Source organism: Herbiconiux sp. 320_LB (genome assembly GCF_059691755.1).
Map to the genome: position 1 here is coordinate 685,289 of NZ_JCAWAD010000002.1, position 57,671 is coordinate 742,959.

Here is a 57,671-nt window from a genome sequence, read left to right on the forward strand (position 1 = left end):
GTTGTCGCTAAAACCCGCGGGTAACGACAACAAGTGACGGGTCGCGGACATGCATGGGCGAGCCGGACCCAAGGGCTCGGGGGCGCAGGCCAGGGCCTCCAGGGCCCGGCCCGCAGCGGCCAGGGCCCCCAGGGCCCCAGGGCCCGGCCCGCCGCGGCCCAGCTCAGGGGAGGAGGTCGTGGCGGGCCACGATCGCGTCGCGATCGGGGCCGACACCGATGGCCGAGATCCGCGAGCCGCTCATCTCCTCCAGCGCCAGCACATAGCGCTGCGCCGCCGCCGGCAGGTCACCGAACTCGCGCACGCCCGTGATGTCCTCCGACCAGCCCTCGAACTCCTCGTAGATCGGCACCGCGTGGTGGAAGTCGCTCTGCGACACCGGCACCTCGTCGACCCGCACGCCGTCGACGTCGTACGCCACGCACACCGGGATCGTCGACAGCCCGGTGAGCACGTCGAGCTTGGTGAGCACGAAGTCGGTGACGCCGTTGATACGCGCCGTGTAGCGCGCGATCGGCGCGTCGTACCAGCCGGTGCGGCGCGGGCGGCCCGTGGTCGTGCCGAACTCGAAGCCCTTCGAGCGCAGGAACTCGCCCGACTCGTCGTGCAGCTCGGTCGGGAAGGGGCCGGCGCCGACGCGGGTCGTGTAGGCCTTGACCACCGCGATCACGCGGTCGATGCGGTTGGGCGCGACGCCAGAGCCGGTCGCCGCCCCGCCCGAGGTCGCGTTCGACGAGGTGACGAAGGGGTAGGTGCCGTGGTCGACGTCGAGCATCGTCGCCTGGCCGCCCTCGAAGAGCACGGTCTTGCCGTCGCGGAGCGCCCGGTCGAGCACCAGCGAGGTGTCGGCGACCATCGGCCGCAGCCGCTCGGCGTAGGAGAGCAGGTCGTCGACGACCGCATCGGCCTCGATGGCCCGGCGGTTGTAGACCTTGACGAGGATGTGGTTCTTGAGGTCGAGAGCGCCCTCGACCTTCTGCCGCAGGATGCCCTCGTCGAACAGGTCTTGCACCCGGATGCCGACACGGTTGATCTTGTCGGCGTACGCCGGCCCGATGCCGCGGCCGGTGGTGCCGATCTGCCGCTTGCCGAGGAAGCGCTCGGTGACCTTGTCGATCGTGCGGTGGTACGCGGTGATCACGTGCGCGTTCGCCGAGACGAGCAGCCGCGAGACGTCGACGCCGCGCGAACCCAGCGCCTCGAGCTCGTGGAACAGCACCTCGACGTCGACCACCACGCCGTTGGCGATGACCGGGGTGACCCCGGGGGTCAGGATGCCCGAGGGCAGCAGGTGCAGGGCGTACTTCTTGTCGCCCACCACGACGGTGTGGCCGGCGTTGTTGCCGCCGTTGAACTTGACGACGTAGTCGACGCGGCTGCCGAGGAGGTCGGTGGCCTTGCCCTTGCCTTCGTCGCCCCACTGGGCGCCGATCAGGACGATCGCTGGCATGTGGAATCCTTCCGGGTCCGATGTCAGTGCCCGACGAACGGTGCCGGTTGACAGCTGATTCTACCGCGGGAGGCCACGCCGGACCGCGAGGCCGCCTGGCCTGGGGAATCAGGATGCGCATCCGGGCGTTGTGGAGGACATGGCCGAACTCAGCGTCACGCTCTACTCGTCGAGCTTCTGCGGCGCCTGCTCGAGCACCCGCGCGACGCTCGACGACCTCCGCCCCCTGCTCGGCGACCGCGTCGAGTGGCACGAGGTCAACGTGGCGGATGCGCCCGAGGCCGCCGAGTCGGCCGCGATCGTGGCGACCCCGACGGTCGTCATCACGAGCATCGACGGCACAGAGCGGATGAGGGCCTCCGGTGTGCCCTCATCCGCTCAGGTGCTCTCGGCGATCGCCCGCGCCCTGCCCTAGCCGAGCCTGCGGCGACGACCGCGCACCACGGCGAGCGTACCCAGCGCGATCACCAGCAGCCCGATCGCCAGCCACGAACCCGCACCGTCGCCCGCACCGGTCGCCGCGAGGTCGCCCCGGTTCTGCGCCGAGCCGGCCGAATCGCCCGCATCGTTCTGGCCGCCGGCGCCGGACCCGGGTTGCGAGACGCCCGATCCGCCACCGGCACCAGGCTGTCCGGCCCCGGCCCCGGGAGCACCCGAGCCCGACCCGGGCTGCCCAGCCCCAGGCTCACCCGAGCCCGCCCCGGGCTCCTCCACGACACCACCCACGCTGAACGTCCGCACCGCCGAGTAATCCACGGCCCCGTACGGGTCGGCGGTCTTCACGAACCACCCGTGCTCGCCGTCCGCGAGACCCTTCCAGACCGTCGACAGCACCGTGCCGCTGGCCACGTCGTCGAACGACGCGATGGTGTTCGTGGTCAGGATGTCGGCCGAGAACGCATCCGTCGCGAGCGTCTTCTGAGCCGACCGGATGCCGACGGCCGCGTAGGGGATCTCGAACTCCTGGTCGGCGAGCGTGAACGACGGGTCGTCCGAGTCGAAGCGGTCCAGCGACGGCGAGTACGTGCGCACCGACACCGACGAGGAGGCGTTGTCGAAGTGCAGCAGCCGCAGGAAGCCGAGGCCGCCCTCCGCGAGACCCTGGTAGTCGAAGAGCATCGCGTAGACCGTGCGGTCCGGGGTGCCGTCGCCGTCGTCGTCGAACTCGTCGGTGCGTGTGTAGGCGTCGTGGTAGTGGCCGGACATCACCATCATCACGTTGGGGTTGGTGGCGACGACCTCGTCCATGATCCGCTGCGGGATCGGCCCGAGGCCGCCCGTGGTCAGCATGTACTCGTGCAGGTTGATGATCACCTTGCGCTCGGGGTACTTCGCGATCACCTCGTTCATCCAGGCGAGCTCGGCGTCTCCCGGATCCCAGCCCATCGACACGACCATGAAGTCGATGCCGCCGGCCGTGATCAGGTCGTAGTGCCCGCGGTTGTCGAGGTAGCTCTCGCCGTACCAGGGGTTGCCCTGGTAGCGGGCGGCACCGAAGTACTTCGAGAACTCGGTGTAGTCGTCCTCCTTGTGGCCGACGTCGTGGTTGCCGGCGAGCACGCCGTAAGGCAGCTTCGCGTCGTCGAACAGCTGGTACGCCGCGTTCGCGTTGTCCCACTGGTGCTGGTCGGCGGAGTTGTCGACGACGTCACCGGTGTGGAACACGTACTGCAGGTTGAGGTTCGCCCGCTCCTTCAGGAAGAACTGGTTGATGTCGAGCTGGTGCTGGTAGAACGTGTCGTTGTAGTACTGCGTGTCGGTCTCCCAGCCGAGCGTGAAGTCGTAGTCCGCGCGCGGGGTGGCCCCGGCGTTGAACGGCGTCACGGCGGTGTCGCGGCTCGACAGGTTCGCGCCGGCGAAGCCCTCCGAGTGCTGCACGAGCACCTGGATGCGGCCGTCCTTCAGGTGGCCGGCGACCGGCACCGTGGCGCCCAGGTCGAACGGCTCCGGCCCGGCGGCGGCAGCGGCCGCGTCAGCACCAGCACCAGCACCAGCAGAGCCCGACTCGGCCCCCGTCACGTACCGGTCGACCTCCTCCCACTCCCCCGTCGTGGTGTCGAGCACGTACATCAGCACCTTCGCGTCGGCGTTGGCCGTGCCGCTCCAGGAGAGCCGGGCCAGCGCATCCGCACCCGCGGTGGCCGGCACCGAGACGTCGAACATCTGGTACGGGAAGGCGGCGTCGCTCGACACCGAGGCGTCGATCCCGTCGGTGCCCGTCATCGCCGCGAGCTCCTCGGCCGACACCGGGGTGCGGGCCGAGCGGTCGGTGCCCGAGGCCTCGCCGGTCTCGCCCTTCCAGCTCGTGACCGCCGCATCGGAGGGGTCGAGGTGGAACCCTTCGGCGAAGCTCGCGTCGAGCACGTCGCCCGAGGGGTCGGTCACCTCGGCCGAGAGGGTCACGTCACGGGTCGACTCGATCGCGTCGTCCACCGGCGAGATCGACTCGGTTCCGGGCTGCTCGTCGGGGGTCGTGAACGCGACCGTCTTCGTCGCGGAGTTGCCGAGCGCATCCGTCGCCGCGATGACGAAGGAGTGCGTGCCCGAGGCCATGGTCACCGACGAGGCGGAATAGGGCAGGCGGATGACCGAGCCGTCGAGGGTCGCGGTCTGCGTGGCCAGGCCGGCCCCCGCATCCGTCGCCGTCGCATCGATCGAGAAGGCGCCGCGGTACTCGGTGCCGTCGACGAGGGTGGTCGTCAGGGCCGGTGCCGTGTTGTCGACCGTGACCGAGGCGGATGCCGTCGTCGCGCCACTGGTCGCCACCACGGTGTGCGCCCCGTCTGCGACGGCGGTCGTGTCCCAGGCCGCGGCCTTCGCCGAGAAGGCCGCGGTCGGCAGCACGAAGTGGGCGTCGTAGTAGTCGAGCTTGCCGGTGGAGTCGCCCATCTGCAGCACGGTCGAGGGGTCGTCGTAGCCGACCGGGGTCAGCGTGCGGCCGTCCGGCAGCACGAGCCGCAGGTTCTTGATGGTGAAGTCGTCGTTGTTCTCGTTCGGGTCGATGACCGGGGCGGCCTTCGTGCCCGCCCAGACGCTCACGACGAGATCCTGGCCCTGGGTGACGTACGACAGCGGCACCGAGGTCGAGATGGTCTCGTAGCCCGAGGGGATGCCGTCGTCGAAGATGCGCAGCACGTCGTCGCCGATGCGCACGCCGTTCTTGAAGAAGACGTTGACGCCGCTCGCGTCGAAGGCGAACGAGGGCTCGGACTCCAGGGCGGGCGCAGTCGCGACGGGCGCGCCGTCGATGCTCAGCGCGACCGGGTCGGTGGCGTGGTCGGTCGCCGCCGAGAGCAGCGTGCGGCCGCCGACGAACTGGCCGTCGGTCACGTTGAGCCGCAGCGGCGCGTCGTTCGCGCCCTCGACGATCAGGTGCACCGCCGGCAGGGTGGCCGTGTGCGAGCCGTCGGAGGCGGTCAGGAAGTAGTCGACCGAGCGGGCCCCGGTGAGGTCGACCGCGGGGACGGTGAAGCCGTACCCGTTGGATCCGTCGTTCTCGAGGTTGACCGTGCGGTAGCCCGAGTCGGCGTTCGTCTTCCAGTGCAGCGTGACCGTGCGCACGAGCACGTCGTCGGTGATCTCGAAGTGGAACGGCAGGTCGGTCGCGCGCTTGACCACCGTGGGGCTGGTGTCGCCGACGACGGGGGCGGTGCGGTCGACCGGCGGCACCATGAGGCCCGCGGGCACCTGGTCGGCCGTGACGGCGCCGGGGGATGCGGGCGCCTGCTTCACGAGCGTCTGCCGGGTGAGGGCGGCCGGGTCGACCGCGTACTGGATGCCCTGGTCGGCCGTGGTGTCGTCGGCGCCGGCGAGATTGTAGTAGGCCCGGTTGATGCGCTGACCGGTGTTCGTGATGACCTCGATGCCGCGGGCGGAGGAGTTGGCCATTCCGGCCGTGTGCGTCTCGACCAGGTTCTGGCCCATCGTGAGCGCGGTGCCGAACTTCGTGTTGAAGTCGGCCGCCGTCAGGGCGTCGTTGGTGCCGTTCTTGACCCAGACGACGAGGGTGCCGCCGGCCGGGACGACCGGGCCCTTCGGCTCGACCGGCCAGAGCGCGGTCTGGCTGTTCGACAGGTCTTCGAGCGGGTAGAGGTAGCGCAGCGTGTAGTCGGAGAAGTCGACCGCCTCGCTCGTGGCGTTGTAGAGCTCGATGAACTCGTAGGCGTCGCCGCCGCCGAGGTTCGAGGAGTCGGGCAGCAGCTCGGTGACCTGCAGCGGCGCGGTCACGAGTGACGGGTCGGGCTGCGGGCCGGGCACCGGGGTCGGCGTGGGCGTGGGGGTGGGCGTGGGCGGCGGGGTGGGCGTCGGCTCGGGCTCCGGGGCCGCCGGCAGCTGCTCGGCCGCGACGACCCCCGGGGTGGGCGTGCCGAGCGGCTGCTGCACGGGAGCGCTCGCGGTCGCCGCATCGGCCGGCACCGCGAAGTGCACGCTGCGGTCGGCACCCGCCGACCCGGTCGGGTAGAACGAGCGGCTCACGGCGGTGCCGTCGGCATCGGTGATGCGGATGCCGCGGTTGCCGCCGTTGGCCATCCCCGCCTGGCCGGTCACCTTGACGACCGGGTACCCGGTCGCGCCGGGGTAGTGGGCGATGAAGTCCTCGGCGCTGAGCTTCGAGGTGTCGATGCCGGTCGCCGTGTAGTCGAGCCAGAACACGGTCGCCGCGTGCGGGGCGACGACGGTGCCGGCGGCCGGCGTGAGGGCCACGTCGCGGGCGCGGTCGTCGGTGTCGGCGTAGATGTAGGAGAAGCCGTAGGCGCCGTCCAGCGCGAGCGGAGCATCCGTCGTGTTGTAGACCTCGAAGAACTCGAACTGGTCGGTGCCGACGTTGTCGGGGTTGATCTCGGTGACGACGAGTGCCGGCGGTGCGGCCGCGACGGAGGCGCCGAACCCGGATGCTCCCGGCCCGGTCACGTCGAGCCCCGAAGCGGCGAACGCCGGTGCGGCGACGAGGGCGCCCGCTCCGAGGGCGAGGCCGGTGACTCCGGCGAGGACGGTGGACAGGGAACGGGGGCGTGCGCGCATCGTGAAGATCTGGAACTCCGGCTCGTCGGTCAAAACGAGAGCGAACGTAACCACTAGGGGTTACACGCAGACAGATGCCGGGTGAACAGCAGACGCGAGCCGCGGGTCATCCCCCGCCGGGGTGGGCCAGGATTGCCTCGAGCGCGCCCCGGGCGCATCCGTCGATCAGGAGCACGTCATGACCACGCCCGACACCCCCGCCCGAACGGGCACCGGCACCGACACCAGCACCGGCACCAGCACCCGTGCTGCGACCCCGTTCGACGACTACCTCGGGCGGTTCGGCGAGGAGCCGGGCTATCTCAACTTCGCCAGCTACGGCCCGCCCTCCCGCTCGGCCGCCGAGGAGAGCGCCCGGCTGTTCGACCTCGCGATCGGCGGCGCCGATTCCGGGCAGCAGCTGCACTCGGCCGACCACCGCGCGCTCGCCGCGGCCTCCCGGCTCACCGGCCGCCCGGTCTCCGCCGTGCACCTGGCGCCGAGCACCTCCCACGGACTGTTCCAGGTCGCCTTCGGGCTCGCCGGAGGCGAGGTGCTCGTCTCCGCCGCCGAGTTCCCGGCCAACCTCTACCCGTGGTGGCGCGCGGAGCAGGCCGGCCGCCTCCGCACGCGCCTGCTGGGCGACGGCACCCCGCAGCCGGTCACGCCCGAGCGGGTCGCCGCCGCGCTCACCCCCTCGATCACGGCCGTCGCGGTGAGCGCCGTCGACTTCCGCACCGGCCACCGCGCCGACCTGGCCGGCCTCCGCAAGGTCGTCGGCGACCGGCTGCTGATCGTCGACGGCATCCAGGGCTTCGGGGCGGTCGACCTTCCGTGGGAGGTCGCCGACGCCCTCGTCGTGGGCGGGCAGAAGTGGCTCCGCGCGGGGTGGGGCACGGGCTTCGTCGCCTACTCCGAGCGGGCGCTCGACCGCCTCCGGCCGACCCTCGGCGGCTGGACCGGGGTCGAGGATCCGGCCCGCTACGACGGCACCGAGCATCCGGTGCAGGCCGGCGCCCAGCGCTTCTCGGTCACCAACGGCTCACCCTTCGCCGCGGGCGCCCTCGCGGCGGCGCTCGAGCTCGTGGAGTCGACCGGGGTCGGAACGATCGAGCGCGCCGTCGCCGAGCGGGTCGACCTGCTCGGCGACCGCCTGGTGGACGCCGGGGCCAGGCTGGGTTCTCGGATGCGCGTCGCGCTTCCCGAGGACCCGACCAGCCGCTCGGGCATCGTGCCCGTGGTCTTCGCCCCCGGCCTGGCGGAGCCGGCCCATCGGGCGCTGGCGGCGAACGGCGTCACCACCACGCTGCACGCGCCCGACCGCATCCGCTTCTCGGTGCACGCGACCACCATCACCGCCTCGCTCGACCTGGCCGGCGATGCCCTGAGGGGTCTCGCAAGCGGCGCCTGAGCGCGCGATCACCCGACGCGGAGCCGGGCCAGACGTGAGCCCGAGCCCGAGCCCTGGCCCGAGCGCTCAGCGCGTGACGGCGAGCAGCGCCCCCGACTCCATCGCGACCCAGATCGTGTCGTCGCCGGCCACCCCGAGCCCGTGCGGCTCGTCGTGCCCCGACGATGCGAGCCCGATCAGCGACACCGCGCCGTCGAGGTCGATGAACCCGAGCTCGTTCGAACCCCAGAGCGTGAACCACGCTCCCCCGCCCGCGGGGTCGGCGACGATGGCGTGCGGCCGTGACCCGGGGTCGGGCAGCGGATGCTCGGTGACGTTCCCGCGCCGGTCCACCCGCCCGATCCGGCCGGCCAGGATCTCGCAGAACCACGCGGCGCCGTCGTCGCCGATCGTGATGCCGACCGGTCCCGCCTCCGGGGTCGGCAGCGGGAACAGCTGCGGAGCCGAGTCGCCGCCGCGCACGTAGCCCACGGCGTTCGCCCGGTGCGCGGTGAACCAGAGCGAGTCGCCGGAGGCCGCGATCATCGACACCATGCCGTCGTCGGTGCCCGCCGCGAACTCGGCGACGCCGCCCAGGATGTCGATGCGGCCGAGCGAGTCGATGCCGGCCTCGGTGAACCAGGCGGTGCCGTCCTGCATCGACACGATGCCGAAGGGCTGGGCACCCGGGGTGGGGACGGCGATCTCGCGCAGCATCCCGTCGGGGCCGAGGAGGACCACCTCGTCGTGCGCACCGTCGGTCACCCAGACCGAGTCGTCACCGGCCGCGGCGACCTGCGCGGGCTGGGCGCCCTCGCGCAGCACGAACCGCGAGAATCCGCCGTCCGGAGCCTTGCGGATCACCTCTCCGGCGTGCACCAGGGTGCACCACACCGCCCCGTCGGCCGTGACGGTGACACCGTACGGACCGCCGCCCGGCCCGGCCACCTCGTGCACCTCGATCGCGCCCATGGAGACCGAGCCTAGCCCGCGGGCCCGTCGGGTCGAGCGCATGAATCGTTTCAGAAATTCGCCGAAAAGGCTTGACACCTGTCGACGGACCCGGCCAAAGTGGCCCCACCCGCCTTGCTCAGCCAAGGGATCACCCATCCCAGAAGTTGAAACGATTCAATGGAGAATTCACATGGCTCATAGGCTTCCACGCCTTCTTCGCACCGCTCTCGCCGGGTGCACGACGATCGCCGTCACGGCCGGGATCGTCTCCCTGTCCGTCCTCCCCGCCCAGGCGGCCGAGGCGCAGTCGCCCTTCGCCGCGGCCGCCCCGGCCTCAGCGACGGCAGCCGCCCCGGCCGCACCGGTGGCCGCCGCGACGGCGACCGCCCCGCAGGCGTCGGCGCTCACCACCGACGACCTCACGGATCCGCTGGGGATCGGCGGCGACGCACCGCGGCTGTCCTGGAAGGTCGTCGACCCCGACCGGGGCAGCGTGCAGTCGGCCTACCGGGTCCGGGCCGCGGCCTCCGAGGCCGCCCTGGCGAGCGGTGACACACTCTGGGACTCCGGAAAGGTCGACTCCGACCAGTCGGTGGACATCGACTGGGCCGGCCCCGCCCTCGAATCCTCGACCCGGTACGTCTGGCAGGTGCAGGTCTGGGACGGCACGGGCGCCGCCTCCGACTGGAGCGCCCCGGCGTCATTCGAGACCGGGCTGCTCGAGGCCTCCGACTGGTCGGCCGACTGGGTCGGCGCCCAGGACGAATCCCGCGACTGGACCGACTACACCCTGACCTCCGAGTTCTCGCTCGTGCACCCCGCCTCCTCGGCGATCGGCTTCTTCTTCCGCAGCCCCGACGCCCAGAACGGCTTCATGTGGCAGATCAACTCCGGCATCCAGGCCGCCGGCAAGGTCTACTTCCGCCCGCACGACAAGGTCAACGGCGGCTACACCGCCCTCGGCGACCAGGACATCACGCAGATCATCGCCGACCACGGCGGAACGGGCGCGACCCACACCATCACGGTGCAGGTGGTCGGCGACACCATCACCACCTCGATCGACGGCGTCGCCCTCGGCGGCCAGTTCGGTGTGGTGACGAGCTCCCACCACCCGACCGGCGGCATCGGTCTGCGCACGAGCGGCACCGAGAGCGCGCTGATCAAGAGCCTCACGGTCGTCTCCTCCAGCGGCGAGAGCCTGTTCGGCTCCACATTCGGAGCCGGCGGCGCCGGAGCGGCCGCCACGAACCCCCTGAACGGCGGCACGCCCTCGGCCGACGGCCTCGCGATCAGCGGCGGGGTGGAGGCCTTCCAGGCCGTGCAGCCCCCGCTGGTCCGCGGCGGGTTCACCGTCGACCCGGCCAAGACCGTCGCGTCGGCCCGCGCCTACGCCTCGGCGCAGGGCATCTACCAGCTCGACCTCAACGGCGCGCAGGTCGGCGACCAGTACCTCGCTCCGGGCTGGACCGACTACTCGAAGACCTACCAGTACCAGACGTACGACATCACGGGCCAGGTCGTGCCGGGCGCGAACACCCTCGGCGCTCAGCTCGCCGACGGCTGGTTCGCCGGCACCCTCCAGAACGGGCCGAAGAACGTCTGGGGTTCGACCGCCGACCTGTCGCTGATCGCCCAGGTGCTCGTCAGGTACACCGACGGCACCAGCGAGACCTTCGGCACCGACGACACCTGGACCACCTCGACCGGCCCGATCGTCGCCGCCGACCTCTACAACGGCGAGACCTACGACGCCACCCGCGAGCAGGCCGGCTGGAACACCCCCGGCTTCGACGCCTCGGCGTGGACTCCGGCCGTCGTCCGCCCCTCGCAGACGGCGAAGCTGCGCGCGCAGTCCGACCAGCCGGTGCGGATCACGGCCGAGCGACCCGCGCTCAGCCAGACCGAGCCCGCGCCCGGCGCCTTCGTCTACGACCTCGGTCAGAACATGGTCGGCACCGCCGCGATCACGCTGACCGGCAAGGCGGGCCAGCAGGCGCGCATCCGGTACGCCGAGGTGCTCAACCCCGATGGCACGATGTACACCGCGAACCTGCGGAGCGCGAAGGTCACCGACTACTACACCTTCGCCGCCGACGGCACCGTGAGCTTCCACCCCACGATGACCCAGCACGGCTTCCGCTACGTCGAGGTCACCGGCATCGACACCGCCCCCGCGCTGACCGACGTCGTCGGCACGGTCTGGCACTCGGCCGGAGACGACACGGTCGGCTTCACCACCTCGAACGCCCTGGTCAACCAGCTCCAGTCGAACATCACCTGGGGCCAGCGCGGCAACTTCGTCTCGATCCCCACCGACACCCCGGCCCGCGACGAGCGGCTGGGCTGGACCGGTGACATCAGCGAGTTCGCCAGCACCGCGACCTACAACCTCGACTCGGACGCGTTCCTGACCAAGTGGCTGCGCGACCTGCGCACCGCCCAGGCCGCGAACGGCGCCTACCCGGATGTCGCCCCGAACTACGCGGGGATGTCCGGCGGCGGCAACTCCGGCTGGGCCGACGCGGGGGTCACCGTGCCGTACGCGCTCTGGCAGAGCTACGGAAACACGGCCGTGCTGGAGGACGGCTGGTCGTCGATGACGAAGTACATGGACTACCTCGCCTCGACCAGCTCGAACAACCAGCGCGACGGCGGCGCCTACCGCGACTGGCTGAACCTCAACGACGACACGGCCTCCAACATCATCGGCACGGCGTACTACGCGCACAGCGCCGACCTGATGGCGCAGATGGCCGAGGCCATCGGCAACACGGCCGACGCGGCGAAGTACCGCTCGCTGTACGAGGCCATCCGCTCGTCGTACCAGGACGCGTTCATCGGCGACGACGGCGCCCTCTCCAGCGACACGCAGACCGGCTACGTCATCACGATCATGTTCGGCCTGGTGCCCGACGCGGTGCGCGACCAGCTGGCCGACCGGTTCGTCGCCACGCTCGAGCGCGCCGACTGGCACCTCTCGACCGGCTTCCTCGGGGTGAAGAACCTGCTGCCCGCCCTCACGGCGATCGGTCGCACGGATGTCGCGTACCGCCTGCTGCTCAACACCGACTACCCCTCGTGGGGCTACGAGATCGCGAACGGGGCGACCACCATCTGGGAGCGCTGGAACTCGATCATGCCCGACGGCTCGTTCGGCGACGTCGGCATGAACTCGTTCAACCACTACGCCTACGGCGCCGTGGGAGCCTGGATGTACGGCACCGTCGGCGGCATCTCGGCTCTCGAGCCCGGCTACCGCAAGTCGCTGATCGCCCCGGTGCCCGGAGGCGGACTGACCAGTACGGCGATGGACTACACGACGCCCTACGGCACGGTCTCCAGCCACTGGAACACGGCGGCCGGGTCGTTCGACCTGAACGTCTCGGTTCCGGCGAACACCACGGCCCGCGTCGTGGTGCCGGCCCAGAACCCGTCGGCCGTCACCGAGAGCGGCCTGCCGCTCACGTCGGTCGCGGGGATCGTCTCGTCGACCGACACCGGCGACACCGTCACGATCGAGCTCGGGTCGGGTGACTACGCCTTCGCGGTCGAGTCCCCCGCGGCCGACCTCGCCTCCGTGAAGGAGGGCCTGGCGGCCTTCGACCAGCTGCTCGCCGGCGCCGACCTCACGGATGCGCAGCGCGACGCCCTCGAGGCCGACTCCGCCACCGCGGCCGCCGCGGTCACTGCCGGGCTCGCCGAGCCCGCGGCCGCCGCCGAGCAGTCGGGCATCGCCCTCACCGCTCTGCAGCACGCCGAGGCGCTGGTCGCCGCCGACCTCACGGCCGGCCCGATCGACCAGGCCGGAGCCGACGCCCTCGTGGCGGCGCTCGACCCGATGATCGCGAGCCTCAACCGGGCGCTGGTCGCCGCGATCGGCATCTCGGTCGCCACGACCGGGCCCGCCGCCGAGCTGCTGCCCGGCCAGACCGAGACCGTCACCGTGACGGCCACGAACACCTCGGCGGCCGACATCGCCGACGTCGGGGCCTCGCTCGACCTGCCCGAGGGCTGGACGGCGACCCCCGCCGAGGCGGCGCACGTCACCCTGGCGGCCGGCGCGAGCACCGCGTTCGCGTTCACGGTCACGGTTCCGGTCGACGCCACGGTCGGCAGCAACCCGATCCTCGGTCGGGTCGACGTGCCGATCGCCTCGGGCCGCGCCTCGACGACGGCGGCCACGGCCGTCACCGTCGGGTCGCCGGTCACCCTGGCCGTGACCGCCTCGCCCGCCACGGCGGCACCCGGCGGCTACGCCCTCGTCACGGTCGCGCTGCACAACCGCTCCACCGCCACGGTGAGCGGAACGGTGAAGCTGGGCGTGCCGGAGGGCTGGGCCCAGCCGGCGGAGTCGGCGGCGATCACCCTCGCCCCCGGCGCCGACGCCTCGGTGCCGGTCAGCCTCGTGGTCCCGGCCTCCGGGAACACGGGCGCCGTCGCGGGCCTCACGGCATCGTTCGCCTCGTCGAGCCAGACGCTCGCCCAGGCCCCGGTTCCGTTCTCGCTCACCATCGGGGTGCCGGATGCCGCGGGCATCATCGACTACCTCGACATGGGCAGCACGGCCTCCACCCCGGCCGGTGAGGGCGCCCACTCGGTGACCTTCTCGTCGCGCTCGGGCAACTCGCCCGACGAGGCCGGGCTGACCCGTCGGTACACCTACCGGGGAACCACGGACGGCTTCATCCAGTTCACGATGAAGATCACCAAGGGCGAGCCGTTCGTGCTCCGCACCCGCGAGACCTACGACGGGGCCCAGATCAAGGACTACGCGGTGAAGGTCAACGGCAAGACGGTGGACGCCCGCGCGTTCAGCCACACCGGCGGCGTCGGCACGGAGGTCTACCAGCTCCTGATCGACGACCCGGCGCTGCTCACCGGCGACACCGTCACCGTGCGGTTCGAGAACAACCCGGAGGGCCGCAACTACGACCCGTCGATCGCCGACGTGTGGACGCTGCCGGTGCCGGCCGCCGACACGGTCGCCCCGGTCACCACGGCGTCGTTCGACGACCAGAACGGTACGGCGGTCGGACCCGTCTCGGTGACCCTCGCGGCCACCGACGACGTCTCGGGTGTGGCGAGCACGACGTACTCGGTCGACGGTTCGCCCGCCGCCGTGTACACCGCGCCGTTCGAGGTCTCGGGCGCCGGCGCGCACACCGTCACCTACCGCTCGACGGATGTGGCCGGCAACACGGAGGAGATCAAGACGGCCATGCTCCACCTGGTGCAAGGGCCGCCCGAGGTCGACCGGTTCTCCGGCGTCGACCGCTTCGAGACCGCGGTGACGGTCTCCAAGGCCGGCTTCGAGACCGCCGACACGGTCTACCTGACCTCGGGCGAGACCTTCCCCGACGCGCTCTCCGCGGCTCCCGCGGCGGCCGTCGACGGCTCGCCGATCCTCCTGACGAACGCGGGCTCGCTGCCCCCGGTCGTCCGAGACGAGATCATCCGGCTCAAGGCGACGCACGTCATGATCGTGGGCGGGCCGAACTCGGTCGGTGCCGCGGTCGAGGCCGACCTTCGGACCCTCGTGCCCTCGGTCACGCGGGTCGGCGGGGTGGACCGCTACGAGGCCTCGCGCAACGTCGCCTCGACGGCGTTCCCGACCGGAGCGGACGTGGCGGTCATCGCGACCGGCACCTCGTTCCCGGACGCCCTGTCGGCGGGTGCCGCGGTGGCCGCGCACGGCCCGGTCATCCTCGTCGACGGCTCCGCCTCGACGCTGGATGCCGCGACCGTGGCGCTGCTGAAGCAGCTCGACGTCGATCAGATCGTGGTCGCCGGCGGTCCGGACACGGTCTCGGCCGGCATCCTGGCGCAGGCGAAGTCGCTGGTGCCGGACACCGTGCGGCTCTCCGGAGCCGACCGGTACGCCACCTCGCGGGCGATCAACGCGCACTTCTTCGACTCCACGGAGAAGGTGCTGATCGCCACCGGCCTGAGCTTCCCCGACGCCCTGTCGGGATCGGCTCTGGCGGCACGCGTGGGCGGCCCGCTGTTCACGGTGCCGGGCACCTGCATCCCGTCCGAGACCCTGGCGCAGATCACCGCGCTGGGTGCGAGGGACGTGGCGCTGCTCGGAGGCGAGAACACGCTGTCACCGGCGGTCGCCGAACTGACGGTCTGCGGTCCCTAGCGCCGGCCCGCACGTAGTAGCACCCTGAGGGGGTGGCCGTCTCCGCGGCCACCCCCTCGGTCTGTTTGATAGACTGATCGACCTGCCCTCTCCCCGACATGAGGAGTCCGCGTGATCCTGATCCTGCTGCTGTTCGCGGGATTGTCAGCGCTCACTCCGATTCTCACCAGGCTGCTCTCGACGAAGGTCTTCTACCTCGTCGCCCTGCTCCCGGCGGGGGCGTTCTTCTGGACTCTGGCGCAATCGGGCACGGTGCTCAGCGAGCACGTCGACGGCACGGCCGCCGTCACCGAGTACGTGCCGTGGATCCCGCAGCTGGACATCGCCCTGTCGTTCCGGATGGACACGCTGGCCTGGTTGCTCGCCCTCGTCGTCACCGGTGTCGGCGCCCTGGTGCTGGTCTACTGCGCCCGCTACTTCTCGCCGCGCGAACCCTCGCTCGGCCGCTTCGCCGCCCTGCTGCTCGCGTTCGCGGGAACGATGTTCGGCCTGGTCACGGCCGACGACATCTACATCATGTTCATGTTCTGGGAAATCACGAGCGTGCTCTCCTACCTCTTGATCGGCCACTACACCGGCCGCAAGGAGAGCAGGGGTGCGGCGCTGCAGGCTCTCCTGGTCACCACCTTCGGCGGTCTCGCGATGCTGGTCGGCGTGGTGCTGCTGACGGTGGATGCCGGGACGACGAGCATCGCCCAGCTGGTCTCCGACCCGCCGCCCGGCAGCGCGCTGGTCACCACCTCGATCCTGCTCATCCTGGTCGGTGCCCTCTCGAAGTCGGCGCTCGTGCCGTTCCACTTCTGGCTGCCCGCGGCCATGGCCGCCCCCACCCCCGTCAGCGCCTACCTGCACGCCGCCGCCATGGTGAAGGCCGGCATCTACCTGATCGCCCGGCTCGCCCCCGGCTTCGCCGACACCCCGGGATGGACCCCGGTGCTGGTGAGCCTCGGCGTCTGGACCATGCTGCTCGGCGCGTGGCGCTCGCTGCGCCAGAACGACCTCAAGCTGCTGCTGGCCTACGGCACCGTGAGCCAGCTCGGCTTCCTCACCGTGGTCGTCGGCTTCGGCACCCGCGACGCGGCCCTGGCGGGTGCGGCGCTCCTCCTCGCCCACGCGCTGTTCAAGGCCACCCTCTTCCTGGTCGTCGGCATCATCGACCACGACGAGGGCACCCGCGACCTGCGCGAGATCTCCGGGCTCGGGCGACGCCGCCCGCTGCTCGCGGCCGTCGCCCTGATCGCGGTCGCCTCGATGGCCGGCATCCCGCCGCTGCTCGGCTTCGTGGCCAAGGAGGGCGTGCTCACCGCGTTCCTCGAGGCGGGCCTCGGCTCGGCCGACGCGCCCGCCGACCCCTGGGGCTGGGTGGCCCTGATCGGGGTCGCGCTCGGCTCGATCCTGACCGTGGCCTACAGCGCCCGCTTCTTCTGGGGCGCGTTCACCACCAAGAAGGCCGTCAGCACCGACGCGTCGGCGCCGGATGCGGCGGCGCACCCGCCGACCCGGGGCATCCTCGTCGCCCCGCTCGTGCTGACGCTCGCCACCGTCGCGGGCGGCCTGTTCGCCTCCCCGCTGGGCCACGCGCTCGAGAGCTACGCCGACACGATGCCGGATGCGGAGACCGCCGACTACCACCTCGCCCTCTGGCACGGGCTCGAACCCGCCCTCGGCATCTCGGCCGTCGTGATCGCCGCCGGCCTCGTGCTGTTCGCGCTGCGGAAGCCGTTCGCCCGGCTGCAGAAGAAGGTGCCCGCCCTCGTCGACGCCTCGCGCACCTACTGGGGCATCGTCCGGGCCACCGACCAGGTCGCCGCGCACGTCACCGTCTTCGCCCAGAAGGGCGGTCTTCCGCAGTACATCAGCACCATCCTCGTGGTCTTCGTGCTCTGCCTGGGAACGGCGACCGCGTTCAACCGCACCTGGCCGAGCGAGCTCGTGCTCTTCGACTACCCCGCCCAGGTGTTCGTGGCCGCCGCCATGGCCGCGGCCGCCGTGATGGCCGCGCGCGCGACCCACCGCCTCGCCGCGGTGCTGCTGGTCGGCGCCACCGGTTTCGGCCTCGTCGCCCTGTTCGCCTTCCACGGCGCCCCCGACCTCGCGCTCACCCAGGCCCTGGTCGAGACCGTGACGGTGGTGGTCTTCGTGCTGGTGCTGCGCCGCCTGCCGCAGAAGATCGCCCAGCACAACAAGCCGGTCCGCCGGCGTCGGCGCATCCTGATCGGCACCCTGGTCGGCGTGACGATGGGGCTCGTCGGCTTCATCGCGCTGGGCGCCCGGCAGGCCGGCGGGCTCGGCGACGAGCTCGCGCGCCTCGCGGTCGAGGAGGGCCACGGCAAGAACGTGGTCAACGTGATGCTCGTCGACATCCGCGCCTGGGACACGATGAACGAGCTCTCGGTGCTGATCGTCGTGGCCACCGGCGTCGCGAGCCTGATCTTCGTGACCGGGCGCAACTTCACCATCCCCCGGCTCCGCGAGTCGCGCGGTCGGCGCCAGGCCACCAACCGACGCGACCTGGTGGCCGATCCGCACACCGCCGACGCCTCCCCCGACGACCGGCAGCACTCCTGGCTCCTCGGCGGCCGCACGCTCTCGCCCGAGAACCGCTCCCTCATCCTCGAGGTGCTGGTGCGGCTGGTCTTCCACCCCGCGATCGTCGTGTCGATCTTCCTGCTGTTCGCCGGGCACAACCTGCCGGGCGGCGGCTTCGCGGCCGGCGTCCTCGCCGGGCTCGCACTGATCGCGCGCTACCTGGCCGGCGGGCGGTACGAACTCGGCGAGACCATCCCGATCGGGCCCGGCATCCTGCTCGGCACCGGGATGCTGCTGGCGACCGGCACCGCCGTCGGCTCGCTCTTCCTCGGCGCCGACATCCTCACCTCGGCCTACTTCGAGACCGACCTGCCCCTGCTCGGGCACGTCTCCTTCGGCACCTCGACCATCTTCGACGTGGGCGTGTACCTGGTCGTGATCGGCGTGATCCTCGACATCCTGCGCGCGCTCGGCGGCGAGGTCGACCGCCAGCAGGCGGAGGACGACGTCGACGCCCAGCCCGACGACCACTCCGTCGTGGCCGACGAGGCCGACACCCGGGGCCGGGTCGCGAGCCGCGCCACCAGCGGACCGCTCAGCCGTGACGCCGACGCCCGTTCCGCATCCGACGCCCTGGAAGAGGAGGCCCGGCCATGAGCGCCTCCATCACCCTCGTCGTGCTGATGGCCGTGATGTACGGCACCGGCGTGTACGTGATGCTCGAGAAGAGTCTCACCCGCATCCTGATCGGCTTCCTGCTGGTCGGGAACGCCACGAACCTGCTGATCTTCTTGATGTCGGGCCGCTCGGGCTCCTCGCCGATCATCGACGGCGGCACCGCCGACGCCCCGATGGTCGACCCCGTGCCTCAGGTGCTGATTCTCACCGCGATCGTGATCAACTTCGGGGTGACGGCGTTCATCCTGGCCCTGATCTACCGGTCGTGGTGGCTGTCGAACCTCGGCGACGAGGGCGACGACGTGATGGCCGACGAAGACGAGGAGGATGCCGCCGAGGCCGACCAGGCGCACGAGTTCCACGTCTCGCTCGAGGGCGACGACGACGCGGTGCGGGCCGTCCTGGGCGAGGGATCCGGAGCAGATGACGACGACGAACCGAGCGAGCACGAGAGGGATGTGATGCGATGAGCGCCCTCGTGCCCCTGCTGGTGATCATCCCGCTCGTCGGAGCAGCGACCACCCTCATCCTCGGCCGCTACCGCCGGGTGCAGATCGCGATCAGCGTCACGGCGCTGACCGCCGTCACCATCGCGGCGGCGGTGCTGCTGGCGCAGGTCGACAGCACCGGCCAGCCCATCGTGGTGAAAGTCGGCGGCTGGGAGCCCCCGTTCGGCATCGTGCTCGTGGTCGACCGGCTCTCGGCGATCATGGTCGTCGTCTCGGCGCTGATGCTGCTGGGCGTGCTCGTGTTCGCCGTCGGTCAGGGCTTGGCCGACCGCGACCGCGACACCCCCGTGTCGATCTTCCACCCCACCTACCTGATCCTCGCCGGCGGGCTCTTCGACGCCTTCATCGCGGGCGACCTGTTCAATATGTACGTCGGCTTCGAGATGCTGCTCGCGGCCAGCTACGTGCTGCTGACCCTCGGCGGCACCGGGTCGCGCATCCGGGCCGGGGTGACCTACGTGGTGGTCAGCCTGGTGTCGTCGCTGCTGTTCCTCGGCGCGATCGCGCTGATCTACGGCGCGACCGGCACGGTGACGATGGCGCTGCTGTCCGACCGCATCCGGGAGCTGCCGTTGGACGTGCAGATCATCCTCTGCGCGGCGCTGCTGATCGGGTTCGCCGTCAAGGCCGCGGTGTTCCCGCTCTCGTTCTGGCTGCCCGACTCGTATCCGACGGCCCCCGCACCGGTCACCGCGGTGTTCGCGGGCTTGCTCACCAAGGTCGGTGTCTACGCGATCATCCGCACCGACAAGCTGCTGTTCTTCGACGTGCCGCTGACCGTGCCGCTGCTGATCGTCGGCGGGCTGACGATGCTGATCGGCATCCTCGGCGCGCTCGCGCAGGCGGATGTGAAGCGGCTGCTGTCGTTCACCCTGGTCAGCCACATCGGCTACATGATCTTCGGCGTCGCGATCGGCACCGAGCTGGCCACCGGCGCCACGATCTACTACATCGTGCATCACATCACCGTGCAGACCGCGCTGTTCCTCGTGGTGGGGTTGATCGAGCGGGTCGGCCGGTCGACCTCGATCACCCGGCTGGGCGGGCTGCTCAAGAAGGCGCCCTACGTGGCCATGCTCTTCTTCATCGGGGCGCTCAACCTCGGCGGCATCCCGCCGTTCTCGGGCTTCCTCGGCAAGATCGGGCTGTTCGAGGCCGGCGCCGAGTCGCCCTCCCCGCTGGTCTACGTGCTGATCGGCGCCGGTGTCGTGACCTCGCTGCTCACGCTCTACGCGCTGATGCGGGTCTGGAACATGGCGTTCTGGCGACCCGCCGAAGACGTCGAGGGCTACGAGTCGCCGCTCATCGAGTCGCTGCAGGAGAGCCCGGATGCGGTCAACGGCTCGACGACGGGCGTCGGCGTCGAGACCCGCACCTCGGTGCTGATGGTGGGCGCCGCGACCGGGTTGGTCGCGCTGACGCTGTGCCTGACGGTGTTCGCGGGGCCGCTGTTCGCTCTGGCCGGGCGGGCCGCGGGCAACGTGGCGACGCCGGATTCGTACGTCGACTCGGTGTTCCCCGGGGGCGTGCCCTCGTCGCTGTCCGGGGGCTCGGGCGGGCATGCCGTGGAAGGGGGTGCACCGTGAGGGCGCGCATCCTGAACGGGCTCGTCCCCTTCCTCGGGCTCGTGCTGCTCTGGATGCTGCTCTGGGGCCAGTTCACCTGGCTGGCGCTGCTGACCGGGGTGCTGCTCGCGACCATGGTCTCCGCGGTGTTCTACCTGCCCGCCGTGCAGCTGAGCGGTCGGCTGAACCCCTGGTGGGGGCTCGTGCTGTTCGTGAAACTGCTCGTCGACATCGTGGCGGCGTCGCTGCAGATCGCCTGGATCGCGCTGCAGCCGCGGTACCGGCCCTCGAACGCGATCTTCTCGGTGCAGCTGCGCACGCGTTCGGACCTGGTGATGGTCTTCACCGCCGAGGCGGTGTCGCTCGTGCCCGGGTCGATCGTGCTCGACGTCGACCGCGAGACGGGCACCCTCTACCTGCACGCGTTGAACGTGAAGTCGGTCGACGAGGTTCCGGCGCTGCGGCGGAAGGTGCTGGCGACCGAGCGGCGGCTGATCCTGGCCGCGGGGTCGGCGGACGACCTGGCTCGGCTTCGGGCGGGGCGGGACAAGGATGCGCGGGCCGAGACGGTGCCGGATGCGTCGGCCGGGGACGAGGGGGCGCGATGATCGTCGTCGTGGTGATCGCGGGCATCCTGATGGCCGGCGGTGCGCTCGGTGCGCTCTGGCGCATCGTGAAGGGGCCGTCGGCGCTCGACCGGATCATCGCATCCGATGTGCTCGTCGCCACCGCCATCTGTGCGATCGGTGCCGAGATGGCGATCAACCGGCACACCGACAACCTGCCGGTGATGCTGGGGCTGGCGCTGTTCGGCATCGTCGGCTCGGTCGCGGTCGCGCGGTTCATCGCGGGGAGGGACGACACATGAGCCCCATCGACTTCTCGTTCGGCGCCGACGGCTTCGACCTGCGCGACGCGGTGACGGCCGTGCTCGTGCTGCTCGCGGCACTGATGTGCTTCGCGGCCGGGGTCGGCCTCATCCGGTTCCCCGACGTGCTGTCGCGGCTGCACGCGGCGACCAAGCCACAGATCCTCGGCATCATCGCGATCGTTGCCGACGTGGCGGTGACGAACCTCTCGGTCGGCACTCTGACGCTGGCGGTGGCGATCGTGTTCTTCCAGGGCCTCACGGCGCCGGCGGCGGCGCACATGACCGGGCGGGCGGCGTTCCGCACCGATCACTTCCGGCGCGACACGCTCGTGCTCGACGAGCTCAGCCCGCGGGAGGCGGACGAGCGGCGGTCTTGACAGGGCCCCGCGCCCTTGCGAGCCTGTCGGCAGACCGGGCACCGTGGCCAGACCGCGCTTCGTGCTTCGTGCTTCGGCGATGGGAGGATCAGGATGACCGGCCGGATCGAGATCGACCTGTTCAGCACGCTCGACGGGGTCATGCAGGCGCCGGGCGGCCCGGAGGAGGACCCGGAGGGCGGCTTCGCCTTCGGCGGCTGGCAGGCCCCGTTGGAGGACGAGGCGATCGGCGCCGACGTGATGGCGGGGATCGGGCGGCTCGACGCGCTCCTCCTGGGCCGGCGCACCTACGACGTCTTCGCCGCCTATTGGCCCCATCACCTCGACGGGCCCGAGGGGCAGATCGGCACCCTGCTCGACGCGGTGCCGAAGTACGTGGCCTCGCGCGGCCGGCCCGAGCTGCCCTGGCGCGACTCGCACCTGCTCGGCGACGACCTGGCGGCAGAGGTGGCGGGCCTGCGCGACCGGCACGAGAACATCCACGTCATCGGCAGCATCGACTTCGCGCGCACGCTGGTGGCCGAGGGGCTCTTCGATCGACTGAACCTCTGGGTCTACCCGATCGTGCTCGGCGCGGGCAAGCGTCTGTTCCCGCCGGAGGGGCCGGCACTGACCCTCGAGCTGCTCGAGCCCGCGGTCAGCACCTCCGACGGCGGCCTGCTCCTGCACTACGGCCCGACCGGCCGCACCCCGACCACCGGCGACATGACGGCGCGCGACGCGTAGGGCGGCGGTGCAGCGCGGCCCTCGCAGGCTGCCCCGCGCGCTTCGGCTCGGCCTCCTGGTCAGGCGGCGGGCGGGTTCGAGGCCATGTAGTCGCGCATAGGGATGAGGTTCTGCAGCGGCGCGAAGTAGCCGGCCTCCGGCAGGTCGAACGCGATGCCGAAGACGCCGACCGAGGCGAACGTGGCGGCCCACTCGATGGCCGAGGGCAGCGGCACCGCGAGCAGCATGGAGGCCTCCTCCTCGGAGAGTCCCGCGCCGAGCGCCGCGGCCCGCGCGCGCTCACCCGTGGTGAAGGCGAAGAGCATCGGACCCTGCGGGAGCTCGCCGGCGTAAGGGCCGGGCGCCTCGGGTGTCCCGCGGGCGATGAAGATCCAGCGGTCGAGGCCGTAGATGGCGCGCCAGAGGCCGTCCATCGCGGCGAAGTCGTCCGGCTGCGCCCGCAGCAGTGCGGCCCGGCGGTCGATCTCGGCGACCTGCTCGGGCGAGGGGTCCAGGGACGGTGACTCGGAGTTCTCCATGACTTCAGCATTCCACGCCGGATGCGAGGTCGCAGGCGGCGGCGAGAGGCGTAGTCTCGGCCCACGTCCGCCCGGCGATCCGGTGCCGGACGCCCGGAGGGAGACCCGATGACCGACGCAGACAGCCCCACCACCGTCCATCCCGACAGCGAGCTGGATGGCGTCCACCCGCTCATCGCGATCGAGGAGCACTGGACCGACACATCCCTCGACCGCGCTCTGCGATCGCTGCCCGAGGCCGACCGCGACCCCAGCCTCGTGCTCAACGACCACGGCGACCTCGGCGAGCGCCTCGCCGATCTGGGCGCCGGTCGCGTCGAGGCGATGGATGCGCAGGGCGTCGATGTGCAGGTGATCTCACTCGCTCCGCCCGGCGGCCAGGGGCTCGGAGTCGCCGATGCCGTGGCGCTCAGTCGCGACGCCAACGACGTCGCTGCGGCGCGCGTGGCCGAGGCGCCGACGCGCTTCGCGGCCCTGGCCACCCTGCCCCTCGCCGACCCGGCCGCATCCGCTCGTGAGCTCGAGCGCGCCGCCGGTCTGGGCTTCGTCGGCACGATGGTCTACGGGCGAACCGGCGAGGTGCCGCTCGACGACCCGCGCTTCGACGACCTGTGGGCGGTGGCGGCCGAGCTCGGGATGCCGGTCTTCATCCATCCGCAGATTCCGCCGCGGGCCGTGCGCGCGGCGTCGTACGGCGGACTCGGCGCGCTGCCCGATCTGGCGCTCTCCACCTTCGCCTGGGGCTGGCACCTCGAGGCGGGTACCGCCGCGCTGCGGCTGATGGCGGCCGGGGTGCTCGACCGGCATCCCGAATTGCAGCTGGTGCTCGGCCACTGGGGCGAGCTGCTGCTGTTCTGGCACGAGCGGGCCGACGGGCTGGCCCGGATGGCGCGGCTCGAGCGCTCGGTCACCGAGTACCTGCGCGAGAACGTCTGGATCACCGCCTCGGGCATGCTCGACCCGGCCTTGCTGCAGCATGCGCTGGCGGTCACGACGCCCGATCGCCTCATCTTCTCGACCGATTACCCCTTCCAGCAGCCCACCGCCGCCGATATCGAGACGTTCCTGGCGCACTTCCCCGACGACGCCTCCCGCGCCTCCTTCACGTCGGGCGCCGCCCGCCGCCTCTTCGGCCTGGGCGGCTAGCCCACCTCGCGCTCTCGCGAAGCCCCTGTGTCAAGGGTTTCGATTCTTCGTGCCCGTCTTTGTAAGGAAGCGTCAGGAATCCGCTGTCCACGTAGATAGGCATTGAATTGAGCCGATCCTTGAGTCCCAGCCGGGCAATCCGGAGCTCACCTCGTCGGCTGGCCGTCCAAAATCAGGCTGCCACTCGTCTAGCCCCGGCACATTCCCCGAATAAAAGGATGCTTTCTTAGCTGTCACCTGGAGGCGCTCGCCAGTCTTGTAAAATTCGAAATCGATTGCGAGGCCGCCCGCGGTTCGCGAAAAGCTCGACCCCATGACTACCCAAGCGCGATTGCGGTCCTGAGAGTCCGAGTCATTCCATTGCAACGCCGAGACACCGCCGAGCACGAGGATTCCCACGTCCTGGCCCTCGAACTCGGCTGTCGTTCTGAGATCGAACAGCAAGCCCCAGGTGCCACGCCACGCGACCTGTGCGAGTTCAAGGAACGTCGCTTCCGACAGCACATCAGCGTCAGCAAACACGTCTGGAGCCCCGCCAGGCCACGCGTGAGTCTGAGCGTGGTGAAGAAACAACTCCCGAATCTTCATCAGTCTCCTACCTGCAGACAGGAGTGACACGTCATCCCTGTTGACCCACCTCAATGCGAGGTCTTCCGAGCTGCTCCGCGTGGTGCATGCTTCGCAAGAAGGGCGTCCCGTCCGCACCCCGATCTTTCATGTACAGATGACCCCATCCCACGATCAGGGCATCGAAGTCCACGTTGTACCGGCTGTAGACGGGCTCGGGAAACCCCATAACCACATGCCGCTGGAACGAGACCGACGGCGTTCTCCCAGTGAAGAATGCCCAATGCAAGCGTGGGCACCGCTGAATCAGCGTGTCCCCGAGAAACAGACCGAGGTCATTGCAAACCGAATACCAAGACGAAGCCAAACGCCCTGGCGCGTGGACATCTTCCTCGACTGAGTCCCGAAACCAGTGGTTCAATCCCTGAATCGCAGCGTCGTCGCCTCTGAGTACGACCCCGTTGCTTTCGAGTAGACCGCGAAGCTGCGCAATTCGATCGCTCTTCTCGTTCATAATTTTTTGGTAGGCCGCACGCGCCTCTGTTCTAGACACGTCCTGGAGTGGCGCGCGCACCCCCGGATCATAGATCCCGATAACCCTGCCAGTTCGCAGTCACCCGGTCACCTTCATGTGCGTTTCCTCCCGTGCCGATCCAGTCAAGGCATCGTCAGTGGCTGGCTCTGATCTCGACCCGTTAGAACCGCGCACACGCGTGAAGCATCTCGGGTCAGCCAGATAGTCGTTACCAGATTCGAGTGGCGTATGAGAATGGAGGTCAGATCCTCGGTCGGAATCAGAGTGATTTCTCTCAGAAAAGAATCTTCCCCCTCGACGAGCTCTGACCTCTTCCTTGCAATTCTGCGTCCGAACGTCTTGAGAATCTCAGCTTTGGAATTACGGTGGCCCAGAAAATCGAGCTCATGACTCCCTGCGATCGCGACGAACGCACGCCGCCGCCCCGCGTCGGAAACCGGCCCGCGCTCGGCGGCCTCGATGAGTTGCGCTCGAGAAAGTTGCACTGAAAGCATCCTTTCATGATTCTAAATCGCGTCACAGGGCCTGCAGGGAGCCGCACCGCGCTTATGCTCGCTGATGTCTCAGGCGCCTAGGGGACGTCGAGCCAGGCCTCAAAACCTCGCCGGTCTCGATCGGGCTCCTCCAAGATTTCGGATAGACGTGCTCGCCAATCCGCTTCGGTTCCATCCCACGGAACAAAGCCAGCGCCCGCAATATCACCTACGCGAACTCCGGCGGTGGTCGCTAGTTCGATCAGACAATCCAGAACTTCCTCCCGGATTGCACCTTCTGCGAGTCCTGGATTCTCGGCGCGCGCAATGCGCTCGATCTGGAAGAGCGGCACCCAGTCGTCCGCACCTAGAGCTAATACGTGCTCTCGCATAGAGTTCATGCTTTACATCCTCAGAGATGGATCCTGATTCTTGCGCGATTCGGCTTGAAGACCTCGACGGTCTCCCGAACCCTACGGCTCAATCAGCGGCCCAGCGAAGTGCCAGATAAGCCTCTCCGTCAAACGCGGTCGTAATCCGCGCTAATTCCTCCAAGGATGGAGTCGTAGTCGGCTGGGCCGACAGCAGCCTCGCGGGCGAAGAGGCCTACAGCCGCATCAGTTGTAGTCCGGTGCGAGAACGTCGCGATCACTTTGTCCATCGAGGAGTCAATGTGATGCCGCCATTAGTGATTTCATTCTCTCCTCTGACTTCAATCCAGACCTCGATGCGAATGCCCATCTACGGCTTGGTCGGCGCTTTCCACGAGCCCACCTCGCCACCTGGTTGCGCCACCCAGAGGCGCCCATCCGCTGCGGTGAATGACCATGCTTCATAGTCCTGGTCGGGACCCACTGATAAGAGTGTCCTGCCTAAGCGGATTTCAAGCCTGCCACGCTCGTCGTAGGTAGCGCTGGATATCTCCTCGTGGAGCAGCGACACCAGAGGGAGCAAGACGGATGAGTCGGAGGCGGGCTTCTCCGGGACGAAGCGTTTCGACTCCTGCGCCTCGATCGAGATATCAATCGGTGAGCCGATGCGAAATAGTCCAGCCGCGGTGTCAATCGAGAGCGCGAAGTCAAACCCCAAACGGTCGATGGTGCTCTCTGAGATGGGAAGAAACACCTTCACCAGCCTTTCGGTAAGGGATATGAGCCATCAGGCAGTCGAGGTGTACGATTCACAGATTCTGGGCCGACGCTCAGTCTTAGCGAGCCGATTGATGGGACTCGTCGCCAGCGTCACGGAGATTCTTCCAGTGATCAGATCACTTCGTGACTAGCTTTGATCAGGGTCACGAAGTTGTAGAGCTCCGAAACCGTTTTTGGATCAGCGAAGACCTGGACCCCCTCTTCCCGATCGTCGAACGCACCGAAACACCGAACGGGCTTGATGCCCAAGTCAAGCGCGAGCCGGGCAAACGTACGCCAGCCTTCAGGCTTACGCCTGTCGACCTGGCTCAAACTCTTCAGGCCGGCCGTATCCGACAACAGGGAGACTGGCGAGACAAATATCTCCATCGACGCCCCTCCTGCCGCCCCTTCAACCACTGCTTGCAGCGCATCCGACGTTGGGACTCCCCACTGGAGGACTTTTTCTGGGACTCTGCCATTTGAAGCTGAATTGCCCGAAACGCTCGGACCGAGTTCGGCCCACGCAGCTGACCGCGCGAGCTTCCCACCCGATGGCAATGCGCCGCGCCGGAGCTCGAATTCTGAAGGATTGGATCTGCTTTCACGCGAGAGTAGGACGAATAGCAGCTCTCCGAAAAAGTTCCGAGCAGACTGCGCGAGAAGCTGAGACGTCAGATGCGCGGGACCTGCGCCCCGCACTTGTTCGAGAGACAAGCAGGCACCCCCAGCCGGCACGTATGCATTGCTTCGATGGTCCTCTATCCCGAGGATGACGTCAGTAGCCATGATGCCCACCATCCGGAGTATTGAAGAGCGTTCCTGCAGGCTCACTAGTCGACACTAGGTGAGACTTTCTTGAAGTCGAGTGTTTTGCCCGAATCGACCCCACCGATCTCATACGAGAGCACCAACTGGTTGCCCGAGTCTCGAAAGAACAACACCGTTCCCGCGCCCAAGCCTCCTCTGTCATCTAGTACCCCTTCCGGTAATCAAACAGATTGCTAATGGGTTCCTCAATCGCGCCGCTGTTTGCCATCTTCACGAACGTGTCCCCGGGTTGCGTGTCGACAAGCACATCGGGGTTCGCAACGCGTCAACGAGCCCACAGGGAAGGACATCGCCTCAGGGATTGCTGAGCGGGCGATAGTCTTCGAATTCCCACTGCGCGAAGCGCGAAATGCGCGTGGCGAGTTCCAACCAATCGGAACCTTCCTGGTCGGCAATCAGCCGCGTCAGGTACTGACGCAGCACGCGGGTATTCCACTCCTTCACGAAGATGTGGTGTCTCAGCTCAAGCGGACTATCACTTTGACGTGTCTGCTCTACCACCCACGAATCGGAGGCTACGACCACATTGAATGATTCTTCGCCCGGCTCACCTGATGGACCGACACCCAGTTCAACCAGGATTGCAAAAGCAGCGCCCGGGTCAGGAGCAAATGAATCGAAATCAACATCGGGGCTGCCAAGCGTTCGCAACTCTGCTCTCATCGGTCGATGATAGGGGGAGAAATACTCTCCCCGCTCAAGCGAATCTCGTATTGAGCCCACAAGCTCGGGCAGTGCGACATCAGCCGCATGCCGCGCCGTTGCCGAGACCGTCGATCAGCAGATCGAGATTGGCTGAGCCATACCCAACTACCTGTGTAAGGGCGCGCATTGCGTGCCATGAACTGACCCGGTAGACCCTTTCATGTCGCAAGCGCCATTGGATGTTCATGCCGCTAGGCTGGCGTACCGCTAACCCCGTAGCTCAATTATCGGCCCAGCGAAGTGCTACATAGGCCTCCCCGTCAAACGCGGTTGTAATCGCAGCAAGGATCGTTGACGCCACGCTCTCGCTCAACATTTCGGGATTGGTTCCCGGGCTCAGTGCCGCGAGTTCCTGTTCAGTCATCGAGGAGACAAAAGCATTCAAAGGCCACGCAGCGGTGCGGAGCAGATAGTCGGCCGCAGACCAGTCATGAATCGGGGCGAATCGTTCGATTCTGCGACCTATGACGAAATTCGGCTCGACGACGTCGCCCGCGGACAGGAACGCCGCGTCTTCCACATCCGCTTCGACGATAAGAGAGTTGCCGCCCAGTCCCGCTAGATAGGCAAGATAAGCACGCACCGTCTCCTGGGGCGCGCTTTGTCCGATCCCGATATTCGTCAAAGGCGAACGATGCGGGCCATTGTGGGCGACGAGTAATTTGGCCTGTTCGGCTGCGGCGATGCGTTTCACTACCGCACGGGTGAGCGCTGAGCCGAATTCGCCATCCCCCCTGTCGAGCGATACCTCGAACCACCGGCGGGCCAGGCCAAGGTCGAGGTCCACTCCAGGTCCCGAGCCCATAGCTAGCCTCGTTCGCTGTTCCGTGGACGTGCGCGGTTTACAGCACAGACAACGCCGAGCAAGAATCCGACTGCCCCGAAAGGCACAAAATTAGTCGACCAGGCGACCTTGGACTCGAATACGAATTCCGCGCATGCGGCTAGAGTCGCGCCGCCAAAGGTAAAGCACGAGGCACCGGATGCGAGGGCCCGCACGAGGAGGTGTTGTTTCGCGAATAACTTCAAGGCGAGGCTCGCCACCAGAGCTGTCAGGAGCCCTGCGAAGACGCCAATCGGGATCTCGAGAAGGAGAAATGACAAACCGAGGACTGCTCCGGACGGCGTAACTCCCGGCGCAGAGAGCGTTATCCCGCCTTGGAAGGCGATCCCTGCGACCACGCCCGCGATGACGCCGAGCGCAAGGGTTCCAGGACGCCCGCCGACGTGGGTACAGGGGCTACTACCGGCCATATCTGATTATGTCCTCCCTCAAGTCGTGATGCCCATGATCCCGAGTCGCTCGTTCGACTCCGACAGCGTGAGGGCCGCACAGCCATATCGCCAGCAAGGAAATTTCCTGCTCCGCACGGCCCGCTGTGAACGCGCGCGCCCTCCGAGGTCTCGCGAAAAATCCTGCCAGTCTCAGCGAGCTCCTCTGCCGAGAGTGCACGCCCACTCGAATCACGCAGGACCAGTCTCGGAGCCCCCATGCAGTCGCGATTGAGGCGTTCCTGAATTGGAGATAAGGGCCAGCTCCTCGACCGTGGCGACCAACGTCACCTCGTCGCCATCCGTGCCGATGATGCGCACTCTTCCTCCTGAAAAACGTCTCGTCGGATCTGGCCAGTACCGCTTCGGATTTCCAGGTCACGCCGAGTTCCAGTCTTCACGACGTCATCGACCAAGTCGACCGGGTATTTCCGGACGGCATCGCTCGAGCTATCAGGGAAACGCAACAGGCGTGCGATTGCTCGGGGTCGGTCGGCGGGGCTAGAGGGTCTCGAGCTCGTCGGAGTGGGGTTGAGCGTAGAGCTGGATGCCGGCCAGCGCGCACGCCGCAGCGCCCGGGAGCGAGTCGAGGATGTCGCCGAAGGGATGCTCGCCCTCGTCGCCGAAGAGCGCCCAGGCGGTGTCGGCGCCGTTGGTGAAGCTCGAGCCGTAGCGGATCCCCTCGAAGCCCACCTCGTCGAAAGCCGCGGCCCACTGTTGCGGGATGTCGTAGTCGTCCATCGTCGCGAGCATCCGTGTCACGTGGTGGTCCACGGCGTCGGCGGCGCCGATGTCGGCGCAGCGGAACGCACGGCCGGCACGGATGATCGAGACGACGAAGGCGTGGGCCAGGCTTGCCGGCACGACCCCTTGAGCGAAGACCTGCTCCCGGAGCTTCTCGCGCACCGCCGTCGTGACGTCGTCGGCGACGTAACAGGTGCCCTTCTCGTTCTGCAGGTTGAAACGGAAGGCCTGCGTGCCGTTGAAGAAGAACGGGCCGTTGTCCGGTCGATGCGACCGGTGCACCAGCCGACCCTCATCCAGGACCTCTGCGGGGAATCCCGACAGATCGCGATCAGCCGGGGGCGGGGGTTGGCGGCTCACGCGGCCCACGCCGCCGCGGTACGGCGGGCCTGCTCGAGCACGACCGAGGTCTGGCCGGCCTGCAGCAGTTCGGCGTTCGACTGACCGTCGGAGTCCGGGTCGTCGAGTCGGCCGTTCAGCCATTGTGCCCACAGCCACGGATCGTCGTGGCCTTCGGCGAGCACCGCGAGCACGGCTCGGAGGCCGGGGAGCATCTCGCCGCGCGGTCCGAACTGGAACGCCGGGAAGACCGCCTTCTCGTCGCTCGTCCACAGCCGCAGGATGTCGCCACGATTCGACGCCTGACGGATCGCCTCTCGCGACACCTTGCGGAGCGCGGTGAGACTGGTGGTCGTGTAGAACGGGCCGACGAAGCGGTTCACGGGGCTCCTGATCGGGGCGACCGGGAGTGGCCGCAGCATCGCGTCGGCGGCCTCATCCGGCGTCAGGATGCTCGCGAGCCCCCGCACCTGTTCGTCGGTCAGGGCACGCAAGCGTCGCTCGACCGCTTGCGCGACCTCGTGGCTGAAGTCGGCGGGAATTGGCTCGATCGACATCGGGCTCCTTCCGTCAAGTGCGTCAAGGAGATGGTAGATCGGGAGCGTCAAGTGCGTCAAGGTGCTGGTCGGCGGAGGCTGGCCGGACGTTGGCTCGAAACGGATGGGCCGGCTCCGAAGCCGGCCCATCCAGTAGCTCGCTGTCTTACTCGGCCGCGAGGGCTGCCGGCACGGGGGCCGGCTTGCCGGCGGGCGGTGCGTCGGTCGGGATCTGGCGGCCGGGGAGGAAGAAGGAGAGCGCTGTTGCCACCGCCGTGATGGCTATCGCCCACCAGAACGCGGTGTGGAAGGCGTCGACCGCGGCCACCGCTCCCGCCGCAGCGCCCGCATCCGCACCGCCCGCATCCGCACCACCCGCGCGGACCGCTCCGGCCGCCCCGGCCAGCACCACCGCCAGCACCGCCGTGCCGAAGGCCCCGCCGAGCTGCTGCGTCAGCCGGGTGATCGTGCTCGCGTGGGGCACCTCGGGCCGATCCAGCCCCACGAAGCCCACGGCCATGATCGGGATCATCACCGCCCCGAGTCCGAAACCGCGCACGACCAGCACGAGCGCGAGCATCCACACGCTGGTGTCGCCGTCGAAGAACGCGAACGGGATCGTCGCCAGCAGCACCACGGCGAAGCCCAGAACCGCGACCGTGCGCGCCCCGATGCGATCGGTGAGCCGGCCCGCGAGCGAGCGGCTGAGCAGCGAGCCGACGCCCTGCGGGATGAGCAGCAGGCCCGCGCCGAGGGCGTCGGTGCCACGGAGCTCCTGGAACGACAGCGGCAGCACGAGCATGCCGCCGTACAGGGCGGCGCCCATCAGGAACATCAGACCGGATGCCGCGGCGAGCGGGCGGTGCTTCAGCAGGCGGAGATCGACGAGCGCGTCACGGCGTCCGGCGCCGATCCCGTCACCCCGCGCGTCGCCGCGCCCGGCCCCGACGCCGCGACGCAGCCCGAACCCGCGGGTGGCGTGCAGCACGAACAGCACCAGCAGCACCGCGCCGGCGGCGAGGGGCGCCCAGACGTCGAGGCGCCCGAACCCGCCGTCGCCGGCCGCGTTGCTCAGCCCGTAGAGCAGCCCGACGACCGCGGGCGAGAGCAGCACCAGACCGAGCACGTCGAGGCGGGCCGTGCCGCGCGGGCCGTCGGCCGGGATGAACCGCCACGCCAGCACGAGCCCCACGACCCCGAACGGCACGTTGACCCAGAACAGCCACGGCCAGCTGCCGGCGCCGAGGATGAGCCCGCCGATCACCGGCCCGAGGATGGGGCCGAGTGCCGTCGGCAGCGATGCCACCGACATGACGCGGCCGAGCGACTGACCGCGCGCGGCCTGCATCAGCAGCGTGGTGAGCAGCGGCATCATCGCGCCGGCGCCGATGCCCTGCACCACCCGGAACGAGATCAGGCTGGCCGGGTCCCAGGCGAGCGAGCAGAGGATGCTGCCCACCGTGAAGACGACGAGCGCCGCCATCCAGAGTCGTCGGCCGCCGACGCGGTTCTGCAGCCAGCCGACGATCGGCACGGTCACGCCTAGCGCGAGGAGGTAGCCCGTGCTGACCCATTGGATCGTGTCGAGACTCGTGCCGAGATCGCCGGCGAGCGTGTGCAGCGCCACGCTGACGATCGTCGAGTCGAACAGCGGCGCCATCGCGCCGACGACCAGCGCGATGGCCAGCCGGGTGAGGTTCTTGTCCATGTCCACCTTAGATACGTTGGAGTGTCTTATTCGCAGCACTCTACGTCTCCGCGATAAGATACGCAAATGGATCTTGTTAAGACCCGCCGTCGAGGCGCCGAGCTCGAGGAGGCGCTGCTGGATGCGGCCTGGGCCGAGCTCCAAGAGGTCGGCTACCCGGCCTTCACCTACGAGGGGGTCGCCCAGCGCGCCGGCACCTCGAAGACCGTGCTCTACCGGCGTTGGCCGGCGAAGGTGGATCTCGTGCTGGCCACGCTCACCCACGGCGGCCTCTTCATGCGTCGCGAGCTCGCCGACACGGGCACCCTGCGCGGCGACATCCTGGCCACCCTCCGCGACTTCAACGCCGCCCGGGCCGAGTTCATGACGATGATCAGCGTCTATCTCTCGAGCATCCACGCCGACACCGGGCTCACCCCGGCCGACCTGCGCGAGCGGCTGCTCGGCGGCGGGGCCGACACCGGGCGCGTCCTGCTCGAGCGCGCGGTCGAGCGCGGCGAGATCCCCCGGCGCGACTGGCCGCGCGGGCTGACGACGCTGCCGGCCGATCTGGTGCGGCACGATCTCGTGATGACGCTGAGGCAGCTGCCCGACGCCCGCATCCTCGAGATCGTCGACGACCTCTGGCTCCCCCTCATCCGCTGACGCGGGTAGCGGTGCTGGCGCTGGTGTGCGTGCATCCTGGCGGACACCCCACGGCGCGATAGCGTGGCCTTCCGACGACTGGTGACGGGATGAGGGGGCACGGTTCGTGCGATCGATCGGCGCAGGCCTCCGGTGAGGAATCTCCGGGGATTCTGGATCGGCGTCGCGGCGACCGTCCTCACCACCGGCGCGGTCCTCGCCATCCAGTTCGCTCGCATCGCGGGTTCGACCGGAAGCATCGCGCAGGCGACGGCGACCGCGATCGGGGTGGTGCTCGCGGTAGCCCTCGCCTGGGCGATCGGCTATGGCGGCCTGGTGGCGGCGGGCGGGTGGTCGCGCCGCCGCCGACTCCTTCTGCAGCTGCAGCCCTGGCCCGTCCTCGTGGCGGCGACCCGCGACGAGCCGCTGACTCTCGAACTGCAGCGGGCGCGCGAGTGGAATCGACTCGGGCGGAGGAACATCCCCTGGGGCCTCACCCTCACGGCGGACGCCCACGGCCTCGGCCTCTGGTCTGACCGGTCAGGTCGCCTCGACGCCGAGATGTGGGTGCCCTGGACGTGGGTGTGGGACATCCAGCCCACGGTGTCCGCCTCCGGCCTGGATCGCTCCCGGGCCATCGGGATCGCGGCGGACTACCTAGGCGTTCGTGTCGACGTCGCCGTGCCGATCCGAGGCGGCTTCCCACTCGACACCGGCCTGGCCTCGCCCGAGAGCATCCTCCACCTCGTCGACGACCTCAACCGCCTCCGCTCGGTCGCTGCGCGCTGATGAGCCTGATCTCGTGAGCTTTCGCACCAGGCAGCGCGGTCGCTTCCAGCTAGCGAGGTCTGACTTTTCATGACATCCGGAATAATAGATAGTGAAACTCTCCGATAGTGTTACTATCCATGTAGGCGACCGGTCGGTCGTTTATCCGGGATAGCAGCGAAGGACCGTGCGCCCATGTCCACGATCGAAAGACCGCCCACGACCGCGGGGCGGGCGGGGCTCCGCCCCCTCGTCTGGCACCGCCCCCTACTCTGGCTCACCGCCGCGATGGCCGCTCTGGCGGTGGTCAGCGCGATCGGCATCGTCGTCGACCCGCGCGAGCTCGTCGGGGCACCCGCCTGGGCGAAACCGCTCAAGTTCGCGCTCTCCATCGGCCTCTACACCGCGACCCTGTCGTGGCTGATCGGCATGCTGCCCACCCGGCGCCGGCTCGGCTGGTGGATCGGCACCGTCACGGCGGTGTGCCTCCTCGTCGAGATCGTCGTCATCGTCGGAGCGGTGGTGACCGGCACGACCAGCCACTTCAACGTGTCGACGCCGTTCCACGCGGTCGTCTGGGAGGTGATGGCCGTCTCGATCGGGATCGTGTGGATGGCGGCGCTGCCCGTGGCCGTCCTCCTGTTCCGGGCGCGCCTCGGCGATCGGGCCCGCACGCTCGCCATCCGCAGCGGGTTCGTCGTGGGGCTGATCGGGATGGCGCTGGCCTTCCTGATGACGATCCCGGGCGCAGACCAGATCACGAACTACCAGGGCATCGTCGGAGCCCACACCGTCGGCCTGCCCGACGGCGGGCCCGGACTCCCCCTCCTGGGCTGGAGCACGGTGGCCGGCGATCTGCGGATCCCCCACTTCGTCGGGATGCACGCGCTGCAGCTGATCCCGCTCTCGGCCCTGGTGCTGGAGCTGATGGCCCGGGGCGTCGCCGCCCTCCGTGACGAGGTCACGAGGCGGAACGTCGTGGTCGTCGTCATCGCCCTCTATTGCAGCGTGCTCGCGCTCCTCACCGCCCAGGCCCTCTCGGGCGAGTCGATCGTGCGACCCGGGCCCGTGGTCGTCGCCGTCGCATCCGCCCTCTTCGCCGCGGCGGCCGTGGCGATCGCGATCATCATCCGCCGCTCGCCGACCCGCTCCCCCGCCCGTCCCCGCGGCCGCGCCGGCGCCTTCCCCGGGCGCACCTAGGCTGGCGTGCATGAAGATGGCAGAACTCGCGCGCCGATCCGGGATCCCCGTAGCCACGATCAAGTTCTATCTGCGGGAGGGCCTCCTGCCGGCGGGAGAGCACCGCGCCGCCAACCAGGCCGTCTACACCGACGAACACCTGCGGCGGCTCTCGATGATCCGGGCCCTCCTCGAGGTCGGAGGGCTCAGCGTCGCGGCCGCCAAGAACGTCTTGCAGGCCATCGACTCCGACATGCCGCTGGCCGAGGCGTTCGAGGTCGCCCAGCACGCGGTCTCCGAGAGCCCCGACCCCTCGACCTTGAACCCCGCCGCGGTCGCCGTCGTCGACGAGATCACCGCGGGCTGGAACACGCATCCGCACAACCCGGGGCGGCTCGTGGCCGCTCGCACGATCGACACCTTCTGGAGCATCGGGCAGGAGGGCTCGCACGACTGGTTCGCCCGCTACGCCCAGGCCGCCATGCTCGCGGCCGAGGCCGACCTCGACGTGCTCGAGGCCCGCGACGGGCGGGATGCGCAGGCCGAGACCGTGGTCGTCGGCACCCTGCTCGGCGATGCCCTCTTCGCCGCGCTCCACCGCGCCGCTCAGGAGCACGTGTCATCGCTCCGGTTCGCCGGCGGGCCGGGACGGCGTGAGGGATAGCACCCTCTCGGCACGGCGCGCCGTGTTCTCAGCCTGGGCCGCTAATGTCTCGCCTGATGAACGGAACGACGGCCGCATGAGCAGATCGACGGCACAGGCCAGGCACGGCCGACAGGCCACCCCTTCGGCGGCGGGCCTCGTGCTCCGCTCGCTCGGCGTCGCGGTCTGCGTGCTCCTGGTCGCGGGCATCGCCGTCGTCGGTTACGCCGTGAACAGCGTGTCCACCGCCTTCCAAGAGGCCGCCGTCGACATCGGCGGCAGCACGCCCCCGCCTCCCCCGCCGTTCCTCGGAGCCATCGAGGGCGGCTTCAACATGCTCATCGTCGGCAGCGACAACGACGACAAGCAGGGCGACCAATACGGCGAGCGCGAGGGCACGTTGAACGACGTCAACATCCTGGTGCACGTCGCCGCCGACCACCGCAACGCCGTGGTGCTGAGCCTGCCGCGCGACCTCGTCATCCCGCAGCCGGCCTGCGACGACTCGGATGCGGTCTCCGCCCAGCCGCTCAACGCCGCATGGGGGCGGGGCGGTGACAACGGCCTCGGCTGCGTGGTCGCGACCGTGCGCGACCTGACCGGTCTCGACATCCCCTACGCGATGGAGACCTCCTTCAACGGCGTGATCGAGATGAGCAACGCCGTCGGTGGCGTCGACGTCTGCGTCACCGGCGAGATGAGCGACGAGTTCACCGGTCTCTTCCTCACCCCCGGGCACCACGTGCTGCAGGGCGCCGACGCGCTCGCCTTCCTCCGCAACCGCCACGGCGTCGGCGACGGCAGCGACCTGGCCCGCATCGGCTCGCAGCAGCAGTACCTCTCATCGCTGCTGCGCACGATCAAGAGCTCGAGCACCCTCTCCGACCCGGCCAAGGTCTACGGCCTGGCCCAGGCGGTCGCCCAGAACATCACGCCCTCAACGAGCCTCAAGGGCGCCGACACCCTGGTCTCGCTAGCGCTGGCCCTGAAGGACATCGACCTCTCGAAGGTCGTCTTCGTCTCGTACCCGGTGGCGGCGTACGTCGAGAACCCGAACCAGGTTCAGCCGATCCCGAGCCTCGCCGACGAACTGGTTCAGCGGATCGCGACCGACCAGCCCTTCTCGCTCGACACCTCGTCGACCGCGACCGGCTCGACCGCCGAGGGCACGGCGACGGATGCGGGCGGCACGACCACGCCGACCGACCCCGCCACGCCGACCGACCCGAGCACCCCGGCCGCGCCTCCTGCGACCGATGCTCCGACCGACTCGGCCTCGACCCCCGACGTGATCGAGGGCCTCAAGGGCCAGACCGCGGCCGAGCAGACCTGCGCGAACCCGTTCGAGGACTGACCTCAGAGCCCCGCGATCACCGGCCCGCGCTCGAGCCGCCCGCGATCACCGACCCACGCTCGAGCCGCACCGTGACCAGCAGCACCCCGGCGAGCAGCGCCCCCAGCCCGCCGACCGCCATGTCGCCGATCGTGTCGTCGTACTCGACGAAGATCGCCGAGCTCACGTAGGTCTTGCCGATCCACTCCACCATCTCCCACAGCGCGCTGACGGCGAGGCCGACCGCGGTGGTGATCAGGATGCCGCCGGCCGCCGAGAACCCCTCGCTCCGCGGGCGGGCCACCGCCCCGAGCCGCGCCAGGAAGAAGAAGGCCACGATCGCGATCGCTCCCGTGCAGACGAGGTGCACCGGGATGTCCCACCACGGCACCCGCGTGTAGAGGTCGAGCACGTTGCTCCACGCGGCCGTCAGCAGCACGACGCAATAGGCGACGTCGAAGCCCGCGCGCATCCCGAGGAATCGCGGCAGCAGCAGACCCGGCAGCACGAACGCGAGGATGCCGGCATCGGTCGCGCTGAACAGCACCGCGGCGACGATCACGCTCACCAGGCCCAGGATGCGCAGCGCATCCGCGATGAGTTCGGCGGCGCCGCGCGGCGGACGGAGGAACTCCGCGATCACCCGGTCGCCTCGGGCAGCCGCAGCACCGCCTGCACGGGCAGGTGGTCGGAGGCCCAGACCCCGTCGGGCCGGCGCGGGTCGATGCCGATGCGGTCGACGGTGATGCCGGGGGTCACCGCGATCCAGTCGATGCGCTTGCGCTTGAGCTGCGGATCCCGGTAGTTCGTGAAGGTGCCCCATGCGGGCGTGAGCCGGGTCTCGGCCGCACCCCACGCATCCGTCAGCACCCCGTCGCGGAACAGCTCGACCAGCGCGGTCGTGCCCTCGCCGGTGTTGAGGTCGCCGGTCACGATCGCGGGGAGCCCCGAATCGGCGACGAGCTGCCGCACCTGCGCCGCCGCCCGCACCCGGGCGCGGCGGGAGAAGTTGTCGAAGTGCGTGTTGATCGCGAGGAAGCGGATGCCCGTGGCCCGGTCGCGGAACTCCGCGCGCACGAGCTCGCGCGGGGTGAGGTTGCCCCAGCCGCGGGATCCGGGCTTGTCGGGGGTGTCGGAGAGCGCGAGCTGCGACCAGGCGAGCAGGCGGAGCCGGTCGGTGTCGAAGTAGATCGGCGTGCCCTCGCCCTGGCCGTCGGCGTTGCGGCCGTGCCCGATGCGCCGGTGGCCGCGGCCGAGGGCCTGGGCGACGAAGCGCGCCTGGCCGGGCAGGGCCTCCTGCACTCCGAGCAGCGTCGGGCGCTCGGAGCGGAGCAGCTCGGCGACGGCCGGCTGCCGGGTGCTCCAGCGGTCGGCCGAGGGCGGCAGGGCCTTGGGCATGCGGCGGCGGATGTTGAACGTCATGACGTGCAGGAGAGGTGCGTCGACCCGCCCGATGAGCACTTTTTCCTTCACCCTCCGAGCCTAGGCCGAGCCGTCCCGCCCCGCCCGGCCCGCGCCCGCCTGACTGTCCGCGATCCGTCAGTTGTGGTCGCTAAACCGGGCGGATGGCGACCACAACTGACGGGTCGATGACAGTCGGGGGCGGGCCAGGGGAGGAGGGGGTCGAGGACAGTCGGGGGCGGGTCAGGGGAGCAGGGGGTCGAGGATGACTTTGCCGCGCACCGCACCCGTGTCGACGAGCACCTGCGCCTGCGCCGCATCCCGGAGCGGCAGGCGCAGACCGATCTCGACCTCGAAGTCGCCGAGCTCGATCAGCTCGAGCGTCACGGCGTAGGCGGCGGCGCGCAGGGCGAGCTCCTCGGGGGTGGGCGGCACGGGCTTGCCCCCGGCCCAGGCCTGGATGCCGAGTTCGGCCGCGCGGGCACCGGCGACGATCGTGCCGATGCGCTGGCGGTCGGGCACCAGTTCGATCGAGGTCTGGAGCGCCTCGTCGGTGCCGGCCGCGTCGAGGGCCGCGTCGACGCCCTCGGGTGCGAGCCCGCGCACGCGGTCGGCGAGACCAGGGCCGTAGGCGACCGGGATCGCGCCGAGCTCGCGGAGCCGTTCGTGGTTACGCGGGCTCGCGGTGGCGATGACGGTCGCTCCCCAGTCGCGGCAGAACTGCACCGCGGCCTGGCCGACCGCCCCCGAGCCGCCGTGCACGAGCACCGTCGTGCCGAGCTCGACGCCGAGCGACTTGAGGGCCTGATACGCGGTGCCGGCCGGGATGCCGATGGCGGCCGCCTCGTCCCAGCCGACCGCGGCGGGCTTGCGCACGAGCTGCTCGGCGCGGGCGACGACGTGGGTCGCGTACGCGTTCTTCGCCTGGCGGATGACGACCTCGTCGCCGACCGTCCAGTCATCCACCCCCGCGCCGACCTCGATGACGACGCCTGCCGCGTCGAACCCCGGAACTCGCGGCGTCTGGATCGGATCGCTCGACCGCAGCCCCGTTCGCAGCTTCACGTCGATCGGGTTCACACCGATCGCCCGCGTCTCGACCACCACGCCGCCGGCCGGCGCCGACGGGGTCGGCACCTCGACGAACTCCAACACCTCGGGCCCGCCGAACTCGCGGTACTGCACCTGCTTCGCCATGCCCGCAATGCTATTCCCGGACCGCCGCGCACTCCCCTCGCATGTCGGGATGCGTCACGTCGTCGCGTCAGCAGAGGCGGAGGTCGGCCACCTGATCCCACAGCGTCGACTCGCCGCCGATGAGCGACACCGCCGCGGTCTCACTCGCCGCGAGGTGCCGGAGCGCCGCGTCAGGGACGCAGCTCTGCGGCACGACGTACAGCGGCGCTCCCGCGTGGGCGGCGATGGCCCCGCCGGAGAGCGCATCCGGGAACTGGGCCCCCGCAGCGAGATACGCGGCGGACGGGTCGGGGAATGCCGCCTCGTTGACCGCCACGGAGGTCGCGTAGCGATCGGCGCCGGAGAGACGCGTCACCGTGCCGAGCGTTGCGAGGTCGGTGGCGACGCCCGCGGAGACGGTGCCGGTACCGCCCACCACGGTGAACGACGTGGCACCGAGTTGGGTGAGCAGCGACTTGGTCGCATCATCCACCTTCGACGCTGTGCCGTTCACGATGACGAGCGGTTCGTCGTGTGCCCCGGCGGCCGCCGAGGCCGAGAGAGCGTCGGGGAAGGTCTGCCCGCTGGCCACGTAGACGTGCTTCGCGCCGGCGGAGAACGCGGCGTCCACGACCGCTCGGCCGGTGGCGTAGCGGTCGTCTCCCGCGATCCGGGTGACGGTGCCCGCGAGCGTCCGGAGCGAGGCCTCGGTCTGAGCCGAGACCGAGCTCGTGCCGCCGACGACGACGATCTTGGCCGGATGCAGACGCCTGATCTCGCCGGCGACCTCGTCGGGCAGGGCGGCCGGGTCGGTGAGCAGCAGCGGACCGTCCTGCGTGCCCGCGGCGGCGCCGGCCGCCAGGGCGTCGGGGAAGCCCGTGCCGGAGGCGACGTACACGACCGGTGCCGAGTCCGGGAACGCGGTCCGCGATGCGGCGACCGCGGTGGAGTACCGACTGTCCCCCGCCAGCCGCGCGACCGCCGGGTGCCACCCGATCGTCGTGAGGTCGATGACCCCGAGCCGCCCCTTCTCTCCGTACGTCTGGACCGTCACCAGCGATTCGAAGGCCCACGATCCATCAGGCGTGACTGACAAGCCGGACATCGGTGCAGTGGGGGGTGCGTTCACCGGCTGGGAGTAGTCGGGCACCCTGGCACTCACCGTCAGCGATTCGGTGTCCACCTCGAAAATCGCCCTCCACGTCCTCACGAGCACGGATGTCGTGCTCGGCACCGGTGTGAGCCCGAGTACGTCTTCGTCATCGCCTAGCGGGACGAACGATGAGGAGCCGTCGCTCAGGTCGATGACGGTGACACCGCGAGGAGCACCGACGATGAGAGCGCTGTCGTCCGCGCTGAGACGACCGGACCATGCGTAGCCCTTCGGAGCGACGAAAAGTGTCCGCACGCCGGTGGCCAGGTCCAGACGCTCGAAGGTCGTCGGACCGGGGCCGGAACTTGGCACGGGCCTGGACATCACGAACGCTGAATCCGCGGACCAGGCGAAAGGAACCAGCTGAGGGCTGTCGAAGGCGCGGAGAATCGCTCCCGAGATCAGGTCCACTGCGGAGAATCGGTAAGTGAAGACCAGCCCGACCTGATGCACCGACTCGACGAACGCGATGAGGCCGTCCGGCGTGAAGTGCGGCTCCGTGACGACGTCTGCTTCTGGAAGCGGGACCTCCTTCGACACCTCGAAGGTCGTCGCATCGAGCACCGTGACCATATCGGCCTGCACCAGCACCAATCGCCGACCGTCTGGCGAAGCCGCGATGGTCGCCGGTGTGGCGAGGGGACGGGTTTTCATCACCGTCAGCGTTGCGGCGTCCAGCATCGAGAGCGAGTAGGGAGCGTCGTCGACATGAGTCTTTGACACGACGAAGACTCTCGAGCTGTCCGGGGCGACCACGATCCGCTGCACGACTCCCGGGAACGAGGCGACCGCTCGTTGGGAGCGAGTCGAGACGTCCATGGCGGTCACGACGTGTTGAGTCTCGAAGGTCGGGTCAGGCCTGAGGTAGATGGAGGCGCTGTCAGGCGAGACCACCGGCACTGTGGCCATGAAGGGAAGGTCCAGGTAGCCGGCACCCGGGGCGACGGGAACCGGCGTCGCGGCCGGCGCGTCGCTACCTACCGGCTCGGCAGACGCGGGAGCGGCCATCGCCCCCATCAGAGTGAGCAGCAGGGCTCCGGTGACGACGGCGGCGAGCTTGCGATGATGGCGCGGTGCACGCGCGTGATTCCCCATGGCGCGATCGTAGTCGACAGGTGTGGACGGATGTGACACCGCAGGTGAGCGGCGTGGGTCAGCGGCGGACGGGATCGGCGTGGGCGAAGGCCGCCAGGTCGGCGGGGTGGGCGAAGCCGCGCCAGTCGCTGGGGTGGGTGCAGGCGATCGCACCCGCCAGCGCGCCGTCGCGGAGCGCCTCGGAGACGGGGCGGTCGGCGAGACGCGCCGCGAGGTAGGCCGCGGTGAAGGCGTCGCCCGCGCCGACGGTATCGACGACGGGGACGGCGAACGCATCCTGGTGCAGCGCCTCGCCGTCGGCCACCGACGCGCTGGCGCCGTGGGGGCCCCGCTTGAGCACGGCTTCGGCCGGGCCGAGCGCTCGGAGAGCTGCGAGCAGCGCGTCCGTATCATCGTGTGGCTCAGAGGCGGGGGCACCAACGACCAGACGCGCCTCGTCGTCGCCGGCGATGACGAGGTCGGCCCGGGCGACGAGGGCGCGCAGCACCGACGCCGCCTCCGCGTCGGGCCAGAGGCGCGAGCGGTGGTTCACGTCGAACGAGACCCGGCAGCCGGCCGCCCGCGCCCGATCGATCGCGACCGAGACGGTCTCGCGCGCCGAGGCCGAGAGCGCCGGGGTGATGCCCGTGAGGTGCAGCAGGGCGTAGCGGCCGAAGTCGACCGCATCCAGATCGGCCGGGGTCAGCCGACTGCCCGCGCTGCCGGCGCGGTAGTAGGTCACCTCGGTGCGTCCGGCGTGGGGCGTGGCCTTGATCATCAGCCCGGTCGGCGCCCCGGCATCGGCGAGCGCGACGACGTCGATGCCCTCCGCACGCAGGTCGCCCGAGACACGGCCACCCAACGCATCCTCACCGACCCGGCCGAGCCAGGTCACCGGCACGCCCAGGCGCGCCAGCCCGACGGCCACGTTGCCCTCGGCGCCGCCCGTCTCGAGGTGCGCGGTCGCCAGGTGCTCGAGTCCCCCGATGCCCTCGCCGCGGATGAGCGCCATGCTCTCCCCGATCGTCAGCACCCCGCCCGGCCGCTCGCCAGCGCCTTCATTCAGGGCCCCGCCGCCGCTCACGAGCGCACCGCCGCCAGTGCCGCCGCCACGTCGGCCGCTGCCGCGCGCGCCAGGCCCGCGATCCGCTCGAAGTCGCCCGCCGCGATCGCGTCGCGCGGCACCACCCAACCCCCGCTGACCGCGAAGACCGACGGATGCTCCAGATACTCCCGCGCGTTCGCCTGCGACACCCCGCCGCTGGGCAGGAAGCGGGCGGTCGGGAACGGCCCGGCCAGCGCATCCAGATACGCGGTACCGCCGAGCACCCCCGCCGGGAAGACCTTCACGTGATCGAGCCCGGCGCGGAGCGCCCGCCCGAGCTCGGTGGGCGTCGCCACGCCCGGAACGATGTCGAGCCCCCGCGCCTGAGCATCCGCAACGACCTCGTCGTCGAAGCCCGGGGTCACGGCGAACCGCGCCCCCGCACCGACGGCGGCCGCGAGCTGCCCCGGCGTGACGACCGTGCCGACACCCGCGACGAAGCCCGGCACACCGGCCGCCGCCTCGAGCGCGGCGAGCGCCGCCGGGGTGCGGAGCGTGAACTCCCCGCAGCCGATCCCTCCCGCCACCAGCGCCTCGGCGAGGTCACGGGCGCAGGATGCGTCGTCGATCACGACGACCGGCACGATCCACTGCCCGGCGAGCGAGAGCGGCGCCCCGGCAAGCGGCGCGCCCGCAGCGAACGCCGACGACGAACCGCCCGCCGAGCCGGCAAGCCCCCCGCTCGGCGACCCGGCCGACCCACCAGCCGTCGCCGAGCCGACCGAACCGCCCGAACCGGCCGCGGCACCAGAGACGCTGCCGGCCACCCCGCTCACCGCCCCAGCCATCCGCCGTCGACCGGCAGGATGATCCCGTCGACGTAGTCCGACGCCGACGACGCCAGGAACACCGTCGCCCCGGCCAGGTCGTCGGCCTTCCCCCAGCGCCCGGCCGGGATGCGGGCGAGGATCGCCTCGGCCCGCACCGGGTCGTCCTGCAGCGCCTGGGTGTTGTCGGTCGCGATGTACCCGGGGGCGATCGCGTTCACGTTGACACCCAGCGGCGCCCACTCGTTGGCGAGCGCCTTGGTCAGCCCGGCCACTCCCGACTTCGCGGCGGTGTAGCCCGGCACGTTCACCCCGCCCTGGAAGCTCAGCATCGACGCCGTGAAGATCACCTTGCCGCGCCCCCGCTCGATCATCCCCGCGGCCACGGCCTGCGTCAGCCGGAACTGGCTCGTGAGGTTGACCGCGAGCACCCTGTCCCACAGCTCCATCGGATGCGTCGCCGCCGGCGCCCGCTCGATGGTGCCCGCGTTGTTGACGAGCACGTCGACCGGTCGCCCGGCCAGGGTGCGGCCGAGCTCGTCGACCGCCGCGGGATCCGCGAAGTCGCAGGCGATCGCCTCGAACGAGCGGCCCGCCGCCTCGACGGCCTCGCCGATCGTACTGCCGGTCGTCGGGATGCTGGCGCTCACCGCGATCACGTCCGACCCGGCCTCGGCGAGCGCCTTGGCCATCGCGAACCCGATGCCGCGGCTCGCTCCGGTCACGACCGAGAGCCGCCCCTCGAGCGAGAACGAGGCGCTCATGCCCCGGCCCCGGCCCGCACGTCGACCAGGATCTTCATCGCCCGACCGCTCTCGAGCTCCTCGAGCGCCTGCTGGGTCTCGGCGAGCGGCACGCTCCGGGTGATCAGGGCGTCGGCCGGGATGGTGCCGTCGGCGATCAGCTCGACGGCGCGCTCGAAGTCGGTGCGCTGGTAGACGCGCGCACCGCGGATGGTCAGCTCGCGCCAGAACACCCGCTGCAGGTCGATCTCGCGCGGGGTGGGGTGGATGGCGACGACGACGAGGGTGCCACGCACCTTCGCGAGCGCCGTCGCGCCGAGCACGGCGGCCGCGGCGCCGGAGACCTCGAAGACGACGTCGGCGCCGGCCCCCTCGGTCCACTCCTCGACCCAGGCGGTCTGGTCGACGGCGCGGGGGTCGACGGTCGTGAAGCCGAGCTCCTCGACCTGCGCCCGGCGGCCCGCGTCGACCTCGATCACCACGACCGACGCCCCGACGGATCGGGCGACGGTCGCGATCAGCACGCCGATCGGGCCACCGCCGATCACGACCGCCTTGTCGCCGGCCTGCAGCTCGGCGCGGCGCACGTCGTGCACGGCGACCGCGGTCGGTTCGACGAGGGCGGCGTGGTCGAGCCGAATGCCCTCGGGCAGTGCCACGAGCGTGCCGGCCGGCACGTTCCACAGCCGCTGCAGCGCACCGGGTGAGTCGATGCCGATGAAGTCGAGGTTCTGGCAGATGTGCGAGTTGCCGGCGAGGCACGCCGGGCAGGTGCCGTCCCAGGAGAGCGGCATCACGGTGACCAGGTCGCCGACCGCCCAGCCCTCGACGCCCTCGCCCACGGCGGCGATGGAGCCGCTCATCTCGTGACCGAAGACGATCGAGTCGCCGACGCGCGCATCCATCGACCCGTGGAAGATGTGCAGGTCGGTGCCGCACAGCCCGACGTGGGAGACGTCGATCTGCACCTGGCCGGGCGGGGGCGGAGGCGTGGTCTCCGCCTCGGCGATCTCGATGGTGCGATTCCGCACGTAACTGGCAGTCAGCACTGACTCAACCTTCCGTCATCGGGGGGGGTGTCCTTGGTTCCGCCGACACCGGGAGGCTCGCTCCTTGCGCGTCGACATCCGCTAAAGTAGCATGAGCAAACGATTGAGCAAAGGCTTCCCCAAATCAGGTGCCAAGCGTGATCGGGGCGGAGCGCCCACCCGCAAGGATGCGGGTCCGGACCAGAAAGTGACACAGGTGCGATGACGGCACAAGGGACTCTGCCGCTGGACGGCATTCTCGTTCTCGACTTCAGCCAGTTCCTCGCCGGACCGGTGGCCGCCATGCGGCTCGCCGACCTCGGCGCGCGGGTGATCAAGGTGGAGCGCCCCGGAACGGGCGACATCGGGCGCACGCTCGCCTTCGCCGGCCGCATGGCCGACGGCGACACCGTCTCGTTCCACGCGATGAACCGCAACAAGGAGTCGATCACCGCCGACCTCAAGGACTCGGCCGACCTGGCCTATGTCAAGCAGCTGGTGGCCCAGGCCGACGTGATCATCCAGAACTTCCGCCCCGGCGTGATGGAGCGCATCGGCCTCGACTACGAGTCGGTGCGGGAGGTCAACCCCTCCATCGTCTACGCCAGCGCCACCGGCTACGGTTCGGAGGGCCCCTGGGCCTCCCGGCCCGGGCAGGATCTGCTGGCCCAGGCCATCTCCGGGGTGCCGTGGCTCAGCGGCTCCGCGGCCGACGGCCCGGTGCCGGTCGGCCTCTCGATCGCCGACCACCTGCTCAGCTGCCACATCGCCCAGGGCGCCACCGCCCTGCTGGTGCGCCGGTTCCGCACCGGAGAGGGCGGGCTGGTCGAGTCGAGCCTGCTCGAGGCGATGCTCGACCTGCAGTTCGAGCTCCTCAGCGTGAAGCTCAACGACGAGTCGATCGCGGTCCAGCGGCACGGCGAGCACTCGGCGCACGCCTTCCTGGCCGCGCCCTACGGCACGTACCCCACCTGCGACGGCTACCTCGCCATCGCCATGAACCCGATCCCGAAGCTGGGCGAGCTGCTGGGGCTGCCCGAGCTCGCGTCGATGACCGACCCGCAGGATGCGTGGGACCAGCAGGAGCGGATCGAGGCCGTGCTGGCCGACCGGTTCGCGACCGACACGACCGAGCACTGGCTGGGCATCCTGGATGCGGCCGACGTCTGGTGCGCGCCCGTGCTGACCCTCGACGAACTGATCGAGAGCGACGGCTTCGCCGCGATCCGGATGACGCAGGAGGTCGACCGCCGCGGCACGACGCTGACCACGACCAGGAGCCCGCTGCGGGTCGATGGCCGGGTGCTCGCCAGCCGCAAGGCCGCGCCGCTCCTCGGTGAGGACGACGAGCGGGTGCGCGCGGAGTTCCCGCCGGCCGCCGCATCTACCGGAGCCGCGACCGCGAGCACGCCCACGCCCACGCCCACGCCCACGCCCACGAACACGTCTACGACCACCACCCCCGCCCCGATCGCGGAGCCGGCCTCATGACCGTCCACCTCCGCGGCATGACCTGGGAGCACGCCCGCGGCCACGGCAGCGTCGTCGCGGCCGCCGAGGCCTACCGCGCCCTGCGCCCCGACGTCGAGGTGACCTGGGAGTACCGCTCCCTGCAGGCCTTCGCCGACTACCCGCTCGAGAAGCTCACGGACGACTTCGACCTGCTCGTCATCGACCACCCGCACATCGCGTTCGCGGCCGAGAACGGCCTCTTCGCACCGCTCGACGGCGCCGGGCACGACGACGAGCTGGCCCTGCTCGCCCGCCAGTCGGTCGGCGCCTCGCACCGCTCCTACTCCTACGCCGGGCGCCAGTGGGGGCTCGCGAGCGACGCGGCCGCGCAGGTCTCCGTCTTCCGGCCCGACCTGCTCGAGCGGGCCCCGGCCGACTGGGACGAGGTGATCGCCCTGGCCGAGGAGGGCCGCGTGCTCTGGCCTTACAAGCCGGTCGACGCCTTCTCCAGTCTGGTCACGGTGGCCGCGGGCCAGGGCGAGGAGGCGATGCGCACCGAGGGCGTCTTCCTCACCGCTCCGGCGCTCGGGGCCGCGATGGCGGTGCTCCGGCGACTGGCGTCACTGGTGCCGAACGACAACGCGACCTGGAACCCGATCCAGACGGCGGATGCGCTGAGCAGCGCCGACAACGACCGCTACGCCTACTCCCCGCTGCTGTTCGGCTACACCAACTACAGCCGCGAGGGCTTCCGGCCGCACCGCCTCCGGTACACCGACATCCCGGCCTCGACCCGGGGCGTGCAGGGCTCGCTCCTCGGCGGCGCCGGCATCGCGGTCTCGGCGGCCTCGAGAAACCGGGACGAGGCCATCGCCCACGCCTTCTGGCTGGCCTCGGCCGAGGTGCAGGAGGGCGTCTACTACGACGGCGGCGGCCAGCCCGGCAACGCCGTGGCCTGGGAGAGCGACCGCACGAACGCCGACAGCCTCGACTTCTTCCGCGGCACCCGGGCGACGCTCGAGGGGGCGTACGTGCGTCCCCGGCATCCGCGGTACATCGAGCTGCAGAACGAGGTGTCCGAGCACATCACGGCCGCGCTCCGCGGCGAGCTCGACGACGACGACCTGCGCATCCGTCTCGACGCGGGTGTGGCGACCTGGCTGGGAGGGCCCGAACGATGATCACGATCGACCGCTACTACGAGGACTTCCAGGTCGGCGAGCGGCGCGAGAGCGTCGGCCGCACGATCACCGAGGCCGACATCGTGCTGCACGCCGGGCAGACCGGCGACTTCTTCCCGCATCACATGGATGCCGAGTGGATGGCGACGCAGCCGGCCGGTCAGCGGATCGCGCACGGCACGCTCATCCTGTCGGTCGCGGTCGGCATGACCGCCGGCGACATCAACCCGCAGGCCATGTCGTACGGCTACGACCGCATCCGGTTCATCAAGCCGGTCTTCATCGGCGACACCATCCGGGTCACCGCGGAGATCGCCGAGAAGGCCCCGCACCCCAAGCGCCCCGAGGGCTACGGCTACGTGCACGAACTCGTGACGGTCACGAACCAGCGGCACGAGACCGTGCTCGTGCTCACCCATCTCTACCTCGTGAACGCCCGCTCCGCGCTGTCCCTAGACTGATCCGATGGCGACCCTCAGCGATGTGGCGTCGATGGCGGGGGTCTCCGTCTCGGCGGTCTCCCGCGTGCTCACCGGCGCCGCGGATGCGCGGGTCAGCGAGGCCACGCGCAAGCGCATCCACGACGCCGCCCGCGAGCTCAACTACCGGCCCAACTACGCCGCCCGGGCGCTGAAGTTCTCGCGCACCAACGTGGTGGCGCTGGTCGTGCCCGATCTCACGAACGCGATCGTCAGCGAGCTGATGCGCGGGGTGGAGGACGAGGGGTACGAGCGCCGCTACATGGTGCTGCTCGCCCGGGCCGAGAGCGAGCTCGAGGAGTACGCCCTGCCGCGGCTGATCGGCGAGGGCCGCATCGACGGCGCCCTGGTGCAGGCGGCGGATGCGATGCTCCCGAGCGAGCTGAGCGAGCAGATCGACAGCGGGCTCCCGGTCGTCTACGTCAACTCCAACCACCCGGAGGACGGCGGTTTCGTCGACCTGCAGGACGAGCTGGGCGCACGCATCGCCACCCGCCACCTGATCGGTCTCGGCCACAAGCGGATCGCCTTCGTGGGCGGCCTGCCCTCCTCGGTCACCGGCCGCCGCCGGGTCGCCGGCTTCCGCGCCGAGATGGCCGACGCCCGGCTGCCGGTCGACGACGCCCTGGTCACCGACCTCGGCTACGAACTCGTCGTCGGCCGCGCGGCCGTCGAGCAGCTGCTGCGGCACGAGGTGCGACCCACCGCCATCGTCGTGGCCAACATCAACGCGGCCTTCGGGGTGCTGCTCGAGCTACGAGGCCGCGGGGTCAGCGTGCCGCACGACATCTCGATCGTGGCCATGCACGACGCCTGGACCGCCGACAACACCTGGCCGCCGCTGACCACGGTGAAGATGCCGCGGTACGAACTCGGCCGGGCGGCCATGGCCGCGCTCTACGACCGCATCCACGACGGCACGGTGCCGCAGCTCGTGGTCACCGACCCGCCCCCGCGCCTGATCATCCGGCAGTCGACGGTCTCGCCGCGGCCGTGACCCGGGCCTGATCGGCGGCCCGACCGGCGCCGGCCGGAAGGCGGAGACGGGGGTCGAGGATGTTCAGAATCGCTCAATCGTTTGTGCAGTAGGAGGAAACAGGTGTATCCGATCATCGACGCCCACCAGCACGTGTGGGACCCGGCCCGCGCCGACTACCCCTGGCTCGGCCCCGCGATGTCGCCCATCGACCGGAGGATGACCTTCGACGACGTGCTCCCCGAGCTGCGCGCCGCGGGGGTCGACTTCACCGTGCAGGTGCAGTCCTCGGACAACGCGGAGGACACCGAGCTGATGCGCGAGTCGGCGGCGGCGCATCCCGAGGTCGCGGGGATCGTGGGCTACGCCCCCCTGGACCGCCCCGCCGAGGCGGCCGACGTGGTGGCCTCCTGGGCCGGCGACTCCCTGTTCGTGGGGGTGCGCACCCTCATCCACGAGCAGCCCGACCCCGACTGGCTGCTGCGGCCGGAGGTCGACGAAAGCCTCGGCCTGCTGGAGGAGGCGGGCCTGCCGTTCGACGTGGTGGCAGTGCTGCCGCGCCATCTGGAGCTCATCCCGATCCTCTCCGCGCGGCACCCCGGGCTGCGGATGGTGATCGACCACCTCGCCAAGCCGCCGATCGGTCTGGGGGGCGACTCGCCCTGGGCCGGACTGATCGCCCGGGCCGCCGAGAACCCCAACGTCTACGGAAAGGTGAGCGGTCTCTACTCGGCGACCGATCGGATGGGCGACTGGACGACCGACCTGGTGCGGCCCATCGTCGACCACGCCCTGGAGGTCTTCGGACCCACCCGGCTGATGTACGGCGGCGACTGGCCGATCTCGGTGCTCGCGGGCGGCTACACCCGGGTCTGGAACGGGCTGCTGCCCCTGTTCGACGCCCTCGACGCGGCCGATCGCGAGCAGCTGCTCGGCCGGACGGCCGCGCGCTTCTACGGGCTCGACCCGGCCCGGATCGGCCTTTCATGAACTCGGACCGCAAAATTTGCGCAAACGTTTGACTAAGGCCGCCCGCCCGGGATAACGTGACACCGGCACCAAGCGGGAGATCCCGCTCGCTCAGCAAACCGCAGTGTGGCGATTGCTCTCACTGCTCTCATCAGGGAGTGTCAATGAAGACAAGAAGATTCCTTTCCGCAGGAGTCGCCCTCGCCGCAGCATCGCTTCTCCTAGCGGGTTGTGCGGGCGGAGGCGACTCGACCACCGCGAGCAACCAGACCGACTCGGGCGGCAAGATCACGGTGTGGGTCGACCCGCCCCGCGTCCCCGCAGCCGAGGCCTTCAAGAAGGCCTACCCGGACATCCCGATCGACGTGGTGCAGATCGACGGCACGGTCGGCGGCCAGACGGTCCGTCAGTCGTTCGCGAACTTCGACTCTGCGGGGCAGGGATGGCCGGACGCCATCTTCTTCCCCTCGAACGACGACATCGCCTGGGCGACGAACTCGACCAGCAACTACGCGGCCGACCTCACCGACCTGCTACCGGACGTCATCAAGGGCTACGACCCCGCGGTCATCTCGTTCTGCGACATCGACGGCAAGATCCGCTGCCTCCGCAACGACGCAGCGCCCGACGTGTTCTGGTACAACAAGGCCTTCTTCGACGAGAAGGGCTACACCGTCCCGACCACCTGGGAGGAGTACGCCGACCTCTCCGTCACGATCGCCCAGGAGAACCCCGGCAAGATCTCGGGCTTCCTCGGTGACGCCTACGCCGTGAACCGGTACCTCCAGGCCGCCGGCTGCCCGACGAACGACCGCGTGTCCGAGTCCGAGGCGCACATCAACCTCGACGACCCGAACTGCGTGCGCGCCACCGACCTGCTCGAGAAGATGCAGGCCGGAGACGCGCTCTCGACCCAGGGCATCTTCGACGGTGACGCCGCCGCCGCCGGTGCGAACCTGGTGATGAGCCCCGGTGCGGTGTGGTGGGGCAACTACCTGTTCCGCGACACCTGGAAGATCCCGGCCGGCCAGATGACCGCCGCGGCCCCGCTGAAGTGGGACGGCGAGAGCAAGCCCTCCACTGGCAACGAGGGTGGTGGACTGTGGGGCGTCTCGTCGCACATCACCGGCAAGCAGCTCGAGAACACGCTGACCTTCGCGAAGTTCGTGGCGACCGACCCGCGCTGGCAGGTCGACCTCTCCACCGGCCTCCCGGGCTACGGCCCGGTGCAGGAGGACTGGCTGGCCAAGATCGCCGACGACAAGTACTTCGCCGACATCCCCACCACCCAGGCCGCCTTCAAGTCGTCGCTGGAAGCGGTGCAGCCGTACTCGTACATGCTCTACGACACCGGTTCGATCTGGACCCAGACGGTTCCGTCGACGCTCATCGGCGGCGGCTCCGCGACGGAGGCGATCAAGTCCTTCGGAGACGAACTCGTCAACCAGGCGAAGTCCGTCGGCTACACGATCACCACGAGCAAGTAGCACCACCGAACACGCGGGCGCCGGCATCCGTGCCGGCGCCCGCACCATCAGAGGACTCATGACGAATCAACTCCTGGAGGACCGGTCGGCGACCGGTCCGACCGCAGGCGCCTCCCGGGCCTCCGACGGCGGCACCCCGCCGAAGAAGCGCCGCCGCGCCTCCTGGCTCCACCGCGACGAGACCGTCGGTGCCTGGATCCTGCTGGCGCCGTACACGATCCTGTTCCTGGTCGCGGCCGCCATCCCGATCGGCTACGCCTTCGTGATCAGCATGCAGAAGGCGCCCACCCTGGTGAACCCGAAGTCGGGCTTCGGCGGGTTCGACTCCTTCGCCACCGTCATCGGCGACTACCGGTTCTGGTCGACCTTCGGCAACATCTTCACGCTGATGGCGATCTGGCTGCCGATCATGATCGTCGGCATCGTGGCCCTCGCCCTCCTCATCCACGCCAGCCCCGGCCGCTTCGGCGGGGCGATGCGCTTCATCTACTACATCCCCGGCGCGCTGGGCGGCATCGCCAACTTCGTGCTCTGGGTCTACCTGATCGACCCGGTCAACTCCCCGATCGCCTTCCTCTGGCAGGGCATCGGCGCGAGCACGTACAAAGAGGTCATCACCCCCGGCAACATGCCGTTCATCCTCACCGCGATGCTCTTCTTCCAGGGCGTCGGCACCTGGATCGTCGTGGTCAACGGCGGTCTCAACGGCATCTCCGACGAGGTGATGGAGGCCGCGCGCCTGGACGGCGCGAACGCCTGGCAGCTCGCCTGGCACGTCAAGCTCCCCCTCATCCGCCCCTGGGTCGGCTACGCCGCCCTGATGAACCTGGCCTACGGTTTCCAGCTCTTCCTCGAGCCGTACCTGCTGCGGCAGATCTCCTCGGGCTCGGTGGTGGCCGAATGGGCGCCGACGCAGCTCGGCTACGCGTTCGCCTTCACGAACCGCAACTTCCCCGCGGCCGCCGCGCTGTCGATCATCCTGCTCGTGATCACCCTGGCCATCGGCCTGGTCATCGTCACCCGCAGCGGACTGTTCGGCGACGACCGCGTCCCGCGCATCAAGAAGAAGGACAGGACGGCATGACGCGCCTCAACCCCGAGCCCCGCGTGGTGGGCTCCACGAAGTGGAACGCCGGTCGGGTCGCACGCATCGTCGTGATGACCGTGATCGCCCTGGCTTTCATCCTGCCGATCATCGGCTTCATCGCCCTCGCCTTCGGCAGCCAGGAGAACATCGAGGCGGGCCGGAGCGGCTTCCTCGGCCTCGCTGGAATGTCGTGGGACAACATCGTCTACAGCTGGAACCAGATCACCGGCTTCGGCCCCGGCAACGGCGGCCTGTTCCAGCAGTGGATGCTCAACTCGGTCATCGTGGCCGTCGGCGGCGCCGCGCTCGCACTGATCGCCGCCGTGCCGGCCGGGTACGCCTTCGCGCGACTGCGCTTCCGGTTCCGCAAGACCTTCCTGATGGCGACGCTGCTCGCGATGGTCATGCCCAACACGGTCCTCGTCATCCCGATCTTCCTCGAGGTCAGCGCGGTCAACGCGGTCGGCCAGCTCTGGCCGGTCGCCGTGATCATGGGCTTCTTCCCGTTCGGCGTCTACCTCTCCTACATCCACTTCATGACGACGATGCCGCACGAGCTGGTCGAGGCGGCGCGGATCGACGGGCTGAGCGAGATCCGCACCTTCTTCCTGATCGGGCTGCCGATCTCGAAGCAGGCGATCGCGCTGGTGGCCTTCTTCAGCTTCGTGGCGAACTGGACCAACTTCTTCCTCCCGCTGGCCCTGCTCACCTCGAGCCAGCAGAACAAGACGATCTCCATCGGCATCCAGGAGCTCATCGGCGCGAGCCCGCTGTTCAACGCGACCGTCGCGGCGGGCCTGGACGTGAAGCTCTACCTGCCCCAGCTCGCCCTGGCCACGGTCATCTCGATGATCCCGCTGCTGGCGATGTTCATCGGCGCCCAGCGGTTCCTGGTGCGGGGTCAGACGATCGGGGCGGTCAAGGGATGAGCGGCGTGGTCTCGCCCGCCGGCTTCCCCGAGCGCCACCCGGCCGCGGCGTACACGCTCGCGCTTCCCCGGCATCCCCGTCCCATCGTGATCGTGGGCGCCGGCGGGATCGTGAAGGATGCGCACCTCCCGGCGTACCGGAAGGCCGGCTTCCCGGTCTGGGGCATCGTCAACCGCACGCTCGGCCGGGCCGAGGCCCTCGCCGCCGAGTTCGAGGTGCCGAACGTGTTCGGCAGCATCGAGGAGGCGGTCGCCGCGGCTCCCGCCGACGCCGTCTACGACATCGCGCTGATGCCGGAGCAGTACGCGGCGACGCTGGAGGCGCTGCCGAACGGCGCGCCCGTGCTGATCCAGAAGCCGCTCGGCCACAGCCTCGACCAGGCCCAGGCGCTGGCCGCGATCTGCCACCGCAAGCAGCTGGTCGCCGCCGTCAACACGCAGCTGCGCTTCGCCCCCTACGTGGCCGAGGCCCGTCGGTTGATCGCCGAGGGCGCGATCGGCGAGGTGCACGACTTCGAGATCCGCGTGTCGGTCGACACCCCGTGGCACCTCTTCCCCCACGTCTTCGGCATGGAGCGCCTCGAGCTGACCATGCACAGCGTGCACTACCTCGACCTGGCGCGCTCGTTCTTCGGCGACCCGGACGGCGTGAGCGCGGTGACCCGCCGCCACCCCGGCAAGCCGGAGATCGCGACGACGCGCAGCACGATCATCCTGCGCTACCGCGACCGCGACCTGCGGGCCGTGATCAGCACGAACCACGACCACGACTACGGGCCGGCGCACGAGGAGAGCTTCATCAAGTGGGAGGGCACCGGGGGTGCGATCCGCGCGCAGATGGGCCTGCTGCTCGACTACCCCCGCGGTCGGGAGGACCAGCTCGAGATCGCCCGCTCCGGCGAGCGCGGCTGGACGCCGGTGCCCTTCGAGGGCTCCTGGTTCCCGGATGCGTTCATCGGCTCGATGGGGGCGCTCCAGCGCTTCGTCGAGGGCTCGGTCGACGAGCTGTCGACCTCGGTCGACGACATCCTGCACACGATGGCGGTCGTCGAGGCCGCCTACGAGTCGGATGCGCGTGAGGGCGTCGCGCTGCGCGTCGGAGCGATCCGATGAAGCGCGTCGCCTCGGTGATCGGCCTGCCCGCCGAGAACCGCGAGGCCTACGAGGCCTACCACGCGGCGGTCTGGCCCGAGGTGCTCGCCCGGCTGGCGGCGAGCAACGTGCACAACTACTCGATCTACCGCTTCGGCGGGCTGCTGTTCTCCTACTTCGAGTACACCGGCGACGACTACGACGCCGACATGGCCGCGATCGCCGCCGACGAGGCCACCCAGCGCTGGTGGGCAGTGCAGGAGCCGCTGCAGAGACCGCTCGAGACGCGGGCCGAGGGCGAGTGGTGGCAGGAGCTGCCCGAGGTCTTCCACACCGACTGAGCGGGGCTCCCCCTCCTCACTCCTCCTCTTCTCTTCTCCCCTCTCTCCTCTCCTCGACCATCGACAACCGACACCACCGACTTCCAGACCACCCACGACTGAATGGTTCTCTGCAGATGACACGCATCACCGGGGTCGACGTCTTCGACGTCCGCTTCCCCACCTCGCTCAGCCAGGACGGCTCCGACGCCATGAACAAGGACGGCGACTACTCGGCCGCCTACGTGGTGCTGAAGACCGACGGCGACCTCCGCGGTTTCGGCTTCACCTTCACCATCGGCCGCGGCAACGACGTGGTGACCGAGATGTCACGGCAGCGCGCCCTGCCCCTGATCGGCCGCGAGGTCGAGGAGATCGTCGGCGACCTCGGCGGCATCTACCGCGAGCTCGCCTCCGACTCGCAGCTGCGCTGGCTCGGGCCGGAGAAGGGCGTCGAGCACCTCGCCATGGCCGCCGTGATGAACGCGGTGTGGGACATGGCGGCGCGTCGGGCCGGCAAGCCGCTCTGGCGTCTCCTGGCCGACATGACCCCGGAGCAACTGGTCGACGTCGCCGACCTGCGCTACCTCTCCGACGCCCTCACCCGCGAGGAGGCGCTGGGTCTGCTGACCGAGATGGCGCCGACCCGGGGCGACCGCATCGCCGAGCTCGAGGCCCGCGGCGGCTACCCCTGCTACACCACGAGCGCCGGCTGGCTCGGCTACAGCGACGACAAGCTCCGGCGCCTTCTCAAGGAGTCGGTCGACCAGGGCTACCGTCACCTGAAACTCAAGGTCGGCGCGAACCTCGAGGACGACATCCGGCGCTGCGGCATCGCCCGCGAGGTGATCGGCTGGGACACCCACCTGATGATCGACGCGAACCAGGTCTGGGACGTGCCGGAGGCGATCGAGTGGGTGAACCGGCTCGCCGAGTTCAAGCCGCTCTGGATCGAGGAGCCGACGAGCCCCGACGACGTGCTCGGCCACGCGGCCGTGCGGCGCGGTGTCGCCCCGATCGGCGTCGCGACCGGCGAGCACGGGATGAACCGGGTGCTGTTCAAGCAGATGTTCCAGGCCGAGGCGATCGACTTCTGCCAGCTCGACTCGGCGCGGCTCGCGAGCATCAACGAGATCCTCGCCGTCTACCTGATGGCCAAGAAGTTCGGCGTGCCGGTCTGCCCGCACGCCGGCGGCGTCGGGCTCTGCGAGCTGGTGCAGCACCTCTCGATCTTCGACTTCGTCGCCGTCTCGGGCACCCTGGAGAACCGGGTGACGGAGTACGTCGACCACCTGCACGAGCACTTCACCGACCCCTGCATCGTGGTCGACGGCAACTACGTGCTGCCGTCGCTGCCGGGGTATTCTGCCGAGATGTACGAAGCCTCGGTCGCGGAGTACTCGTTCCCCGACGGCGGGTACTGGAGCCGGGCGCGGGCGGGCGGCGTGTCGGTCGAGGCGGCGCGGGATGCGGAGGCCGAGAGCGCGGGCGGGGCTTCGGCTTCGGGCTCCGATTCGGTTTCGGCCTCGGCCTCGGAGCCGGCCAACGCCGGGACGCCCGCGTGAAGACCCGTCGCCTACGCACCGGGGTCGAGCTCACCGAGCTCGGCATCGGCACCGCGCAGTTCGGCAACCTGTTCCGCGAGACCACCGACGAGGAGTCCGAGGGCGCCTACGCGGCGGCCTACGACGCCGGGGTGCGCTACTTCGACACCGCTCCGCACTACGGGCTGGGGCTCTCCGAGCGCCGTCTCGGCGCCATCCTCCGCGACACCGGCACCCGGGATGCGATCGCGCTCTCGAGCAAGGTCGGCAAGCGGCTCGTCGACAGCCCCGAGACGGCCGACCGGCAGGACGACGAGGGCTTCGTGGTGCCGGCCGCCGTGCGGCGGGTCTGGGACTACAGCCGCGACGGCATCCTGCGGTCGGTCGAGGCGAGTCTCGCCCGGCTCGGCACCGACCACCTCGACATCGCCTACCTGCACGACCCCGACGACCACTGGGCCGA

General features: G+C 69.9%; 50 protein-coding genes (1 of these 50 cut by a window edge). 28 read left to right on the plus strand and 22 right to left on the minus strand.

What is annotated here, in order from left to right:
• Window positions 1-163: 163 nt before the first annotated feature.
• Complete coding sequence (locus AC59HU_RS07220) at window positions 164-1,450, minus strand: adenylosuccinate synthase (protein WP_497222701.1); 1,287 nt, start codon at window positions 1,448-1,450, stop codon at window positions 164-166.
• Window positions 1,451-1,589: 139 nt separating this feature from the next.
• Between AC59HU_RS07220 and AC59HU_RS07225 the strand changes: the two genes are divergently transcribed.
• A complete protein-coding gene (locus AC59HU_RS07225) occupies window positions 1,590-1,865 on the plus strand; it encodes a thioredoxin domain-containing protein (RefSeq protein ID WP_497222702.1) in 276 nt (91 codons plus the stop codon).
• Here the strand turns inward: AC59HU_RS07225 and AC59HU_RS07230 are convergent.
• Window positions 1,862-6,505: a lamin tail domain-containing protein gene (locus tag AC59HU_RS07230; RefSeq protein ID WP_497222703.1), complete on the minus strand. Its 4,644-nt coding sequence runs from the start codon at window positions 6,503-6,505 to the stop codon at window positions 1,862-1,864. The genes AC59HU_RS07225 and AC59HU_RS07230 overlap by 4 nt on opposite strands.
• Window positions 6,506-6,650: 145 nt before the next feature.
• Here AC59HU_RS07230 and AC59HU_RS07235 point away from each other — a divergent pair, with 145 nt between their 5' ends.
• Window positions 6,651-7,862 carry an aminotransferase class V-fold PLP-dependent enzyme gene (locus AC59HU_RS07235; RefSeq protein WP_497222704.1) on the plus strand — a complete coding sequence of 404 codons (1,212 nt, stop codon included), beginning with the start codon at window positions 6,651-6,653 and terminating at the stop codon, window positions 7,860-7,862.
• Window positions 7,863-7,928: 66 nt separating this feature from the next.
• Here AC59HU_RS07235 and AC59HU_RS07240 read toward each other — a convergent pair whose 3' ends face one another.
• The gene (locus AC59HU_RS07240) at window positions 7,929-8,813 is read right to left on the minus strand and encodes a Vgb family protein (protein WP_497222705.1); all 885 of its coding nucleotides are present in this window, start codon (window positions 8,811-8,813) and stop codon (window positions 7,929-7,931) included.
• A 172-nt stretch (window positions 8,814-8,985) separates the two neighbouring features.
• On the opposite strand from AC59HU_RS07240, the gene AC59HU_RS07245 reads away from it, so the two are divergent.
• The 8 genes from AC59HU_RS07245 (at window position 8,986) to AC59HU_RS07280 (ending at window position 22,195) form a co-directional block, all read left to right on the plus strand.
• Window positions 8,986-14,940, plus strand: a complete 5,955-nt coding sequence (locus tag AC59HU_RS07245) for a family 78 glycoside hydrolase catalytic domain (protein ID WP_497222706.1) — start codon at window positions 8,986-8,988, stop codon at window positions 14,938-14,940.
• Between the two features lie 111 nt (window positions 14,941-15,051).
• Complete coding sequence (locus AC59HU_RS07250) at window positions 15,052-18,126, plus strand: Na+/H+ antiporter subunit A (protein ID WP_497222707.1); 3,075 nt, start codon at window positions 15,052-15,054, stop codon at window positions 18,124-18,126.
• Window positions 18,123-18,617 carry a sodium:proton antiporter gene (locus AC59HU_RS07255; protein WP_497222708.1) on the plus strand — a complete coding sequence of 165 codons (495 nt, stop codon included), beginning with the start codon at window positions 18,123-18,125 and terminating at the stop codon, window positions 18,615-18,617. Before AC59HU_RS07250 ends, AC59HU_RS07255 begins: the two co-directional genes overlap by 4 nt.
• Entirely contained in the window at window positions 18,614-20,242 is a 1,629-nt protein-coding gene (locus AC59HU_RS07260) for a Na+/H+ antiporter subunit D (protein ID WP_497222709.1), read from the plus strand. The genes AC59HU_RS07255 and AC59HU_RS07260 overlap by 4 nt, the downstream gene beginning before the upstream one ends.
• Window positions 20,239-20,829 (plus strand): Na+/H+ antiporter subunit E, encoded by a 591-nt coding sequence (locus AC59HU_RS07265; protein ID WP_497222710.1) that lies wholly within the window; start codon window positions 20,239-20,241, stop codon window positions 20,827-20,829. The genes AC59HU_RS07260 and AC59HU_RS07265 overlap by 4 nt, the downstream gene beginning before the upstream one ends.
• Window positions 20,826-21,089: an MrpF/PhaF family protein gene (locus tag AC59HU_RS07270; RefSeq protein ID WP_497222711.1), complete on the plus strand. Its 264-nt coding sequence runs from the start codon at window positions 20,826-20,828 to the stop codon at window positions 21,087-21,089. The genes AC59HU_RS07265 and AC59HU_RS07270 overlap by 4 nt, the downstream gene beginning before the upstream one ends.
• The gene (mnhG, locus tag AC59HU_RS07275; protein WP_497222712.1) at window positions 21,086-21,469 is read left to right on the plus strand and encodes a monovalent cation/H(+) antiporter subunit G; all 384 of its coding nucleotides are present in this window, start codon (window positions 21,086-21,088) and stop codon (window positions 21,467-21,469) included. Before AC59HU_RS07270 ends, mnhG begins: the two co-directional genes overlap by 4 nt.
• Before the next feature lie 93 nt (window positions 21,470-21,562).
• Window positions 21,563-22,195: a dihydrofolate reductase family protein gene (locus AC59HU_RS07280; protein WP_497222713.1), complete on the plus strand. Its 633-nt coding sequence runs from the start codon at window positions 21,563-21,565 to the stop codon at window positions 22,193-22,195.
• Between the two features lie 59 nt (window positions 22,196-22,254).
• Here the strand turns inward: AC59HU_RS07280 and AC59HU_RS07285 are convergent, their stop codons facing one another.
• Window positions 22,255-22,713: a hypothetical protein gene (locus AC59HU_RS07285; protein WP_497222714.1), complete on the minus strand. Its 459-nt coding sequence runs from the start codon at window positions 22,711-22,713 to the stop codon at window positions 22,255-22,257.
• Window positions 22,714-22,821: 108 nt separating this feature from the next.
• Between AC59HU_RS07285 and AC59HU_RS07290 the strand changes: the two genes are divergently transcribed.
• On the plus strand, window positions 22,822-23,859 hold the full coding sequence (locus AC59HU_RS07290) for an amidohydrolase family protein (protein ID WP_497222715.1): 1,038 nt from the start codon (window positions 22,822-22,824) through the stop codon (window positions 23,857-23,859).
• Between the two features lie 72 nt (window positions 23,860-23,931).
• Here the strand turns inward: AC59HU_RS07290 and AC59HU_RS07295 are convergent, their stop codons facing one another.
• From AC59HU_RS07295 to AC59HU_RS07340, 10 genes are all read right to left on the minus strand, one after another.
• On the minus strand, window positions 23,932-24,447 hold the full coding sequence (locus AC59HU_RS07295) for a hypothetical protein (protein ID WP_497222716.1): 516 nt from the start codon (window positions 24,445-24,447) through the stop codon (window positions 23,932-23,934).
• A gap of 636 nt (window positions 24,448-25,083) precedes the next feature.
• The gene (locus tag AC59HU_RS07300) at window positions 25,084-25,455 is read right to left on the minus strand and encodes a hypothetical protein (protein ID WP_497222717.1); all 372 of its coding nucleotides are present in this window, start codon (window positions 25,453-25,455) and stop codon (window positions 25,084-25,086) included.
• Window positions 25,456-25,532: 77 nt separating this feature from the next.
• Window positions 25,533-25,835, minus strand: coding sequence for a hypothetical protein (locus AC59HU_RS07305; protein WP_497222718.1), 303 nt, complete (start codon window positions 25,833-25,835; stop codon window positions 25,533-25,535).
• Between the two features lie 340 nt (window positions 25,836-26,175).
• On the minus strand, window positions 26,176-26,559 hold the full coding sequence (locus AC59HU_RS07310; protein ID WP_497222719.1) for a DUF6188 family protein: 384 nt from the start codon (window positions 26,557-26,559) through the stop codon (window positions 26,176-26,178).
• Window positions 26,560-26,696: 137 nt separating this feature from the next.
• On the minus strand, window positions 26,697-27,398 hold the full coding sequence (locus AC59HU_RS07315) for a hypothetical protein (RefSeq protein ID WP_497222720.1): 702 nt from the start codon (window positions 27,396-27,398) through the stop codon (window positions 26,697-26,699).
• Between the two features lie 291 nt (window positions 27,399-27,689).
• Window positions 27,690-28,058 (minus strand): Imm8 family immunity protein, encoded by a 369-nt coding sequence (locus AC59HU_RS07320; protein WP_497222721.1) that lies wholly within the window; start codon window positions 28,056-28,058, stop codon window positions 27,690-27,692.
• A 262-nt stretch (window positions 28,059-28,320) separates the two neighbouring features.
• Complete coding sequence (locus AC59HU_RS07325) at window positions 28,321-28,887, minus strand: hypothetical protein (protein ID WP_497222722.1); 567 nt, start codon at window positions 28,885-28,887, stop codon at window positions 28,321-28,323.
• A 986-nt stretch (window positions 28,888-29,873) separates the two neighbouring features.
• Entirely contained in the window at window positions 29,874-30,398 is a 525-nt protein-coding gene (locus tag AC59HU_RS07330) for an RES family NAD+ phosphorylase (RefSeq protein ID WP_497222723.1), read from the minus strand.
• Between the two features lie 74 nt (window positions 30,399-30,472).
• Window positions 30,473-31,012: a hypothetical protein gene (locus AC59HU_RS07335; protein WP_497222724.1), complete on the minus strand. Its 540-nt coding sequence runs from the start codon at window positions 31,010-31,012 to the stop codon at window positions 30,473-30,475.
• 145 nt (window positions 31,013-31,157) lie between these two features.
• A complete protein-coding gene (locus tag AC59HU_RS07340) occupies window positions 31,158-32,699 on the minus strand; it encodes an MFS transporter (protein WP_497222725.1) in 1,542 nt (513 codons plus the stop codon).
• A 66-nt stretch (window positions 32,700-32,765) separates the two neighbouring features.
• Between AC59HU_RS07340 and AC59HU_RS07345 the strand changes: the two genes are divergently transcribed.
• From AC59HU_RS07345 to AC59HU_RS07365, 5 genes are all read left to right on the plus strand, one after another.
• Window positions 32,766-33,344 carry a TetR/AcrR family transcriptional regulator gene (locus AC59HU_RS07345; protein ID WP_497222726.1) on the plus strand — a complete coding sequence of 193 codons (579 nt, stop codon included), beginning with the start codon at window positions 32,766-32,768 and terminating at the stop codon, window positions 33,342-33,344.
• 132 nt (window positions 33,345-33,476) lie between these two features.
• Complete coding sequence (locus AC59HU_RS07350; RefSeq protein WP_497222727.1) at window positions 33,477-34,112, plus strand: hypothetical protein; 636 nt, start codon at window positions 33,477-33,479, stop codon at window positions 34,110-34,112.
• Between the two features lie 174 nt (window positions 34,113-34,286).
• A complete protein-coding gene (locus AC59HU_RS07355) occupies window positions 34,287-35,291 on the plus strand; it encodes a hypothetical protein (RefSeq protein WP_497222728.1) in 1,005 nt (334 codons plus the stop codon).
• A 10-nt stretch (window positions 35,292-35,301) separates the two neighbouring features.
• A complete protein-coding gene (locus AC59HU_RS07360; RefSeq protein WP_497222729.1) occupies window positions 35,302-35,934 on the plus strand; it encodes a MerR family transcriptional regulator in 633 nt (210 codons plus the stop codon).
• A gap of 76 nt (window positions 35,935-36,010) precedes the next feature.
• Window positions 36,011-37,267 carry an LCP family protein gene (locus tag AC59HU_RS07365; RefSeq protein ID WP_497222730.1) on the plus strand — a complete coding sequence of 419 codons (1,257 nt, stop codon included), beginning with the start codon at window positions 36,011-36,013 and terminating at the stop codon, window positions 37,265-37,267.
• Window positions 37,268-37,283: 16 nt separating this feature from the next.
• On the opposite strand, the gene AC59HU_RS07370 is transcribed toward AC59HU_RS07365, so the two are convergent.
• The 8 genes from AC59HU_RS07370 to AC59HU_RS07405 all read right to left on the minus strand — a co-directional run bounded on the left by AC59HU_RS07370 (window position 37,284) and on the right by AC59HU_RS07405 (window position 45,714).
• Window positions 37,284-37,889 carry a DUF2238 domain-containing protein gene (locus AC59HU_RS07370; protein WP_497222731.1) on the minus strand — a complete coding sequence of 202 codons (606 nt, stop codon included), beginning with the start codon at window positions 37,887-37,889 and terminating at the stop codon, window positions 37,284-37,286.
• On the minus strand, window positions 37,886-38,719 hold the full coding sequence (locus AC59HU_RS07375) for an endonuclease/exonuclease/phosphatase family protein (protein WP_497222732.1): 834 nt from the start codon (window positions 38,717-38,719) through the stop codon (window positions 37,886-37,888). The genes AC59HU_RS07370 and AC59HU_RS07375 overlap by 4 nt, the downstream gene beginning before the upstream one ends.
• 171 nt (window positions 38,720-38,890) lie before the next feature.
• Entirely contained in the window at window positions 38,891-39,844 is a 954-nt protein-coding gene (locus tag AC59HU_RS07380) for an NADP-dependent oxidoreductase (RefSeq protein ID WP_497222733.1), read from the minus strand.
• Between the two features lie 67 nt (window positions 39,845-39,911).
• Window positions 39,912-42,071, minus strand: coding sequence for a cell wall-binding repeat-containing protein (locus AC59HU_RS07385; RefSeq protein WP_497222734.1), 2,160 nt, complete (start codon window positions 42,069-42,071; stop codon window positions 39,912-39,914).
• 58 nt (window positions 42,072-42,129) lie between these two features.
• Window positions 42,130-43,134 (minus strand): sugar kinase, encoded by a 1,005-nt coding sequence (locus AC59HU_RS07390; protein WP_497222735.1) that lies wholly within the window; start codon window positions 43,132-43,134, stop codon window positions 42,130-42,132.
• The gene (locus AC59HU_RS07395; protein ID WP_497222736.1) at window positions 43,131-43,931 is read right to left on the minus strand and encodes a bifunctional 4-hydroxy-2-oxoglutarate aldolase/2-dehydro-3-deoxy-phosphogluconate aldolase; all 801 of its coding nucleotides are present in this window, start codon (window positions 43,929-43,931) and stop codon (window positions 43,131-43,133) included. Before AC59HU_RS07395 ends, AC59HU_RS07390 begins: the two co-directional genes overlap by 4 nt.
• Window positions 43,928-44,686 (minus strand): SDR family oxidoreductase, encoded by a 759-nt coding sequence (locus tag AC59HU_RS07400; protein WP_497222737.1) that lies wholly within the window; start codon window positions 44,684-44,686, stop codon window positions 43,928-43,930. Before AC59HU_RS07400 ends, AC59HU_RS07395 begins: the two co-directional genes overlap by 4 nt.
• Window positions 44,683-45,714 carry a zinc-dependent alcohol dehydrogenase gene (locus tag AC59HU_RS07405; RefSeq protein WP_497222738.1) on the minus strand — a complete coding sequence of 344 codons (1,032 nt, stop codon included), beginning with the start codon at window positions 45,712-45,714 and terminating at the stop codon, window positions 44,683-44,685. Before AC59HU_RS07405 ends, AC59HU_RS07400 begins: the two co-directional genes overlap by 4 nt.
• Window positions 45,715-45,915: 201 nt before the next feature.
• Between AC59HU_RS07405 and AC59HU_RS07410 the strand changes: the two genes are divergently transcribed.
• The 12 genes from AC59HU_RS07410 to AC59HU_RS07465 form a co-directional block, all read left to right on the plus strand.
• The gene (locus AC59HU_RS07410) at window positions 45,916-47,184 is read left to right on the plus strand and encodes a CaiB/BaiF CoA transferase family protein (RefSeq protein ID WP_497222739.1); all 1,269 of its coding nucleotides are present in this window, start codon (window positions 45,916-45,918) and stop codon (window positions 47,182-47,184) included.
• Window positions 47,181-48,326, plus strand: coding sequence for an extracellular solute-binding protein (locus AC59HU_RS07415; RefSeq protein ID WP_497222740.1), 1,146 nt, complete (start codon window positions 47,181-47,183; stop codon window positions 48,324-48,326). The genes AC59HU_RS07410 and AC59HU_RS07415 overlap by 4 nt, the downstream gene beginning before the upstream one ends.
• Window positions 48,323-48,787 (plus strand): MaoC family dehydratase, encoded by a 465-nt coding sequence (locus tag AC59HU_RS07420; protein ID WP_497222741.1) that lies wholly within the window; start codon window positions 48,323-48,325, stop codon window positions 48,785-48,787. The genes AC59HU_RS07415 and AC59HU_RS07420 overlap by 4 nt, the downstream gene beginning before the upstream one ends.
• A gap of 4 nt (window positions 48,788-48,791) precedes the next feature.
• Window positions 48,792-49,802 carry a LacI family DNA-binding transcriptional regulator gene (locus tag AC59HU_RS07425; protein WP_497222742.1) on the plus strand — a complete coding sequence of 337 codons (1,011 nt, stop codon included), beginning with the start codon at window positions 48,792-48,794 and terminating at the stop codon, window positions 49,800-49,802.
• Window positions 49,803-49,904: 102 nt separating this feature from the next.
• Window positions 49,905-50,771 carry an amidohydrolase family protein gene (locus AC59HU_RS07430; protein WP_497222743.1) on the plus strand — a complete coding sequence of 289 codons (867 nt, stop codon included), beginning with the start codon at window positions 49,905-49,907 and terminating at the stop codon, window positions 50,769-50,771.
• Between the two features lie 143 nt (window positions 50,772-50,914).
• Window positions 50,915-52,237 carry an ABC transporter substrate-binding protein gene (locus AC59HU_RS07435; RefSeq protein WP_497222744.1) on the plus strand — a complete coding sequence of 441 codons (1,323 nt, stop codon included), beginning with the start codon at window positions 50,915-50,917 and terminating at the stop codon, window positions 52,235-52,237.
• Window positions 52,238-52,295: 58 nt separating this feature from the next.
• A complete protein-coding gene (locus tag AC59HU_RS07440; RefSeq protein WP_497222745.1) occupies window positions 52,296-53,321 on the plus strand; it encodes a carbohydrate ABC transporter permease in 1,026 nt (341 codons plus the stop codon).
• The gene (locus AC59HU_RS07445; RefSeq protein WP_497222746.1) at window positions 53,318-54,253 is read left to right on the plus strand and encodes a carbohydrate ABC transporter permease; all 936 of its coding nucleotides are present in this window, start codon (window positions 53,318-53,320) and stop codon (window positions 54,251-54,253) included. The genes AC59HU_RS07440 and AC59HU_RS07445 overlap by 4 nt, the downstream gene beginning before the upstream one ends.
• On the plus strand, window positions 54,250-55,365 hold the full coding sequence (locus AC59HU_RS07450) for a Gfo/Idh/MocA family protein (RefSeq protein WP_497222747.1): 1,116 nt from the start codon (window positions 54,250-54,252) through the stop codon (window positions 55,363-55,365). The genes AC59HU_RS07445 and AC59HU_RS07450 overlap by 4 nt, the downstream gene beginning before the upstream one ends.
• Window positions 55,362-55,685 (plus strand): L-rhamnose mutarotase, encoded by a 324-nt coding sequence (locus AC59HU_RS07455; RefSeq protein ID WP_497222748.1) that lies wholly within the window; start codon window positions 55,362-55,364, stop codon window positions 55,683-55,685. The genes AC59HU_RS07450 and AC59HU_RS07455 overlap by 4 nt, the downstream gene beginning before the upstream one ends.
• Window positions 55,686-55,801: 116 nt before the next feature.
• Window positions 55,802-57,229: an L-fuconate dehydratase gene (locus AC59HU_RS07460; RefSeq protein WP_497222749.1), complete on the plus strand. Its 1,428-nt coding sequence runs from the start codon at window positions 55,802-55,804 to the stop codon at window positions 57,227-57,229.
• Window positions 57,226-57,671: the beginning of an aldo/keto reductase gene (locus AC59HU_RS07465; RefSeq protein ID WP_497222750.1), read on the plus strand. 532 nt of this gene lie beyond the right edge of the window; 446 of the gene's 978 nt are visible here — the first part of the coding sequence; its start codon is at window positions 57,226-57,228; its stop codon lies beyond the right edge, outside the window. The genes AC59HU_RS07460 and AC59HU_RS07465 overlap by 4 nt, the downstream gene beginning before the upstream one ends.

Excerpts from the sequence above, each read along its gene's own strand:
- AC59HU_RS07220 (WP_497222701.1), bottom strand. The coding sequence starts at position 1,450 with ATGCCAGCGATCGTCCTGATCGGCGCCCAGTGGGGCGACGAAGGCAAG.
- AC59HU_RS07225 (WP_497222702.1), top strand. The coding sequence starts at position 1,590 with ATGGCCGAACTCAGCGTCACGCTCTACTCGTCGAGCTTCTGCGGCGCC.
- AC59HU_RS07235 (WP_497222704.1), top strand. The coding sequence starts at position 6,651 with ATGACCACGCCCGACACCCCCGCCCGAACGGGCACCGGCACCGACACC.
- AC59HU_RS07240 (WP_497222705.1), bottom strand. The coding sequence starts at position 8,813 with ATGGGCGCGATCGAGGTGCACGAGGTGGCCGGGCCGGGCGGCGGTCCG.
- AC59HU_RS07245 (WP_497222706.1), top strand. The coding sequence starts at position 8,986 with ATGGCTCATAGGCTTCCACGCCTTCTTCGCACCGCTCTCGCCGGGTGC.
- AC59HU_RS07255 (WP_497222708.1), top strand. The coding sequence starts at position 18,123 with ATGAGCGCCTCCATCACCCTCGTCGTGCTGATGGCCGTGATGTACGGC.
- AC59HU_RS07260 (WP_497222709.1), top strand. The coding sequence starts at position 18,614 with ATGAGCGCCCTCGTGCCCCTGCTGGTGATCATCCCGCTCGTCGGAGCA.
- AC59HU_RS07270 (WP_497222711.1), top strand. The coding sequence starts at position 20,826 with ATGATCGTCGTCGTGGTGATCGCGGGCATCCTGATGGCCGGCGGTGCG.
- mnhG (WP_497222712.1), top strand. The coding sequence starts at position 21,086 with ATGAGCCCCATCGACTTCTCGTTCGGCGCCGACGGCTTCGACCTGCGC.
- AC59HU_RS07280 (WP_497222713.1), top strand. The coding sequence starts at position 21,563 with ATGACCGGCCGGATCGAGATCGACCTGTTCAGCACGCTCGACGGGGTC.
- AC59HU_RS07285 (WP_497222714.1), bottom strand. The coding sequence starts at position 22,713 with ATGGAGAACTCCGAGTCACCGTCCCTGGACCCCTCGCCCGAGCAGGTC.
- AC59HU_RS07290 (WP_497222715.1), top strand. The coding sequence starts at position 22,822 with ATGACCGACGCAGACAGCCCCACCACCGTCCATCCCGACAGCGAGCTG.
- AC59HU_RS07295 (WP_497222716.1), bottom strand. The coding sequence starts at position 24,447 with ATGAAGATTCGGGAGTTGTTTCTTCACCACGCTCAGACTCACGCGTGG.
- AC59HU_RS07300 (WP_497222717.1), bottom strand. The coding sequence starts at position 25,455 with ATGCTTTCAGTGCAACTTTCTCGAGCGCAACTCATCGAGGCCGCCGAG.
- AC59HU_RS07305 (WP_497222718.1), bottom strand. The coding sequence starts at position 25,835 with ATGAACTCTATGCGAGAGCACGTATTAGCTCTAGGTGCGGACGACTGG.
- AC59HU_RS07320 (WP_497222721.1), bottom strand. The coding sequence starts at position 28,058 with ATGAGAGCAGAGTTGCGAACGCTTGGCAGCCCCGATGTTGATTTCGAT.
- AC59HU_RS07335 (WP_497222724.1), bottom strand. The coding sequence starts at position 31,012 with ATGTCGATCGAGCCAATTCCCGCCGACTTCAGCCACGAGGTCGCGCAA.
- AC59HU_RS07340 (WP_497222725.1), bottom strand. The coding sequence starts at position 32,699 with ATGGACAAGAACCTCACCCGGCTGGCCATCGCGCTGGTCGTCGGCGCG.
- AC59HU_RS07345 (WP_497222726.1), top strand. The coding sequence starts at position 32,766 with ATGGATCTTGTTAAGACCCGCCGTCGAGGCGCCGAGCTCGAGGAGGCG.
- AC59HU_RS07355 (WP_497222728.1), top strand. The coding sequence starts at position 34,287 with ATGTCCACGATCGAAAGACCGCCCACGACCGCGGGGCGGGCGGGGCTC.
- AC59HU_RS07360 (WP_497222729.1), top strand. The coding sequence starts at position 35,302 with ATGAAGATGGCAGAACTCGCGCGCCGATCCGGGATCCCCGTAGCCACG.
- AC59HU_RS07365 (WP_497222730.1), top strand. The coding sequence starts at position 36,011 with ATGAGCAGATCGACGGCACAGGCCAGGCACGGCCGACAGGCCACCCCT.
- AC59HU_RS07380 (WP_497222733.1), bottom strand. The coding sequence starts at position 39,844 with ATGGCGAAGCAGGTGCAGTACCGCGAGTTCGGCGGGCCCGAGGTGTTG.
- AC59HU_RS07385 (WP_497222734.1), bottom strand. The coding sequence starts at position 42,071 with ATGGGGAATCACGCGCGTGCACCGCGCCATCATCGCAAGCTCGCCGCC.
- AC59HU_RS07400 (WP_497222737.1), bottom strand. The coding sequence starts at position 44,686 with ATGAGCGCCTCGTTCTCGCTCGAGGGGCGGCTCTCGGTCGTGACCGGA.
- AC59HU_RS07410 (WP_497222739.1), top strand. The coding sequence starts at position 45,916 with ATGACGGCACAAGGGACTCTGCCGCTGGACGGCATTCTCGTTCTCGAC.
- AC59HU_RS07415 (WP_497222740.1), top strand. The coding sequence starts at position 47,181 with ATGACCGTCCACCTCCGCGGCATGACCTGGGAGCACGCCCGCGGCCAC.
- AC59HU_RS07420 (WP_497222741.1), top strand. The coding sequence starts at position 48,323 with ATGATCACGATCGACCGCTACTACGAGGACTTCCAGGTCGGCGAGCGG.
- AC59HU_RS07425 (WP_497222742.1), top strand. The coding sequence starts at position 48,792 with ATGGCGACCCTCAGCGATGTGGCGTCGATGGCGGGGGTCTCCGTCTCG.
- AC59HU_RS07435 (WP_497222744.1), top strand. The coding sequence starts at position 50,915 with ATGAAGACAAGAAGATTCCTTTCCGCAGGAGTCGCCCTCGCCGCAGCA.
- AC59HU_RS07440 (WP_497222745.1), top strand. The coding sequence starts at position 52,296 with ATGACGAATCAACTCCTGGAGGACCGGTCGGCGACCGGTCCGACCGCA.
- AC59HU_RS07445 (WP_497222746.1), top strand. The coding sequence starts at position 53,318 with ATGACGCGCCTCAACCCCGAGCCCCGCGTGGTGGGCTCCACGAAGTGG.
- AC59HU_RS07450 (WP_497222747.1), top strand. The coding sequence starts at position 54,250 with ATGAGCGGCGTGGTCTCGCCCGCCGGCTTCCCCGAGCGCCACCCGGCC.
- AC59HU_RS07455 (WP_497222748.1), top strand. The coding sequence starts at position 55,362 with ATGAAGCGCGTCGCCTCGGTGATCGGCCTGCCCGCCGAGAACCGCGAG.
- AC59HU_RS07460 (WP_497222749.1), top strand. The coding sequence starts at position 55,802 with ATGACACGCATCACCGGGGTCGACGTCTTCGACGTCCGCTTCCCCACC.